Consider the following 54,912-nt stretch of genomic DNA (forward strand, 5'->3'; position numbering starts at 1 on the left):
TTCTTGTACCAGACCCGCAAGCTATCCGGGGAGCAGCCAAGCTTCCGGGCAATGTCGCGCACCGCCGCCGTCAAAGTGCTGTAGCCATCGAGATGGTCCGCAACCATCTGCACAGCCCGCTCGCGGAGCTCGGCCGGGTACGGGCTCGTCGTGTTCTTCTTGTCCATAGAGCAATCCTTCGAGAGTCTTGCTCTCCAAGCAACCCGGGGCGGTTCAGTGTGAGGTCCGCGACATGGGAGTGCAGGGAGTGTGGATCGGGCTGTCCGCGGGAATGGTTGCAACCAGCGTGCTAATGCTCGTGCGCCTGACAAGGGGACGTCACTTCGCATGAGGAATGCCGCGACATAGCTTGGGAAGTAGTATTCAGCGTCCATGGTGGCGTCGAGCGCAGCGAACCCGCCGTCGTTCGGGTGGAGCACGCTGCGCGCGGTCTCCTTCGCGAACGCGGTCTGGAGGCGGACGCCGTAGCCGTCGCTCATGTCCTGCGTCTGCGGGGTCTCCACGGGCGCATCGTCCTTGACGAAGAGGCTGAGAGCCGGGACCGTGGTGGATCTGTGTCACGGCGCAGGTCTAGTCTCGGGGTTCAGGAGGAGTCGCCCCCTCAGCGCATGTGCCGGATGAGGGACCAAGGGTCGGAGAAGCGGGTGTCGTGTGAAGATGCGGCATTGCGGGTCAGGCGAATGTTGGCGAGCAGGTGGTCGCTGGGTCCCAGCGGAGTTCCGTGCAGCGAGTGGTTCCGTCGACGTCCGGGCCATGCGCGCAGCAGCTACGCGATGGCACGCCAGGCAGCGCGGCCGTGTGAGCGAGCTTATTCGAGTGCAGCGATATGGACGGTCGGCGTCTCGGACTCCTTTCGTTCAGGGCTGTCATGCCGCCGCCATTCCGGGGGTGCGGCGGGCGAAGAACTGGCTCTCCTGTCGGACCTCGACGCGCTCGTTCGCCAAAGCGGCGGCGAAGTTGGCCTGGCCCGAGCGGAACGCGGCCTCGATCAGCATCAGGTCGATGACGTCGCGCTGCGCATGGCTTTGCCGGAGGCGAGATCGTCTGCGACATCTTCTTCCATATCCAGGCTGACGCAGCCACCTTCGCGGACCAACGCCAGGGCGAGGTCGGCGGAGTCGCAGATCAGCGGCCCTTCAACACGTTGCCGCAGGTCGCGCCCGTCCTTCTCGGATTCCCAAGGGCTGACGCTGCCGATGCTGAGGTTATGGTATGCGACACAGCGATGTTTGCGTAGGTCGCGGGGATGGGTCGGGCGGCCGTGGCGATCCCATGGCCACCACGAGATGCCGCAGGCGCGGGCCGACAGGCACGGCGATCATGTCCTTCTGGAAATCCTCGCCGAACCGCAGCCCCGCGTCGAAGCCGGCCGAGACGACGTCCTGCGACCTTTCGTCGACCGTGACACCCGGGTGGGCGGCAAGGAACGCGGGGAGACGGCGCGCGAGGAAAGTGGGCGCAAGCCAGTGAAACGTGGTGATGCGCACGATCCCCTCTGGCTCGTCGCGAAAGGCCGCCAGATCCGCCAGCCCCACATCGACCTCGGGCAGCGCCGGTGAGAGCCGGTCAAGCAGCGCCGCGCTCGCCTCGGTAGGGGCGACCGAGCGGGTGGATCGCGCGAGCAGCCGCACTCCGAGCCGTTCCTCGAGCCCGCGCATCGCATGGCTGAGCGCGGACGGCGACACGCCCACCTCGGACGCCGCGGCGGTAAAGCTGCGAGCCCGCGCGACCGCGGCAAAGCCGGCAAGATCGTTGAGCGGCAGTCGTGCCATCGCTGAACAGCCCACACAAGCTCATGGCAGGGATTGCACCCAATCCGGCCCGCCGCAGCCTTCTATCCTCGGATCAATAGAAGCAGACACCAATGCAGATGACCAACTATCGCCTGTGCGGCCGTTCCGGCCGCTCGGGGGCGGCCTGCTGATCGGTAAATACGGGCGCAAGAAATTGGCGGCAGCCTCCGAAAGGGAGACAATGCCCAATGCGGCCTTCGCGAGCGGCGACCAGCCGCGCGAACGCTTGAACGGCGCGAACCCCTATGGCGTGATGCTGTTCACGAGCGGAACTTCGACATCGTCAATACGGCGCGCGAGGTCGCCGCCGAGCTTGACGTGGCAATGGTGCAAGTCGCCCTCGCTTGGGTGCTGGGGCGGCAGGGGATGACCTCTCTGCTGCTGGGCGCGAGCCGCCCTGAACAGTTAAGTAGCCTCGCATTTTCGCTTGAGCTGACGGACGACCAGCCCGCGCGTCTGGACGCGGTTGGCGCGCTGCCATCGCTCAACCCGTACTTCATCTTCAACCTTCCGCGCGAGCCGATCTTCGGCGGTATGCGGGTGGGCTGACCGGCGCGAAACCCGGCCCACGGGCGGCCTGAAAATGGGGCAGACACGTCCCTTTTTCTGCAAAGGCAAATTCTGCTTCGCCCGACGAGTGATACCGAGCGGTGGTGTTACAAGATGTCAGAAGCGGGAATCCCCTTCCTCCCTCTGCGGACATCAATTCCATGACACATGAGGCCGCATTCAGTGAGCGGGATTTTCACAGTCGAGGCAAGCTGCTCCGGATCCATATGGAAGCCGGTCTTGGCAATGATCCATCCCCGCTGACTTCAGTCTCGCGCACGACGATTTTCATGTCATCCGTGGCGAAGTAGTCGGTGGCTCTTCGACTTTCACGGGCTTTTGCATTTGCTTCATAGCCTCGGCAATCTTGGCTTCCTGCTCGCGCATCCACCGATGCTCTTCAGCCTTGCCGCGCTCGCCGATTGGATTCGTCGACATGATGTCACTCCTCGAGTGAAATGCTGCACCTCGAGGCTACCATTTTTCAACCCATCCGACGAATCACAAATCGTAACGAAACAGCATGGCTACCTTGAGCGGACAATGCTTCCTCTCCTCAACCTCGGCAAAAACGTCCGCTTTTCTACGCCGGCGCGACGTCTGACATTAAGAATAATTCACCCTGAACAACTCCCAGACGCCTGAATTGGCGGCCTGATCGCGCCGATATGGTAGCGTGGAATCGCAGTCTTTCGTAAGCTGTGTCTCGAAACCTTGCGATCTCCGGAGCCGTGATGAAGCCTCGTCCCCGCGCACCCTCGCAGATGCTCGGCGCGGTCCTGGAATTCGGACACAAAGTTCGTCCTCGCAACCTGTCCGCGCAGGCAGCCGGGGCAGCTACCGAGATCGCTTCTCCGGCTACCGGGGGGGCAGGGGCGAGGAAGCGCTCGACGCAATTCCCGGGCCTCCCCGCGAGAGCAGTTCGGATCGGGCCCTTGGGATTCTACGGACAGCTGTATGGTTGGCCCGACGATCCAACGCGATCGATCCAGGGCCGATCCGAGACGTCCCGTGCGGCACATCGTGAAGAACTCGGCGACTGAGTCGATTAATACCGTGCTCGGCGTCGGAATCACCGAGCGGCGTTCCCACACATTTCAGAGCCTGTCCACCAAGATCGGCACCACCGGCAACGAATGGAGCGACTGCTCAAGAAGCTCGGGGAGAACCCGCCGGATGCAACGGAATCGAGAGCGGCAACATGGTGTTCAAGGCGGATCACGTCATGCCGCTGATCGAAGCGTCTCAGACCGCACACTTCGGAGGTGCCCGCCTACCTTGGTGCCAGCACGGGACCGATCGAGGCCCTGTACCGATTCGGGGTTGTGAAACCACTCGTTCCCAGCATGGGGCGGGACCTTCTGAAGACGTCTTCGCGCAGGTTCTCTCCGGAAACTAGATGCGAGGCGCCGAGCCGGTGTTGCCGGCATCGGAGCTGTTCTTGTCGACATGGACCAGATCGCGGCAAGCGAGACCGCCTGATCTCAACTTAGTGGAGAAGGAGAGCCCGCTTCGGCGGGCTTTTCTTGTTGCGATCCACCCGAATTCGCGCGATCTGTCCCCCTGCTTCCGCGCAACCGTCGCTCCGAAATGGAATACGGGTTCTGCAGGCCACTGTTCTCAGGACATCTTATCAGGTCTTCGAGATACCTTCATCCGGATTCACAGGCTGCTTCACCATCCGCGACACGACAGGGCGACCCGACCGGTCGCCCCTTTCATCTCAGGACGCCCATGACCATCACGCACCTCGTCACCCATTCCGGCGGCTTCCACGCGGACGAGCTTCTGTCTTCGGTCATCCTGACCCGTCTTTTTCCAGGGGCCGAGGTCACGCGGTCGCGCGATGCCGCCTGGATCACGCCGGGCGAAGGCAAGATCATCTATGACGTCGGGCGCTCCTACGACCCCGACACGCGGATCTTCGATCACCATCAGAGCCCCAATCCCCTGCGCGAGGATGGCCAGCCCTACAGCTCGTTCGGGCTGATCTGGAAGCACTACGGGCGCGACTACCTGCGCGCGCTGTCGGTGCCCGCGCAGGATCTCGACGACATCCACCGCAGCTTCGACCAGAGCTTCGTCCTGCCGGTCGACCTGATGGACAACGGGGCGCTGGAGCCATCGGTGGCGGGGCCCCTGGCCGGGATGACCCTGCCGGTCCTGCTGGAAACCCTGAAGCCCGCCTTCGACGATCGCGGCGCCGATGCCGACGACCAGGCCTTCGCCGCCGCCATTCCCGTTGCCCGCGCCTTCGTAGAGGCCGCGATAACCGTCAAGGCCGCCAAGCGCCGGGCCGAAGCCATGGTGGCAGAGGCGATCGCCGCCACCGGCGCGTCGCGCATCCTGGAACTGCCCATGGGCATGCCGTTCCGCTCGGCGGTCGAGAAGGCCGGCGCGGATCACCTGCTGTTCGTCATCCACCCCCGTGACAGCGACTGGGCGCTGACCACGATCCGCCAGAGCGCAGATACCTTCGAGTCCCGCGCCGACCTGCCCGCCACGTGGGCGGGCCTGACCGATGCCGAGCTCGAGCATGCCTCGGGCGTGCAGGGCGCCAAGTTCTGTCACAACGCCCGCTTCATCGCCGTCGCCAGCACGCGTGACGCGATCCTGCGGATGGCCGAGCTGGCGGTGGCGGATTGCACCTGAAATCGCCGGTCGGCACATGAAGCCGACCACGCCGTTCAGGAGGCGTCCCGCGGTATCAGCTCCGGGGGCAGGGGGCGCGCGATGCGGAATCCTTGGACCGCGTCGCAGCCGGTGCCCTTGAGCCAGTCGAGTTGCTCTTCCGTCTCGACGCCTTCGGCGATGATCCTCTTGCCGAGCTTCTGTCCCAGGTCGATCATCGCCTCGAGCAGGATGCGGCCGTCCCGGGTGTCTGTTCCCGCAATGAAGGTCCGGTCGATCTTGATCGTGTCGATCGGGAGATCCTTCAGGTAGCCGAGCGAGCTGTAACCGGTGCCGAAATCGTCCAGTGCCACTCGGACGCCGCGCGTCTGCAGGCCCGCCAGAAGAGCCGCCATCGGCTTGTCGGTCGGGTCCACGAGGAGCGTCTCGGTCAGTTCGACCTCGACGTCGGTCCTGTGCAGGTCGTAGGCGGCAAAGGCCTGGTCGAGCGCTTCCAGCACGCCGTCGCACCGCGCCTCGGCCGCCGAAACATTGATGCTGACCCGCAGATCGAGGCCCTGGTCGCGCCACGCCCGGACCTGGCGGCACGCCTCGTCCAGGACCCATTTCCCAAGCTGATGGATCAGGCCGGAACTCTCGGCCACCGGGATGAAGGCGTCGGGCATCAGAAGGCCGCGGGTCGGATGCCGCCACCGCACGAGCGCTTCGACCGACCTGACGCGACCATCCGAAAGATCGCGCTGAGGCTGATAGACCACCGTCAGCTCGCCCTGCTCGAGCGCCGTGCGCAGATCGGCTTCCGTGCGCCGCAGGCGCTGCGCCTCGGCTTCCATGCCGGGCTCGAAGAACCGGATGGTGCCCCGACCTTCGGCCTTCGCGCGATAGAGCGCGATGTCGGCGCCATGCAGAAGCAGGTCCAGCTCGTCCCCATCCTGCGGGAACACGACGATCCCCATGCTGACCGAAAGCGCCACCGACTGCGCGCCAAGGGTGAGCGGCTGCCTGACGGCCTCGCGTACCCGCTCGGCCAGGCGTTCGACCTCGGCGACGCCGCCGACATTCGGCAGGACGGCGACGAACTCGTCGCCACTCAGCCGCGCGAAGGTATCGGTGCTTCGAAGGGCACCGCTGACGCGTTCGGCCACGGCTTGGAGCACCTTGTCCCCTGCGGCGTGTCCGATCGTGTCGTTCACCTCCTTGAACCTGTCGACATCGAGCATCGCGAGGCCGAGGTAGTCGCCTTCCCGGTGCGTTCTCGCGGCCGCCTCGCGGAACCGGTCCTGAAGCAGCGTGCGGTTGGGCAGCCCGGTCAGCGCATCGTAGAGCGCCATGTGCTCGATCCGCTGCTCGGTTTTCTTCCGGGCGGTAATGTCGTGGTTCATCCCGACCCACCGGACGATGCGGCCGAGAGCATCGCGGATCGGCGCGGCCCTGACGCGCGACCAGCGCCACTCGTCGCCATGGCGGAGGCGATATTCCTCGCTGAGCGGCTCTTCGGCCCGCACCGCCTGCGGCCAGCGCAGTGCCACCGCCTGGCGATCATCGGGGTGGATTGCGTCCAGCCAGCCCTTGCCCCGGGCCTCTTCCTCTGTCTGGCCCGTATAGGAGCACCAACTTGCCGCATCGGTTATGCTTTCGCCGTCGGGATCCATCTCCCAGGTTGCCTGCGCGCTGCTTTCGACGAGCACCCGGAACTTCTCGAGGCTCGCGGTCAGCTTGACCTCTGCCCGACACCGCCCGACCGCCTCCCACAACCGTTCGGCGACCTCTTCGGTCAGCTTGACGTCGGCCGAGGGCCATCGACGGGGCGTGGCGAACTGGACACCGAGGATCGCGCGAAGCTGTCCCCCATCGATCAGCGGAACATGCGCCAGACTGGCGACGGAGACCTCGGCGAAGGTGGCAAGGGGGCCCTGGGCTGCCGTCCGCGGATCCTCGTGCACGTTCTCGATGACGAGCGTCTTGCCGGCTTTCATATGCTCGAGAACGGGGCGCCCGAAATCCTCGATCCTTCGGTGGCCGGTCTGGCCGGGCACCGTCCCCCGGCCCCAGAGGCGGGGCAGGATCCGGTATCCGTCGCTTTCGTCGATATCGGCATAGATGACGAGATCGGCGCCCAGTCGATGCCCGAGCGCCTCGCATGTCAGGTCGATGAGGGTCTCGGGCTGCTTCTCGGTCCTCAGCCGGTCGAGGAGGTTCAGAATGAAGACGCGCCTCTCCGCCTCTTCGGTCCGCTGCGGATCTTGCGCCCGCCGATAAACGGCCTGCCGTTCACGGGCAGGATTCCTGGCGTTCCTGGTCATACGTTTCTCCGACAATAGAGCCCAAACCGGCATGCGCGGGCGACGCGAAATCCATTCGACGGTTGCATAGAGCGGGTGATTCGGCACGAAAAACTTCGTCGATCGTCACGGCACCGGGGCAGCACAGGCTTGCGACGAGCACATTCGATGCCCTCCAGCGGGGACGGGCCGGCGCTCACTTGACCAGAGTCGCGGACGACCGTAGCTCGCCTGCTTTCACGACCGAGAGGGAAGATGATGGCGCGGACGCTGGGGATCGACTTCGGAACATCTAACTCGGCGGCGGGCTACCTGGTCGATGGGGCGCCGCGCTTGATCGAGTTCGACGGCGACCGGACGATGCCGACGGCGATCTTCCTCGACTACGACGCGCGCGAGACCTTGATGGGCGCCGCCGCGAACGAGGCCCTTCTCGAGGGAAGCGAGGGTCGGTACATGCGCGCCCTGAAGCGGGCCCTGGGCACGTCCCTGATGCACGAAAAACGGCAGCTGATGAACGAGCGCATCACCTTCGTGGACCTGATCGCCCGCTTCCTGCGGCGGATCAAGGCGCAGGCGGAGCAAGAGACGGGCCTCGTCTTTGACCAGGCCCTGTCCGGGCGTCCCGTCTTCTTCCACAAGGCGGGCGACGCAAGAGAGCAGCAGGCCGAGGACGACCTGCGTGCCTGCTACCTCGCAGCCGGTTTTCGGGACGTCGCGTTCATGGCCGAACCGGAAGCCGCCGCGATCGCCTCCAATGCTCTGGAGCGTCCCGGCGAGGTCGGCCTCATCGTCGATATCGGCGGGGGCACCTCGGACTTTTCGGTGTTCCGCTCCGGCGCCGACGGGGTGTCGATCCTCGCGAACCACGGCGTCCGGATCGGCGGGACCGATTTCGACCGCTCGATCAGCTTCGATCACGTCATGCCCCTGATGGGGAAGGGATCGCGCCTGAGGAAGGTGATGGGCGAGGGCACCACCCCCGTACCGCAGGCGATCTACAACGACCTCGCGACCTGGGAGCACATCCCGTTTCTCTACACCGCGCAGACCCGCCGTCAGGTCGCCGAGATGGTCAAGCTCGCTGCCGAGCCCGACAAGCTCGAGCGCCTCGCCAGGATCCTAGAGGATGAACTGGGGCATGAACTGGCCTTTGCGGTCGAGGCCGGGAAGATCGACGTCAACCGGAACGGCTATGCCGGGACGATCGGAATGTCCGAGATCGAACCCGGCCTCTCGATGACGATCCGGGCGGAGCAGGTCGCGGCCAGCCTGGAGCCTTTCGCGCGTGAGCTCTCCACCGGCCTGGAGGACACCCTTGTCCTTGCCGAAACGGAGGCGGCCGCGATCGACCGCGTGATCTACGTTGGCGGCTCCAGCCTCATGACGATGGTGTCCGACACGATGAAGGCGGCCCTGCCGGACGCGCGCCACGAATTCGCCGAGGTCTTCACGGCCGTCGCGGATGGGTTGGCCATCGCCGCCGGGCGGACCTGACGAAGGCGCGCCGAGCTGTTGCAGCCTGCGCGGCGCGGGAGCCACCGATGCCCGCGAGGCGACCCGCCCGGGAAGATCGAACGCCGCGTCCGCTGCACCGGTGGCCATTTCCCGCTTGAAACGAGCCTGTCTCGCTTAGGTTGCTGTGGAGCGGGTTGGACCCGCGTGCCACATCAGGAGTGACCCCGATGAACGTCGCCCCCAAGCCATTGCCGCGCAGCGCCGCCATGGACCTGTTCACCAGCACGCGGGCGCGCAGCCAGGCCCTGGCGGCGCCGCTTTGTCCCGAGGACATGATGCTGCAGAGCATGGAGGATGCCTCGCCCGTCAAATGGCACCTGGCCCATACGACGTGGTTCTTCGAAGAGTTCATCCTGAAGCCGCGCGTCCGCAACTACGCCTCGCCGGACGACCGCTTCGCGTTCCTTTTCAACTCGTACTACACGCAGGCCGGCCCACGACATGCGCGCGACCGAAGGGGCCTCGTGTCGCGCCCGGATGGCGAGGCGGTGCGCGACTACCGCGCCCATGTCGAGGACAGCCTCGCCAGCCTGATGAGTGCGGCGCGCGACGACAGCGACGACATCGCCGCTCTGGTCGAACTCGGCTGCCATCACGAGATGCAGCACCAGGAACTTCTGGTCACCGACCTGCTGCACGGGCTCAGCTTCAACCCGTTGCTGCCCGCCTACAAGGACCCCGAGCCGCTTCCCGTCACCTCCGAGGTGCCGCTGACCTTCACCCGCCATGACGGCGGCCTCGTCGAGATCGGCCATGACGGCCAAGGGTTCGCCTATGATTGCGAAGGCCCGCGTCACAAGGTCTGGCTCGACCCGTTCGACATCGCCGACCGGCCGGTCACCAACCGCGATTGGATCGAATTCATGGAGGATGGCGGCTACGGCGACACCCGCCATTGGCTGATGGAGGGACACGCCGTCGCCACGCGGGAAGGGTGGGAGCATCCGCTCTACTGGTGGCGGCAGGACGATGAATGGTGGACCTATACGCTGCGGGGACCTCAGCCGGTCGCTCTCGACGCGCCCGTTGTCCATGTCAGCTATTACGAGGCCGACGCGTTCGCGCGCTGGGCCGGGCGCCGTCTGCCGACCGAAGCCGAGCACGAGGTCGCGTTCCGAACGGCTCCGATCGGCGGCAACCTGATGGGCGAGGCCGGCGCGATCGGAGCGCTGCGCCCTCTGCCCGGCAAGGGCGTCTGGGGCGATGTATGGGAGTGGACCGCCTCCGACTTCGCGCCCTATCCCGGGTTCCGCCCGCCCGAAGGCGCATTGGGCGAGTACAACGGCAAGTTCATGGTCAATCAGCGGGTCCTCCGCGGCGGTTCCTGCGCCACGCCGAAGAAGCAGATGCGGACGACCTACCGAACCTTCTTCTATCCGCATCAGCGCTGGCAGATGCTGGGCCTGCGCCTGGCCGGCGATGCCGCGTGACCGAATCTCCACGGGGCCGGACCCGGTGAGCACCGAGTTGCTCGAGGATGCGATCGCGGGGCTGTCGGCCAGCCCCAAAACCCTGAGCCCCAAATGGCTCTACGACGAGCGCGGCAGCGAGCTCTTCGAGCAGATCACCGAGCTGCCCGAATACTACCTGACCCGCGCCGAGACCGGGATCCTGGAGGTCCATGCCGGAAAGCTCGTCGATCTCGTGCCCGCGGGCGGCGCGCTGATCGAACTGGGGTCGGGGGCGTCGGTCAAGACCCGGTTGCTGCTGGATGCCGCGACGCATCTGGATGCCTATGTCCCGGTCGACATCTCGGCAGACTTTCTGCACCGCACTGCGGATGATCTGCGGGGGCGTTACCCGGACCTCAGGATCGTCCCCTTGGTCGGCGATTTCTCGCAGCCGCTGGACCTGCCCCAGCCGGTGATGGATCATCCGAAGGTGGGGTTCTTCCCGGGCTCGACCATCGGAAATCTCGGTCCCCGCGCGGCGCGGGCGCTGCTGCGGAACGCGCGCACGTGGCGAAACGTTCAAGGCTTCATCCTCGGCTTCGATCTGGTCAAGAACCAGAGAGAACTGGTCGCGGCCTATGACGATGCCCGGGGCGTGACGGCCCGGTTCATCGGCAACATCCTGGTCCGGCTCAACCGCGAGACAGGGGCGAATTTCGACCCCGAGGCCTTCTCGTACGAGGCGCGCTGGAACGCCGAGGCCACCCGGATCGACATGCGGCTGGTCTCGACCCGGCAGCAGGTGGTGGACCTAGCCGGAACCCGGATCGCATTCGAGGCCGGAGAGTCGATCCATGTCAGCGCGTCCCGCAAGTTCACGCCGGACAGCCTCGCCGCGCTGGTCGGTTCTGCGGGATGGAAGCTGGATCGTACCCTGACGGATGCCGGAAACCGCTTTGCCATCGCATTTCTGACGCCCGCATAGGCCGCCGGCCCCGGGCGATCTTGCGTCCGCCCGCGGTAACATTCAGTTTCCGCGCATGTTCAATACGCTCAACCTGCCCTTCGATCCGACTGTCCTGTTGCAACTCGACCTGCTCGCGTCGCTGCTGCTACTCGTCGTGCTCTGGATCGCGCGCAAGATCGTGGTGGGCACGATCCGCGCCCGCACGGAGCTGCCGCCGCATGACCAGCGGCGCCTGATCGCCACGAGTCGCAACGTCTTCCTCTTCCTGCTGCTCGTCGGGCTCGTGCTGATCTGGGCGCCGCAGCTCCGCACGTTCGCCTTGTCGCTGACCGCGGTGGCCGTGGCGATCGTCGTGGCGACGAAAGAGCTGATCCTGTGCCTGTCCGGGGCGGTTCTGCGGGCCACGACCCGCGCCTTCGGTATCGGCGACTGGATCGAGGTGGGCGACAACCGGGGCGAAGTCACCGACCACACGTTGCTCGCTACCACGCTCGAAGAGTTCGGGACCGGCCCCCACATCTATACGCCGACGGGACGGATGATCGTGCTGCCCAACAGCATGCTTCTGACGACGCCCGTCCGAAACCAGACGGCCCTGCGCGAGGATACCTATCACCGCTTCGCGGTGACGCTCGATCCCGTGCCGGCGCTGGGTGGGAAGCGAGAGGTGGTCACCCGGATCGTGCACCGCCACTACGAGCCGTTCCGGGAGCGGGCCGCCCGCGCCAGCGACTTGATCGAGCGCCGAACCCGGTCGGACTTGCCGGACCCCACGCCTGCCATCCGCCTCCGCACGTCCGACCTTGGGAAGCTGAGGGTGGAGATCACCCTCTTCTGCCCGTCCCGAGAGGCCGAGCGTCTCGAAAGCGACATCACGTGGGACCTCCTCGCCACCCTGAGGTCGGCGGACCCGAAAGATGCGGACGAACAGGCGGAGGACAAGGCGACCTGACCGGCCGTCGCTCCCAAGCGCAAAGCCCATCAATTCTCGGGCGACTTCACGGCGGCGCAGGAACGTCGGTGCGCGGCATCGACGAAGATCGCGCCGTCAGTCGCGAGCACGCATGACCCGCGCAAGGCGGCGGATCTTGAGGGCGCGATTGAACTCTCCGCCGAAGATGAGAACCAGCGCGGCAAGGTACATGAAGTACAGCGCCGCCACGATGCCGGCGAGGCCCGCGTAGTAGCTCGAATAGCTGGCGAAGCTTCGCAGGTAGAACGAGAAGGCTGCCGTCAGCAGTATCCACATCGTCACCGTGAAAAGCACCCCCGGCCAGATGTTCGCGAACCGCGTGCGCCGCGCGGGAAGGAAGACATGGGCGACAAACAGGGATGCCGCAAGGATCACGGTGACCGCGGGGTAGCGGATCAGTCCGACCGTCACCGATGCGGGGTCGAAGCCCGGCAGCAGCGCGTGCAGCATCGACCCGGCCCGCGGCGCGATCACCAGCAGGTATCCGACCAGGACGAGCACCAGGCTGGCCAGAAGGACCACCCCGACTTGCACGCCATACACGACCAGGATCGAGCGGCTCTCGCGGATGCCATAGGCCCGGTTGAGCCCGACCCGGACGCCGTCGACGCCCCCCACCGCGAACCAGATCGTCAGCAGGATACCGATGCTGAGGACCCCGCCCCGCTGCACGGTCATCACCTGCTCCACCTCCGACACGATCGGCTGGACGAGCGCCTGCGGCACGATCGCGATCAGGAACGCGTTCAGCGTGTCGGCCATCGAGCGGTCGCCGATGAAGGCGGTCAGGGAACTGGTGAAGATCAGGAACGGGAAGATCGCCAGCAGGGCGCGGAACGCCACGTTGCCGGCAAGGCCGAACGCGTCGTCGCTCCAGAGTCTCAGGGAGGCTTCGCGTATCACGGCCCAGGCGGCGCTCAATCCCGTCCCGTGGAGCAGATCTTCGGGATGCTCGCTGACTATCCCGTGCGTCAGGACGGCGTCGCGCCCCATTTCATGATCCGGCTTGGCATTCATGCATCGGCTCCCGCGCACCAGCGATCCCGACGCGAATCCAGGCTCGCTGGCAGGTCGGACTTTGCACTAACCCGCCAGTCACAGCGCGGTTGCGACGAACGGCGGATGTCGGCGGGTCGCGGGATGTGCTGCCCCTGCAACTCTCTTCGTGGCCGAGGGAACCGTCACCGGTCCGCAATTGATCGCCGGCAGGTATCTGGCAAGGTACAGATCCGGAAGCGAGGGGTGAGTTATGGAAGGACTGCTGGATGCGATCGGCGCGGTGGCGCTGACGTTGCTTGTCGTGATCGGGCTGGTGGCCGGATTCATCGCGGGCAAGATCGCGGGTCGCAACATGGTGCTGTACCTGATCGTCGGCGTCGCGGCGGCGGTAGCCATCCCCTTCCTCCTGGCCGCGCTGGGGCTGGGTGTGTTGGCTGCGGGCGGCCTTCTGCTGCTGCTGGCCGTGGCGGCCGTCGGAGCGGTCGTGGTGCTCGCGGTCGTTCGGGCACTGGTCGGCCGCCGGAAGTAGGAACTGTTGCGCCCGCCTTTCGCAGCGGGCGCATGTCAGTCTCGCCCGCCGAAGACGGCGACGGCCGTCGCGCGCCCGTCGTCCCGCGTCGCGGCGGCGAATCCCAGGTGGGTGGCGCGCTCGCCACCGAGCGAGGCGCCGGCGTTGCCCGAAGCCCAGCCTTCGACGAAGGCCGCCACATCCTCTTTCGACAGTGCCACACCGGACCCGCCCCGGCTCGCGCTGAGGATCGAGAGGCTGGTCCAGCCGGTCTCTCCCTCGGGCAGCAGGCCGAAGATGTCCTTGGGCGGCTCCTCGTCCGCCAGTCGCGCCTCGAGTACCCGTTCGGCCACAGTCGAGAGCGGCTCGCTTGGGTCAAGGGGACCCAGCCCGGCGCTCTCGCGATGCGCGTTCATCTCTGCGAGAGCAGCGGCGTGGGCTTCCTCAGCCGTGAGAGCCGGCGCGTCGTCGTCCTCTCCGGGGCCGGCAAATGTCTGGACGGCGTAGATCTCGTCCGCCTCGCCCGCGACGCCGAAACCGAAGCGGTCGAAGCCTCCGGTCAGGATATTCTCGCGATGCTCGGGGCTTTGCATCCAGCCCTCGTGGAACGCCTCGATGCGCTCGATATCGGGCGGCGGCATGCAACCCGAGCACATGGCGATGTTCTCGCCGCTGAGCGCCCACTGGCTGCCGCCGGCGGCAAGGAACCGATCCGCGGGCGTCTGCCCGTCGGGGCCGACATGGGCGTAATAGTCCCGCTCGACCATGTCGACCGCGTGGCTCTGTGCCGCCTCGTTCAGGATCGGGCCGAGGCTCAGTTCGGGCAGGCCAGCCTCGCTGCGGGATGTGTTCACCAGTTCGAGCGCCCGTTGGCGCAGCGCGTCGAGGTCGCCCGCGTCTTGCGCGGCGGCGGGAAGAGCGGTGGCGCAGAGCGCGGCGAGGGCCAAGCTGCGCAAGGCGGTGAGTCCGGTCACGGGGCGTTTCCTCTCGGTGCCGATGGACGTTCCGGGGGTGAACCGCTGCGATCTGCCTTGCGTTCCGCACGTGTGCCGAGATCATTTCCCTATTGATTTTGTCGGATTAGCTTTCCAAGCCCTCGCTTTGGCGTTACCTCGCGCTCGAGAAGGTTCAGGACGCCGGTGCGCCGAACCGCCGCGGATCGAGATAAGAGAGCGAGATGCCGACACATCAGGCACGGAAAGAGGCTTGGACGCAGGCTTGCGAGGCGGCGGTGCAGCCATTCCGGCTGGGCGAGCGGGCCGGCGTCGTCAGGGGGCGGATCGTCGGGCGGATTGAAGCGCTGGCAGAGGCGGTGTCCGACAGCGCGGCGGCGACCTTCGTCGGGGCGATCCCGTTCGATCGGCGCGAGGATGGCTTCCTGCTGACGCCCGAGCCGACCGGTCCATGGACGCCCGGAAGCGGCGATCCGGTCCGGCGTCCGTCGGTCAGGCTCCGTCAGGTTCCCGCGCCTGAAGACTACGCGGCACAGGTCGATGCCCTGACGCGCCGGATCGCCGCTGCGGGCGACGGTCTCAGGAAAGCGGTGATCGCCCGCACGCTCGAGATCGAGGCGCCCGACATCATCGACCCCTTTTTCGTCCATGCGCGCCTGAATGGCGATGCGACGATGCGCTACTGCCTTCCCTTGCCCCCTCTGGACGGCGCGCCGCAACGCTGGCTGCTGGGCGCGACGCCGGAGCTGCTTTTGTCGAAGCGACAGGGCAAGATCGCCTCGCACCCGCTGGCCGGCTCGGCGCGGCGCAGCGCCGATGCGGTCGAGGATCGCGCGGCCGCCGAGCGCCTGCTTGCCTCGGGCAAGGACCGGCACGAGCACGCGCTCGTCGTCGAATACGTTCTCGACGTGCTGGCGCCCCATTGCAGCCACCTTCACGCGCCGGAGGGACCGTCTCTCGAGGCGACGCAAAGCATGTGGCACCTTGGAACCCGGATCGAGGGGGTGCTGAAGGACCCGTCCACGCCCTGCCTCGACCTCGTCGGCCTCTTGCACCCCACGCCAGCGGTCGCCGGCGTTCCGCTTGCCGCCGCGTTGGTCGCGATCGCCGAGACCGAGACGATCCGGCGCGGCTTCTATGCCGGCGCGGTGGGTTGGGCGAATGCCGCAGGCGATGGCGCGTGGCACGTCACCCTGAGATGCTCCGAAATTGAGGGACGGCACGCGCGGCTCTTCGCCGGGGCCGGCATCGTGGCGGATTCCGTCCCCCAAGGCGAAGTCGAAGAGACCGAGGCCAAGTTCCAGGCCATGCTTTCGGCCTTCGACTGCGGCCCCCTCCCATCCCCGAACTGAACTGCGACTGCCTGTTGAAAGGACGCGCATGGCTCTGCCGACGATCCCCGATTACGACCTTCCCGCCGACGACCTGCCAGCCGCCCGCGTGCCCTGGCAGCTCGAGCCAGGTCGCGCAACGCTCCTGATCCACGACATGCAGCGCTATTTCTGCGCCGCCTACGGGGACGGGGCGGTGGACCGGCCCGACACTCCCATCGGCCAGGCGGCGCGTGGCATCGCCGCGATCGCGCAGGCGGCCCGTTCCGCGGGCATCCCGGTCTTCTATACCGCGCAAAAGGGGAACCAACTGCCGGCCGATCGCGGCTTGCAGGCGGATTTCTGGGGTCCCGGCATGAAAGCAACCCCCGAGCATGAAGAGATCGTGGCACCTCTTTCGCCCGCTGCCGGAGATCTCGTCCTGCACAAGCACCGCTACAGCGCATTTCAACGGTCGAACCTCGAGACGTTGATGCGTGCGCGGGGGCGCGACCAGATCATCGTGACGGGCATCTATGCCCATATCGGGTGCCTCGCGACGGCCGCCGAAGCTTTCCAGCGGGACATCCAGCCCTTCTTCGTCGCGGACGCGCTTGCCGATTTCGACCGGGCGCGTCACGACATGGCCGTGGCTTGGGTGGCAGGATGCTGCGGCGTGCCGCTCACGGCCGCCGATGTCGTGGGTGCAATCGGCACGGGAACCGGAGCATGAAGCTGACGGGTTTCGAGGGGCGCCGCGCCCTTGTGACGGGGGCCGCGGGAGGCATCGGGTCGGCCCTGGCCACCGCGCTGGCCGAGGCAGGGGCATCGGTCACCGCGACCGATCTGGAATCGGCGCTGACGGGCGTGGACCGGAAGGACGGCATCGCGTGGCAGCCGCTCGACGTGACCGACCCGGCGGCGGTCGACCGGCTGGTGGGCGAGGGGGAGGCCTTCGATCTCGGTGCCCACGCGGCCGGGATCCTGGTGACCGCGCCGCTCCTCGACACGACGGTCGAGGACTGGCAGCGGGTCTTCGACATCAACGTGAACGGCACCTTCCACGTTACCCGCGCCCTCGGCCGCCGGATGGCCGCGCGCGGGCGGGGGGCGATCGTCGCCATCGGATCGAACGCGGCAGGTATCCCGCGGACCGGGATGGGCGCCTATCCGGCCACGAAAGCGGCCGTGGCGATGCACATGCGCTGCCTCGGGCTCGAGCTTGCCGCGCACGGCGTCCGCTGCAACCTGGTGGCCCCGGGCTCGACCCTGACCCCCATGCAGACCGGCATGTGGGCCGACGAGACGGGCGCCGAGCGGGTCATCGCGGGCGATCCCGCCACCTACCGCACCGGCATCCCCTTGCGCAAACTCGCCACGCCCGAGGATATCGCCATGGCCGCCATGTTCCTGCTGTCGGAGCAGGCGGGTCACGTGACGATGGCGGACCTTTATGTCGACGGGGGCGCCACGCTCCGCACTTGACGCGTCCGGCGGCGCGAATGGCGCGCAGGCAGGAACATGACTCATGCGCGGGCATTGGTCGTCGGTAGCAAGGCGAGGTGTCATGTCCCTCCTGTGTTTCAACGTCGGCTCGTCGAGCCTGGAGTTCGCCCTTTTCGAAGGCGAAGACGAGCGGCTGCGCGGCGGGATCGACACCAGCGTCGACAGCGAAATCCGCTATGGCCGCACGGGTGGCGAGGATCGGGTGCTGAGCCTTGACGACCCGACGGATTTCCCTGCCGCGGCCGTCGCGGTCCTCGATCTTGCCGGCGAGGCGATCCCCGTCCACCGGATCGTGCATGGCGGTGAGCGTGATGCAGCGGCGGGCTGGCTGACCGAGGATGAAGTGAACCGGCTGGCAGACCTCGCCCCCCTCGCACCGATTCACCAACATGCCAACCTGGCCCCCGCCCGGGCAATCGCCGAGGCACGACCGGGGGTGAGGCAGATCGCCGTCTATGACAGCGCCTTCCACCGCTCCATGCCCGACATCGCGCGGGCCCTGCCGGTCGCACCTGAAGGACCGTTCGACGGGCTGCGGCGCTACGGCTTCCACGGGCTGTCGCATGGGTGGGTGGCGCGGCGGATGGCGGAACTCGCGCCGGAGCGGGAGCGCATCGTATCGCTCCACCTGTCCGGGGGGTGCAGCGCCTGCGCGATCCGCGACGGGCGAAGCGTCGATACCACCATGGGCGCCACGCCCCTGGACGGGATGATGATGGGCACGCGAAGCGGTGCCGTCGATCCGGGTGCGCTGCTCTATGCGCTCGACCGCGGCATGTCCCCGGAGGAACTGGGGGATCTTCTGTGGCATCGGGGCGGACTGATGGGCGTCTCGGGCGTCTCGAAGGATGTACGCGACCTGTTCCCCTCGGACGATCCGCACGCCGGGTTCGCGGTCGACATGTTCTGCCGCAGCGCCGCCAAGGCTGCCGCGCAGATGATCGTCTCGCTGGGCGGCATCGACGCGCTCGTCTTCACCGGCGGCATGGGCGCGCAGCAGCCCGAGATCCGCCGCCGGATCGTGGAGGATCTGGCCTGGACTGATCTCGAGCTTGCGCCGGACCGGAACGAGACCAACGCCGACGTCGTCTCGACCGAGGCGAGCGCCGCCGAGATCCGCATCATTCCCGCCGAGGAAGAGCGCATGATGGCCCTCGAGGCCGCCAAGCTGGAGGACGCAGAATGACCGCACCCGACCTGAAGGCCGTCGACGCGTGGTGGCGCGCCGCGAACTACCTGTCGGCGGCGCAGATTTACCTGCAGGACAATCCGCTTCTCGACCGGCCCCTCGCGCCCGAGGATATCAAGCGGCGGCTGCTGGGCCACTGGGGCACGACGCCGGGTCTGACCTTCTGCATGGCCCATGCCAACCGGGCCATACTGGCGCATGACCGCGACCTGCTGTTCATCGCCGGTCCCGGCCATGGCGGGCCTGCCGTGATGGCGGGCGCGTGGCTCGACGGGTCGTTGGGCGAGCGCGACCCTCGCAAGGGGTGGACTGAAGAAGGAATGCGCAAGCTCTTCCACGAGTTCTCGTTCCCCGGAGGCGTGCCCTCGCACGCGGCGGCGGCCGTCCCGGGCTCGATCCACGAGGGCGGAGAGCTTGGCTATTCGCTGGCCCACGCCACCGGCGCGGCCTTCGACAACCCCGGACTGACCGTCATGTGCGTCGTCGGAGATGGCGAGGCCGAGACGGGGGCGCTGGCGACCAGCTGGCACTCCCACCGCTTCCTCCGCCCCGGCCGCGACGGGAATGTCCTGCCGATCCTGCACCTGAACGGCTACCGGATCGCCGCGCCGACCATCCTGGGCCGGATGGAAGACGCCGAGATCGACGCGCTGTTCCGCGGCTACGGCTGGGCGCCGATCTTCGTCGAAGGCGACGACCCGGCGCAGATGCACCGCGACATGGCCGCCGCCGTCGATGCCTGCCTCGGAACGGGGGACGACGACCGCCCCCCGATGATCGTCCTGCGCAGTCCCAAGGGCTGGACCGGCCCCGAAACGGTGGACGGCGACCCGGTAGAGGGCACCGCCGCCGCCCACCAGGTCCCGCTGAAGGTGCCGCGTGAAGAGGGGCCTCACCTGCGCCAGCTCGAGGACTGGTTGCGCAGCTATGGCGCCGACGCGCTGTTCCCGGGCGGCGTGCCTTCGGGCGAGGTTCGCTCGGTCATGCCTGCGGGCGACCGGCGGCTCGGCGCGACGCCCTTCGCCGATGGCGGGCGGCTCACCCGGCCGCTCGACCTGCCGGATGCCGGGGATTTCGCGGTCGACCTGCCGTCTCCGGGCGCCGAGCAGACCGGCGCCACGGGCGTTCTGGGCGAATGGCTGGCCGAGCTGATGCGCCGCAACCCCGAGACGTTCCGCCTGTTCGGCCCCGACGAGACCAAGTCGAACAAGCTGTCGGCCGTGTTCGACGTGACCGACCGGATGGCCCCGGGTCCGGTCGAGGCGACCGACGACCACCTGTCCCCCGAGGGCCGCGTGATGGAAGTCCTGTCCGAGCATCTCTGCGAAGGCTGGCTGGAAGGATACCTGCTGACGGGGCGGCACGGGCTCTTCAATTCCTACGAGGCGTTCATCCACATCATCGCCTCGATGGCGAACCAGCACATCAAGTGGATGCGCGAGGCGGGCAATACCGGGTGGCGCGCGCCGATCCCCTCGCTCAACTGGCTGTTGTCGAGCCATGTCTGGCGACAGGACCATAACGGCTTCACCCACCAGGATCCGGGGTTCATGAACCACCTTGCGGCCAAGGGCGCGGACATGGTGCGCCTCTACCTGCCGCCCGACGCGAACTCGCTGCTGGCGGTGGCCGAGACGGTGTTCGCAAGCCGCGACCGGGCGAACTGCATCGTCGCCGGCAAGCAGCCCGAGCCGCAATGGCTGACGCTGGACGCCGCCCGCGCGCATCTGCAGCGAGGCTTCGGCATCTGGGACTGGGCAGCCGACGATCCCGATCCCGAGGTGGTCGTCGCCTCGGCAGGCGACGTCCCCACGATGGAGGCGCTCGCCGCGGTGGACCTGCTGCGCGACCTCGTCCCCGACCTGCGGCTGCGCTTCGTCAACGTGGTGGACCTGATGGCGCTGCAGCCCCCCTCGCAGAACGCCGAGCGCGCCACGGACGAAGCCTTCGCCGCGGCATTCGGCACCGACGCGCCGGTGGTCTTCAACTTTCACGGCTATCCCGGCCTGATCCACGAGCTTGCGTATCGCCGGGCGGGTCACGAGCGGTTCCACGTCCACGGCTATGCCGAGAAGGGGACGACCACGACGCCCTTCAACATGGCCGCGATGAACGAGATCGACCGGTTCAGCATCGCCCTCGATGTGCTGGACCGCTCCGGCCGGACGGACGGCAGGGTCGATGCCGCCCGCAAGCACTGCCACGAGATGCTCGAGCGCCAGCACGCCCACAGCCACGAACATGGCGACGACCTGCCCGAGGTCGCGAACTGGAGGTGGTCGCGCGGCTGACGGAACATTCGCGGCGAACGTCCGTTCCGACCGGGTGTCGTCAGTGAGTGGTCCGGTGTCCCAGGAACCCGCAATGTCAGCCCGCACGGGAGAAAAAGCCGAGTTTCCCACCTCGGCCGGCATCTTCTTCGGCCTCGGCCTCGGCGGGTTCTTCGACGGGATCGTCCTGCACCAGATTCTGCAATGGCACCACATGGCCAGCAGCGCCGGCTTCCCGACCGATACGATCGAGGGGCTGCGCTGGAACACCCTCTTCGACGGCCTCTTTCACGCGGCGACCTACATCTTCGTGGTCACCGGCCTTGTGCTGCTTTGGCGCGCGTCGCGCCGCCGGCACCTGCGCTGGTCCAGTCGCCTGCTGACAGGAACCGTGCTGATGGGCTTCGGCCTCTTCAACCTCGTCGAGGGGCTGATCAATCATCAGCTTCTGGGCCTGCACCACGTGAACGAGACCGTTCCCGTCGCGCACTGGATCTGGTGGGACCTCGGCTTTCTGCTTTTGGGTGCCGTGATGCTCGCGGGCGGGTGGGTCCTGTGGCGCTCGGCCCGCGATGGAAGCCCTGCCAATCGAGAAGGATTCCAGGATGAGTTCTGAGACACTCGGCTATCCGCCCTTCGACACGGTGAAGCCCGTGGCCGAAGGCATCTGGATCGTCGATGCCAAGCCCATCCACGTCATGGGAATCGCGCTTCCGGTGCGGATGACGGTGGTCCGGCTGTCGAGTGGTGATGTGTGGCTCTGTTCACCCACGCGGTTCAGCCCCGAACTATCCGCACGCCTGGCCGAGATCGGGCCAGTGCGGCACCTGGTGGCACCATCGCTCGGGCATTGGACGTTCATGGAGGAATGGCAAAAGCACTACCCCGAGGCGACCACCTGGGCGGTGCCGAAACTGCGCGACCGGCGCCAGGTGAAGGCCTCGGCACTTCGGCTGGACCACGACCTTGGCGATACGCCCCCCGAGGCCTGGGCCGGAGACTTGCGGCAGATGATCGTGCGGGGCGGCGGCGGGTTCCGCGAAGCCGCGTTCTACCACGCCGCTAGCCGAACCGCGGTCCTGACCGACCTGGTATCGAACCTGGAGCCGGAGCGCGTAACCAAGGCCACCCGCGCCTACGCGCGGCTCACTGGAACCCGCGCGCCGAACGGCTCCACGCCGAATTACCTGCGCGTTGCCCTCCGCCTTCGCAAGCGTGACGCCGCCGAGGCCGGTGCGAGGCTGATAGACTGGGCGCCCGAGCGGGTCATCTTCGCCCACGGACGATGGTTCGAGGACGATGGGACACGGCGGTTGAAACAGGCGCTCGGATGGCTCCTCGATCAGGGCTGAGGCGAGGCGCGGTCCCGAAGCCCGGCCAGTCTATTGTTTCGCATCCAGGACGCAGGGGCCGTGAAGCCGGTAGTCCTGCGACGACGAGCCCTTGGGGGTTCGGCGAGGCCTGTCGGGTCTGAGAAGATCACACGCGATCGCACCCACCAACGCCGTCTGACCGACCACCATGTAGGTCATGAAGCACGCGACGAGGCCGCGTCCCTGAAGTGCCGCAAAGGTCGTGGCGCCCAGGGCGGTGGCGGTCGAGACGCAGAGTTTGGGAAGCAGACGTGTCATCGTGTCCTACCGGTTGGTTCATCTGCGGTCTGTTGCGGAAAATCGACGAGATGGCGGGCGGAATGCGTCTCGATCTGGGCGGAATGGCAAAAATGGCGGCATCAAGGTGGGTCGTCGCCACCTGAGCCGCAAATGGCCGGCGTTGCTGCATCGACTCGATGTACTTGGATGGCAGGGTGATCCCACCGCCGACATCCAGAGCATCGCGCCGCAGACCGCGCCGCCACCGATCGCATAGGGAGATCGCGCAAGGCTTGACCTGTTGCGCCAGGATTCCGCCATCGCGCCGACAAGGCCAACGGTGGCGTCGCCCGCGATGATGTTGTGAGGCGCGACCCCGTTCCGATTGCCGCGCCGGTGACGTCTCCGGCCAAGCGGACCATGAGAAGCAGCAGAACCGGGCCTGCCGCGGCGTGCAGCATAGCGGTCCGGACGGCGATCTCGTCCGCTGCGAGGGCCGACAGCTCGACGGGGACCCGCCACATCGCGATCCGGCGGCCGCCAGGTCCACGCGATCCCACCCGGCGGAGCGCAGCCCGATCAGCCGCACCCCCGCCTCGGCCAGGGCCGAGATCACCGATGCACCGAGATCGTCGTTGACGAAGGCGCAGACGGCGTCGGAGCCTGCGGCGAGCGCGCCGTTACGGGCGTGAGGCGCGCGCCGAAGAAGTCGAGGTCATGGCGCCGGCGCGGCGTAGGACTGGGTGCTGAGGACTGCGATCCGCATCTGCGTGCCCGATTTGACGTTTTGCGGCCGCGTCCACCTATGCCGCCTCTACGACACTGCCCCCTTGGTACCGGAAAGTTCGACCGCTATTTCTTCTTCATCGCGTCGCGGAGGGCATCTCCGAACGAGCCGGTGTCCTCCTTCTTCGGTGCCGGACGTTGGGCGTTCCGCTGGACCTTGCCGGCGCTCTTTTCGTCGCGGGGGGGACGGGCGCTCGGCTCGCCGCCGTCGCGGCGCATGGTCAGGCCGATGCGCTTGCGGGGAACGTCGACCTCGACCACCCGAACCTTCACCACGTCTCCCGCCTTGACCACCTCGTGCGGGTCTTTGACGAACCGGTCGGCAAGCTGCGAGATGTGGACCAGCCCGTCCTGGTGCACGCCGACATCCACGAAGGCCCCGAAGGCGGCCACGTTCGTCACCGTCCCTTCAAGCTGCATCCCGGGCTTGAGATCCCGGATGTCGTCCACGCCCTCGGCAAAGCTCGCTGTCTTGAAATCGGGGCGGGGGTCGCGGCCGGGCTTGGCGAGTTCGGCGAGGATGTCCCTGACGGTGGGCAGGCCGAACGTGTCGTCGACGAAATCCTCGGGGTCGAGCGCGCGCAGGCGGGTTTCCTCGCCCATCAGCGTCCGCAGATCGGTACCGCAGGCCTTCACGATCCGCCGCGCGAGGCCGTAGGCCTCGGGGTGGACAGAGGAGGCGTCGAGCGGCTCGTCGCCGCCCTGGATGCGCAGGAAGCCGGCACATTGCTCGAACGCCTTGGGGCCGAGCCGGGGCACCGACAGCAGGTCCTTGCGCTTGCGGAAGGCGCCCTTTTCGTTGCGGACGGCGACGATGGCCTCGGCCAGCGAGGGGCCGACGCCCGAGACGCGGGCGAGAAGGGGGGCCGACGCCATGTTCACGTCCACCCCGACCGCGTTCACCGCATCCTCGACCACGCCGTCCAGCGCCTGGCCCAGCCGGTACTGGTCGACGTCGTGCTGATACTGGCCCACGCCGATCGCCTTCGGCTCGATCTTCACCAGCTCGGCCAAGGGGTCCTGCAAGCGGCGGGCAATCGACACGGCGCCGCGCAGCGACACGTCGAGGTCGGGGAACTCGCGCGCGGCAAGCTCCGAGGCGGAGTAGACCGAGGCGCCGGCCTCGGAGACGATGACCTTGGTCGGTTTCGCCCCCGGAAGGTCGCCCAGCATGTCGGTCACCAGCTTCTCGGTCTCGCGGCTGCCGGTGCCGTTGCCGATCGCGATCAGGTCGACGCCGTGCTTTCGGATCAGAGTCGCCAGCGTTCCTTGGGTGCCGCGCACGTCGTTCTTCGGCTGGAACGGATAGACCGTCGCCGTGTCCAGCACCTTGCCCGTCGCATCCACCACCGCGACCTTCACCCCGGTGCGGATGCCGGGGTCGAGCCCCATGGTCGCCCGCGCGCCAGCCGGGGCCGCCAGCAGCAGGTCCTTGAGGTTTCGGGCGAAGACACGGATTGCCTCGTCCTGCGCGCGGCGGCGCAACTCGCCCATGAGGTCGAGCATCATGGAAAGGCTCAGCTTCGTCTTCCACGTCCAAACCGCAACGCCACGCAGCCAGACGTCGCCCGGCGCATCGCCCGTGACGTCCAGCGCGCCGGCGACCATGCGTTCCGCCTTCTCGCGCCCGGAGTCCGGGTCGGGGGCGATGTCGATGTTCAGCACGCCCTCGGTGCTGCCCCGCATCATGGCGAGCGCCCGGTGGCTCGGCACGGCGGACCAGCGCTCGCCATGGGCGAAGTAGTCCGAGAACTTGGCGCCTTTCTCCTCCTGCCCCTCGACGACGCGGGCGGTGAGGAACGCCTCTTTCTGCATGAACTCGCGGAGACGTCCGATCAGGGTCGCGTCCTCGGCCAGCCGCTCGGCCAGGATATCGCGCGCGCCGGCCAGCGCCGCCTTCGAATCCGGCACCTCGTCCGAGACATAGCCGGCCGCCAGCGCCTCCGGCGCCGCGCGCCGGTCGGACAGGATCGCGTCGGCCAGCGGCTCAAGCCCACGCTCGCGGGCTATGGCGGCCTTGGTCCGGCGCTTGGGCTTAAAGGGTAGGTAAAGGTCCTCGAGCACGGCTTTCGTCGTCGCCGCGTCGATCTGGGACTCCAGCCCGGGGGTCAGCTTGCCCTGCTCGCGGATGCTGTCGCGCACGGTCTTCCGCCGGGTTTCCAGTTCGCGCAGATAGCCCAGCCGGTCCTCGAGGTTGCGCAGTTGCGTGTCGTCGAGCCCGCCCGTGACCTCCTTGCGGTAGCGCGCGACGAAGGGGACCGTTGCCCCCCCATCGAGCAGGGAGACCGCGGCGGCGACCTGGTCCGGCCGGGCGCCGATGTCGATGGCGATGGTGCGGGCGATGTGGGCGGAGACGTCGGACGGCATCGGTGATCCAGCTGGCTAGGAGGAGCGCGACTGTAGCCCAGCCAGCGGGCCGCGCCAACAGATCGAAGAGCCGCCGGGGCGGCCCTGGATCCAGCAGACGACCGGGCCTCCGCCGAAAAAACTGGCGTGACGCATGGCTTTCGCCTCAAGATGGGGCAAGCGGGGTCGCCTGATCGGCTGCCTTGCCGCTCAAGATCCCGCCCGCCGTCCGGTTCGGTACGGTCGGGCCGAGAACAGAAGAAGGGTAGCCATGAAGACCACCATCTGGAGCGAAGGGATCCACCCGGGCCGCTTGCCCGAGGCGCAACTGGCCGAGAATTTCGGCGACCTTCATCCGCCGCTCGACGCGCACGAGGCCATGGTCGCCGCGGATCGCTGCTATTTCTGCTACGACGCCCCCTGCGTGACCGCCTGTCCCACCGCAATCGACATCCCGCTGTTCATCCGACAGATCTCCACCGGCACGCCCGAAGCGGCGGCGCGGACAATCTTCGAGCAGAACATCTTCGGCGGCATGTGCGCCCGCGTCTGCCCGACCGAGACCCTGTGCGAGGAATCCTGCGTCCGCGAGACCGCCGAAGGCCGTCCCGTCGAGATCGGGCGCTTGCAGCGCTATGCCACCGACACGCTGATGGCGGCGAACGCGCACCCGTTCAGCCGCGCCGCATCGACCGGCAAGCGCGTGGCTGTGGTCGGCGCCGGCCCGGCGGGTCTGTCCTGCGCGCACCGGCTGGCGATGCTGGGCCACGAGGTCGCGCTGTTCGACGCGGCGGCGAAGCCCGGCGGGCTGAACGAATACGGCATCGCGACCTACAAGACCCCGAACGGATTCGCCCGCGCCGAGGTCGACTGGCTGATGGGTATCGGCGGGATCGAGCTGCAGACCAGCGAAACGGTGGATGCGAGCCGGCTGTCGCAGCTGCGCGAGACCTATGATGCGGTGTTTCTGGGCATCGGGCTCGGCCACGTGAACGCACTGACGCTCGGCGATATCGAGCGGCCCGGCGTCGAGGATGCGGTGGCCTTCATCGCCCGCCTGCGCCAGTCGGACCCGTCGAGTGTGGAGATCGGCCGCGACGTGATCGTCGTCGGCGGCGGGATGACGGCCGTGGACGCGGCAGTGCAGGCCAAGCGGCTGGGCGCGCTCAACGTGACGCTCGCCTATCGCGGGCCGCGCGACCGAATGAAGGCGTCACGCTATGAACAGGATCTCGCGGCCCAGGACGGGGTGAACCTTTTGACCGACGTGGCCCCGGTCGAGCTGCACGGCTCGCCGCTGGAGGCGGTGTCATTCGCGCAGCCAACGGGCGACATCGTGACGATCCCCGCCGACCAGCTTTTGCTCGCGATCGGGCAGGTGCTGGCCCCCATCGAGGCCCCCGCGCTAGAGGATGGCCGCATCGCCATCGGCGAAACCGGGCGGACCTCTATGGGGCATGTCTGGGCCGGGGGCGACTGCACGAACCGCGGCGAGAACCTGACCGTGACCGCCGTCGCGCAAGGGCGCGATGCCGCCATGGATATCCACGCGAGCCTGATGGAGCACGCAAATGGCTGATCTGAGCACCAACTTCGTGGGCATCAAGTCGCCCAACCCGTTCTGGCTGGCCTCGGCACCGCCGACCGACAAGGAGTACAACGTCCGCCGCGCCTTCGACGCCGGCTGGGGCGGCGTGGTGTGGAAGACGCTGGGCCTCGACCCGCACGTCGTGAACGTCAACGGCCCCCGCTACGGCGTGATCCACGGGGCCGACCGCCGGGTTCTCGGGATCAACAATATCGAGCTGATCACCGACCGGCCTCTCGACGTGAACCTGCGCGAGATCAAGCAGGTGGTGCGCGACTACCCCGACCGCGCGATGGTCGTCTCGCTCATGGTGCCCTGCGAGGAAGAGCCGTGGAAGATGATCCTGCCGCTGGTGGAAGACACCGGCGCGCACGGGGTCGAGCTGAACTTCGGCTGTCCCCACGGGATGAGCGAGCGGGGCATGGGCTCGGCCGTGGGTCAGGTCCCCGAGTATATCGAGATGGTCACGCGCTGGGTGAAGCAGAACACGCGGATGCCCGTGATCGTGAAGCTGACGCCGAACATCACCGATGTCCGCAAGCCTGCCGAGGCTGCCAAAAGGGGCGGGGCGGATGCGGTCAGCCTCATCAACACGATCAACTCGATCACGTCCGTTGATCTGGACCTTTTCGCGCCCGAACCGACCATCGACGGCAAGGGCGCCCATGGCGGCTATTGCGGGCCGGCGGTGAAACCCATCGCGCTGAACATGGTCGCCGAGATCGCCCGCGACCCCGAGCTTGCCGGCCTGCCGATCAGCGGGATCGGCGGCATCACCACATGGCGCGACGCGGCCGAATTCATGGCACTTGGTGCGGGGTCGGTGCAGGTCTGTACGGCCGCGATGACCTACGGCTTCAAGATCGTGCAGGAGATGGTGTCGGGCCTGTCGCAATACCTCGACGAGCGCGGCATGGTGATGGACGACCTGATCGGCCGGGCCGTGCCGAACGTGACGGACTGGAAGCATCTCAACCTCAACTACGTCACCAAGGCGCGGATCGACCAGGATCTGTGCATCAAGTGCGGCCGTTGCTACGCGGCTTGCGAGGATACCAGCCACCAGGCAATCGCAATGAACCCGGGCCGCGTGTTCGAGGTGAAGGACGACGAATGCGTCGCGTGCAACCTCTGCCTCGATGTCTGCCCGGTCGAGAATTGCATCACGATGGAAGAGCTCGCCCCCGGCACGGTCGACCCGCGCACCGGCAAGGTCGTCGAGGCCGAACGCGCCGACTGGACCACGCACCCCCACAACCCCAACGCGGTGGCAGCGGAATGACGGCACCTGACAGCAACCTGACGATCAACCCCGACCGCCTGTGGGACAGCCTGATGGAGATGGCAAAGATCGGCTCCGGCGTCGCGGGCGGCAACAACCGCCAGACCCTGACCGACGCCGATGCCGAAGGCCGCACCCTGTTCCAGTCGTGGTGCGAGGAAGCGGGGATGACCATGGGCCTCGACACGATGGGCAACATGTTCGCTCGGCGTGAAGGGACCGAGGATCTGCCCCCGGTCTATGTCGGCAGCCATCTCGACACGCAGCCCACTGGCGGCAAGTATGATGGCGTTCTGGGCGTCCTCGGCGGGCTCGAGCTGGTGCGGACGCTGAACGATCTGGACGTGAAGACCCGCCACCCGATCGTCGTGACCAACTGGACGAACGAAGAGGGCACTCGTTTCGCCCCCGCCATGCTCTCCTCGGGCGTGTTTGCCGGGATCCACGAGCAGGACTGGGCCTATGGGCGCACGGATGCGGCCGGAAAGACCTTTGGCGACGAGCTTCAGCGCATCGGCTGGAAGGGCGACGAGCCCGTGGGCCAGCGTGACATGCGCGCCTTCTTCGAACTGCATATCGAGCAAGGGCCGATCCTGGAAGCGCAAGGCGACGAGATCGGAGTCGTCACGCACGGGCAGGGGCTCTGGTGGCTACAGATCACGCTGACCGGCAAGGACGCGCACACGGGATCCACCCCCATGGCGATGCGGAAGAACGCGGGGCTGGGGATGGCGCGGATCCTCGAACGGGTCCACCAGATCGCGATGGAGAACCAGCCCGACGCCGTGGGTGCCGCGGGCCATATCGACGTCTACCCGAACTCGCGCAACGTGATCCCGGGGAAGGTGGTGTTCACCGTCGATCTCCGCTCGCCCGATCAGCAGAAACTGGACGGCATGAAGGCGCGGCTTGAAGCCGAAGCGCCCGAGATCGCCGCCGATTTGGGCCTCGGGATCGAGATCGAGACCGCCGGCCATTTCGACCCCGTGACCTTCGACGAAGACTGCGTGAGGGCAGTGCGCGATGCGGCCAAGCGGCTGGGCTATGGCCACCGCGACATCGTCAGCGGCGCAGGGCACGACGCCTGCTGGATCAACCGGGTTGCGCCGACCGCGATGGTCATGTGCCCCTGCGTCGACGGCCTCTCCCATAACGAGGCCGAAGAGATCACCAGGGACTGGGCCAAGGCCGGCGCGGACGTGCTGCTGCACGCCGTCCTCGAAACCGCCGAAATCGTGAAGTAAGGATCCACCCATGAGCACCGTCATCAAGAACGGCACCCTCGTCACCGCCGACCGCATGTGGGAGGCCGACATCCTGATCGAGGGCGAGACGATCGCCCGCATCGGCGCCGACCTGAAAGGCGACGAGGTGATCGACGCCGAGGGCGCCTACGTCATTCCCGGCGGTATCGACCCGCATACGCACATGCAGATGCCCTTCATGGGCACCGAAGCCGCCGAGACGTTCGAGACCGGCACCCGCGCCGCCGCCGCCGGCGGGACCACGATGATCATCGACTTCTGCCTGCCCGGCGAGGACGGGTCGATCAAGAACGCGATCGAGACCTGGCACAAGAAGTCGCGCGACCAGATCTGCGTCGATGTCGGCTACCACATGGCCATCACCGGCTGGAACGAGCAGATCTTCACCGAGATGAAGGACGCCGTCGAAATGGGCGTCAACTCGTTCAAGCACTTCATGGCCTACAAGGGCGCGCTGATGATCGACGACGAGGAGATGATCGCCTCGTTCCGACGCTGCAAGGAACTGGGCGTGCTGCCCATGGTCCATGCCGAGAACGGCGACCTTGTCGCCGAGGCGCAGGCGCGCCTGCTGGCCGAGGGGATCACCGGCCCCGAGGGCCACAGCTATTCCCGCCCGCCCGAGTTCGAGGGCGAGGCCGCCAACCGCGCGATCACCATCGCCGATGCTGCCGGCACGCCGCTCTATATCGTGCATGTCTCGTGCGAGCAGGCCCACGAGGCGATCCGCCGGGCGCGGCAGAAGGGGATGCGCGTCTATGGCGAGCCGCTGATCCAGTTCCTGACGCTCGATGACAGCGAGTACCAGAACGCCGATTGGGACCACGCAGCGCGCCGGGTGATGTCGCCTCCGTTCCGGGGGAAAGAGCATCAGGACGGGCTCTGGGCCGGGTTGCAAGCCGGGTCCCTGCAGGTGGTGGCGACGGACCACGCCGCATTCTCGACCGAGCAGAAGCGGCGCGGCCGGGACGACTTCACCATCATCCCGAACGGCACCCACGGTCTGGAAGAGCGGCTGGCCCTGCTCTGGACTCACGGGGTCGAGACCGGTCGCCTGACGCCGCAGGAGTTCGTCGCGGCGACTTCGACCAACGCGGCGAAGATTTTCAACATCTACCCGAAGAAGGGCGCGCTGGTCGAAGGGGCGGACGCGGACATCACCGTGTGGGATCCCAAGATCAAGCGCACCCTGTCGGTGGCGAACCACCAGTCCATCCTCGACTACAACATCTACGAGGGGTGGGAGGTTACCGGCCAGCCGCGCTACACGCTGTCGCGGGGCGAGGTCGTCTGGGCTTGGGGACAGAACAGCTCTCCGCGTCCGGGCCGGGGGCGGTTTGTCCCGCGCCCGCCCTTCGCGGCCCCGGCGAAGGCGCTGTCGACCTGGAAAGCGTTGACCTCGCCCCGCGCCGTCGCACGCAACCCGATGAACATCCCCGCTGGAGTGTGACCGCTTGGCGCGCTCTGCGGTTGTTGCCGACATGGCGGAAATTTAGTCGGCTGAGCGACTGCCCCCCGTCAGGGCGGGGCGCACCTTCGCGCCCATAATGGACGATACTCCCCTCAGCCGTCGCCAATTGCCCTGGGGCACGCCGATCCTCTGCGCGTGCTGATGCGTGATTGCAGTGCGGAAATCTGCGTGATACTGCATGAATATGCGGAATCGTGCGGAGCATTGCCGTGGCCGAACTCGACTTGAACTCACCCGAGGCACGGCAGGCCATGCTTGAAGCGCGCGCGGGGGAGGGGGCGTCGCTTAGCCTTCCCGCTCTCGTCGCGGAATTCAGGGTCTCCCCGGACACCGTGCGGCGCGATCTGCTGGCGCTCGAGGCGCGGGGGATCGTGCGGCGCGTGCGTGGCGGGGCGTTGCCTGTGATGCGGATGGTGGCGCCCATGGCGACGCGGATGCGAAGTGACGACGCCGCGGCCGAGGCCGTTGCGGTGGCCGCGCTGTCTCTGGTCGAGGACGGGATGGTCCTGATGCTGGACGGAGGCACGACCGTCCTGCGGTTGGCGCGGGCATTGCCCGCGTTGCCTCGAGGGCTGGTGGTCACGCCTGCTCCGGCGGTTGCGATGGCGACCCTGGCGGCCGGGACGCCGACGCACTTGATCGGCGGGCGCCTTTCGCCCTTTGGCGGGGTTGCGGTCGGCCGGTCGGCAGAGCAGGCCGTCGGGGCCGTGGCCGCCGACCTGGCGCTGATGGGCGCGTGCGGCATCGAGGCCGGGTTCGGTCTTTCGGCGGATGATGCCGACGAGGCGGCGCTCAAGGCGGCGATGGTCGCCGCGAGCGCTATGTCCGCCGTGCTGACCGGGGCGGCGAAGGTGGGCCGGCGCGCAAGGCACCGGGTGGCCGAATGCGCGGCGCTGGACCTGCTCGTCACCGACGCGACGCCGGAACAGACCGCCGAAATGGAAGAAACCGGATTGGAGATCCGTCATGCCTGAACTCAGAACCCCGTGGCGCGCCGTGGCTGCCGCCTTTGCGCTGAACGGCGTCCTGCTGGGCACATGGGCGTCGCGGATCCCCGCGATGGTCGAACGCCACGATCTGAGCGAGGCGGGGCTGGGGGCGCTGCTGCTGGCGATGGGCGTGGGCGCGCTGGTGTCCTTCCCGCTCGCCGGGCGGCTGTCCGACGGTGCGGGGGCGGTGCGGGTGACGCGCTGGATCGCGGCCGGCTACCTTGCCACGATCGTGCTGGTGGCGCTCGCTCCGGGGCCGGCGTGGCTTGCGGTGGCGCTGTTCTTCTTCGGCGCGACGCATGGGGCGATGGACGTCTGCATGAACTCCTGGGCCACCGAGGTCGAGAAGGCCGCGCGGCGGTCGGTCATGTCCTCGTTCCACGCGATGTGGAGCTTCGGGGCCGGGATCGGCGCCGGGATCGGCTTTGTCGCGGTGTATCTGTCGTTGCCCGTTCCGGTACATTTCGCGGGCGTCGCGGTCCTTGCGGCCGTGGCCTTCGGTCCCTTCATGGCGCTGGCGTGGACCTCCGAGACCAGGCCCCGTGGCGCGGCGGACCCGGTCTTCGCCCTGCCGCGGGGACCGCTCTTGCTGGTGGGCGTCATCGCGCTCACCTCGGGCCTGGGCGAGGGCGCCATGGCGGATTGGAGCGCCGTCTTCCTGACCGATATCGTGGGCACGGGCGAGGCGCAGGCCGCCCTTGGCTACGCGGTGTTCTCGGTCACCATGGTCGCGATGCGGCTGATGGTGGACCGCCTGATCACGCGGTTCGGCCCGGTGCTGGTGGTCCGGGTCAGCGGGGTCACGGCGGCGACCGGGCTGATCCTGGCCATCGTTCCGACGACGCTGACGGCGGCGCTGCTGGGCTTCGCGTTGATGGGGGTCGGGTATGCGGCGCTTATCCCCGTGGCGTTCAGCAGGGCGGCCTCGGACCCTAACATCCCGCCGGGTCAGGGGATCGCCGCGGTCGCGACCCTGGGCTACGGCGCCCTTCTCATGGGCCCACCGGCGATCGGGCTGGTGGCCGAGGCGAGTTCGCTGCGGGTCGCCTTCCTGGCGTTGGCCGCGATCGCCGTGTTGGCGTCGATCCTCGCACCCGTCCTGTCGCGCAAGCCGCAGGGTGTGGCGCGACCGGCATGAAGAAGGCCCGCCGAATGGCGGGCCTTCCATCGTATATCGCGTAGGATCAGGCGTCTTCCAGGACGCCGCAGGCGATACGGTCGCCCGAGTCTCCGGCGGGTTGGGACATGTAGTCGTCCGCCCCGGAGTGCACGACAAAGGCCGCGCCGTCCTCGTCGAAGATGTGGCCCTGGATGTCGAGGTCCGGCTGGAAGTACTCGACGTTCAGACCGCCTTCCTCGCCGACGATGCCGTTCGGCAGGTCGCCCGGATGCGGACCGTTCTGGGCGAAGACCCCGTGCTCGGCATCTCCGGCGATGTGGCCACCGGCCGACGTGAAGTCCTCGGCCGAGCAATCGCCGGTCTCGTGCAGGTGGATGCCGTGGGCGCCCGAGGGGATGCCGTTCAGCGCCACGATGACGAGCGGGGTGCCCGACAGCGTCTCGTTGATGGTGACGGTGCCGACCTGGTTGCCCTCGCGATCCATGACGCTGGCGCGTGCGGCGGTGACGAAGCCCTCGTCCTCAAGAGCGCCGGTCGCCTGGTCGCCCTCCTGCGCTTCGGCGCTCTGCGTGGTTTGCGCTTCGGCGTTCATGGCGTCATCGGCTTCTGCACTGTGCTGGTCGGCCATGGCCGGCATTGCTGTGAGAGCGGCGACCGACAGCGTGCCAAGGAAATTGCGTAGCATGAAAGTTCCTCCGGGTTGGGGGTGTTCTGCTGACCAACCGCCACCCCGGAGGGCCGGTTCCGCTTGCCGCCCGGCCGGGTGGCCTTGTATGGGTCGGGCGGAGCGGTCCCATAGCTCAACTGGATAGAGCAGCCGACTTCTAATCGGCAGGTTCGGGGTTCGAGTCCTCGTGGGATCGCCAGACCGCCCTGACGCGAATCAGCCGCCCAGAGCGCGCAGGAGTTCGATCGAGGGTTCTCCCGTCACCGGCAGGCCGCGGGACTGCTGGAACGCGCGGATCGCCGATTCGGTCTGCGAGCCCAGGACGCCATCGGGATCGCCCGCATCGAAGCCTGCGACGTTCAGTCGCCGTTGCAGGTCGAGCCGCTGCACTTTCGTCAGGCCGTAGCGGTCAGGCGGGAACGGCCCCTCGATTGCCGGAGCGCCGGTCAGGCGGTCGCTGAGGTGGCCGACCCCAAGCGCGTAATTCGTCGAGTTGTTGTAGCGCTTGATGACGTTGAAGTTGTGGAAGACGCGGAACTGCGGCCCGCCGGGTTGCGGCTGGATCACGGTGCCGCCCGAGCCGGGATTGCCTGGCGTGATGACGTGTCCCCAGGGCTCGCCCCGCCGCCAGCCATTGCGCGCCAGGTAGTTGGCGGTCGAGGCCAGTGCGTCGGTGGGATCGTCGGACCAGATGTCGCGACGCCCGTCGCCGGTGAAGTCCACCGCCAGGGCGGCGTAGGAGGTCGGGATGAACTGGGTGTGCCCCATCGCCCCGGCCCAGGAGCCGGTCATCCGATCCGGCGTGACGTCGCCATTCTGGAGGATCTTCAGGGCTTCGGTCAGCTGGCTCTCGAAGAACTCGCCCCGGCGCCCGTCATAGGCGAGGGTGGACAGGGCCGAAACCACCGGGATCGCGCCGCGGCGGGTGCCGAAATTGCTCTCGACGCCCCAGATGGCCGCGACGATCTCGGCCGGCACGCCGTAGCGCGCCTCGATGGCCGCCAGGTTCGCGCGCTGACGGGCGAAGGCGTCGCGGCCAAGCTCGACCTTCTTCGGCCCGGCGGCGATCTGCAGGTAGTCTTCGAGCGTGCGGGTGAACTCTGTCTGGTTGCGGTCGCGCTCGATCACGCCGGGCATGTAGCCCGCATCCGCGAACGCTCGGTCGAAGGTCGCTGCCGATACGCCCCGCGACAGGGCACGGCCGCGGAAATTCTGCACCCACGCATCCCAGCCGGGGTTCGGTACGGAAGGCATCACTTCTTCAGCCGGTGCCGGGGCGAGGGGGGCGCTCATCCCTGCCGAGCATGCCGACAGTCCGCCTGCCAACAGCCCGAATGTCGCCAGTCTTCGCGTGATCTGCATCGTTCTGCCTCTGTGTTCGTGGTCGGGACAGAGAGTGGCAATCCCGCAGCCGGCCCACAAGGGTCGAGATCCGTCTCGGCAAGGTGCCGCGCGAGCGTTGCGCCGTTTCGCGCCCTCGCCTACGGTGCGCCAGGCTTCGGAGGGCGAGCATGGGACAGGTCATCACGGTCGCGCAGCAGAAAGGCGGCAGTGGCAAGACTACCGTTGCGGTGAACCTTGCGGTGGCGTTCGCCCGTGCTGGTCACGAGATCGCGGTGCTCGACACCGATCCACAGGGCTCGATGGGGCACTGGTTCATGACTCGCGACGAGGCCGGCGATCCGGGGATGGAGTTCGGCACGGCCAGCGCCTGGGGCGCAGGTTACGAGTGCAAGAAGATGCGCAAGTCCTGCGATTACGTCATCGTGGACACGCCGCCCAAGGTCGACAGCGACCTGCGCCCCGTCCTGCGCGAGAGCTCGCTGGTGATCGTGCCGGTGGCGACGAGCCAGGTGGACCTCTGGGCGCTCGATTCGATCCTCGAGCTGGCCGAGCGGCTGGATGTCCCGGCGCTGGTGGTGCTCAATCGATTCAAGGCGGGCACGCGGGTGTCGGAGGATGTGGTCAAGGCGCTGGACGAGCGGGGCGTGTCGCGCGCTGCGGCTGTTCTGGGCAACCGGGTGGTCTATGCGGAGAGCCTCGGGATAGGCAAAGGCGTTCTGGAAATGGGACGCGGTGCCTGGACCGCCGAGATCGAGGCCTTGCGCGACGAAGTTTCAGGCCTCGTCTAGCTCGCCGTCGTCCCCGTGAGTGCCGCGAAGGGCCAGCAGGAAGAGGCCAAAGCTGACCGCCGTGACGTAGACGCAGAGCCAGGTAAGCACCGCGAAGTTTCCCAAGTAGAAGGCGACGGCTGCGACCGGCAATGCAAGGCAGAGGCTGGTGAACAATGCGATGATCAACATGAGACGTCCTCCGAACTGAGACGATTGAGCCACATTTGTCCACGAATGGGAAGTCAGAACTTTACCTAGGGTTGCATTTGCATGTGACGGGAACGTGACGCCCGGTCCGGCGTTGGATGGGTGAAGCAAGAGAATGGAGATTCCAGATGCTTGGACGACTTCTCCGCCGAATCCTTGGTGGTGGCCGCCGTCGCTCGACACGCGGGCACGGCAGTCCCAAAGGCCAAATGGCGAAGGGCGCAGCGCGCGCAGCCAAGAAACGGCTGTAAGACGCATGACCGGTTCGGAAGGGCGCGAGCACATCGTTCGCGCTCTTCTGCTTGCGCGGGCAAAGTATGAAAAAAGTGTGGACCGGACCGGCGAAATATGCGATTAGGGTCTCGCAGACACCTCAATCGATACCCTGTCTTCCTTTCCGGACAGTGCAGCACTTTCGATCATGGCACGTTTCGCCACTCTGTTGCACTTACGCGAACAGGCCACTTACGACAGGAGATCTCACGATGGCAACTGGCACCGTGAAATGGTTCAACCCCACCAAAGGCTTCGGCTTCATCCAGCCCGATTCGGGCGGCAAGGACGTGTTCGTGCACATCTCGGCCGTCGAGCGTTCGGGTCTGACCGGCCTCGCCGACAACCAGAAAGTTCAGTACGAGCTGGAATCCGGCCGTGACGGCCGTGAGTCCGCTTCGAACCTCGAGCTGCTCTGAGCTAAACCGGGTGCCGACCGAGACCCATTAGGGTGCTCGCCGTAGACCGATCTAGAATTACGAAAGGGGCGCGAACGGCCGTTCGCGCCCCTTTTCCATTCGCAGTAGGTTCTGCGCACTCAAGGCAGCGCAACTGCCGATTCGCTTCCGGCGACTGACGGACGACGGGCTGGAAACCAGCAGGGCCGTCGTCCGCGTGGCCCTTACCTTGTGAACTTCTTGTGCTTCACGCGGGTGGGGCGCACGGCATCCTCACCCAGGCGCCGCACCTTGTCTTCCTCGTAGGCCGCGAAGTTGCCTTCGAACCATTCGACGTGGGCGTTGCCCTCGAAGGCAAGGATGTGCGTGCAGAGGCGGTCGAGGAAGAACCGGTCGTGGGAGATGATGACCGCGCAACCGGCGTAATCTTCCAGTGCGTCTTCGAGTGCCCGCAGCGTTTCCACGTCGAGGTCGTTGGTCGGCTCGTCGAGGAGAAGGACGTTGCCACCGGATTTCAGCAGTTTCGCCATGTGGACGCGGTTGCGCTCACCACCCGAGCAGAGGCCGACCTTCTGCTGCTGGGTGCTGCCCTTGAAGTTGAACGCGCCGCAATATGCGCGGGAGTTCATCTGCGCGTCACCAAGGTCGATGACCTCGCCGCCTCCCGAGATTTCTTCCCAAACCGTCTTCTCGGGATCCAGCGCGTCGCGGGACTGATCCACGTAGGACAGCTGCACCGTGTTGCCCCAGTCGATCTTGCCCTGGTCGGGCTGGTCCTGGCCCGTGAGGCAGCGGAAGAGCGACGTCTTGCCGGCGCCGTTGGGGCCGATCACGCCGACGATGCCGCCCGGCGGAAGCTGGAAGGACAGCGTGTCGATCAGCAGGTTGTTGCCTTTGACCAGGCGCAGATCCTCGACCTCGAGCACCTTGCTTCCCAGCCGCTCGCCGTTGGGGATGACGATCTGGGCGTTGGCGATGCGCTCGCGCACGGATTGCCCGGCAAGCTGTTCGTAGGCCGCGATCCGGGCCTTGGACTTGGCCTGACGGGCCTTGGCGCCCTGCCGGATCCAGTCGAGTTCGCGCGACAGGGTCTTTTGCTTGGCCTTGTCCTCGCGGGCTTCCTGTTCCAGCCGCTTGGCCTTCTGGTCGAGCCAGGCGGAATAGTTGCCCTCGTAGGGGATGCCGCGGCCACGGTCGATCTCGAGGATCCAGCCGGTGATCTCGTCGAGGAAGTAGCGGTCGTGGGTGACGATCAGGATCGTGCCCTTGTAGTCGATCAGGTGTTGCTGGAGCCAACCGATCGTCTCGGCGTCGAGGTGGTTGGTCGGTTCGTCCAGAAGCAGCATTTCCGGCGCTTCGAGCAGCAGCTGGCAAAGCGCGACACGGCGCTTTTCACCGCCAGAAAGACTGTCGATCTGGGCGTCGTCGGGAGGGCAGCGCAGGGCCTCCATCGCGATGTTGATCTGGGTGTCGAGGTCCCACAGGTTCTCGGCGTCGATCTCGTCCTGGAGGCGCGCCATCTCGTCGGCGGTCTCGTCCGAGTAGTTCATCGCCAGCTCGTTGAACCGGTCGAGCTTGGCCTGCTGCTTTGCCACCCCGATCATCACGTTGCCGCGCACGTCGAGCGCGGGGTCAAGCTCGGGCTCCTGTGGCAGGTAGCCGACGCGGGTGCCTTCGGCGTGCCAGGCCTCGCCCGAGAAGTCCTTGTCGATTCCGGCCATGATCTTGAGCAGCGTGGACTTGCCCGAGCCGTTCACGCCGACGACGCCGATCTTCACGCCGGGCAGGAAGTTCAGCTTGATGTTCTCGAACAGCTTCTTGCCGCCGGGGATGGTCTTGGAGACGCCGTCCATATGATAGACGAACTGATAGGCAGCCATGGGTCGCTCCGATACAAGGGTTGGGGCCCATATAGTCGTGCCTGCCATGCACGCAAACCGCTTTTCGGGGCGGGCGTCCTACAGGATCTCGTCCTCGTCGAACATCGGATCGGCTTCAAGCTCGGCCGCGAGGCGGGTGAGGCGGTCTTCGGTATCGCCGGTGGGAACCTCGGCGATATGGTAGACCGCGTCGCCTTCGTTCGCGACCGGCATGGTGGCGCGGCCGAGGATGACGCCGGGGCCGGGGGCCGTTAATTCGATCTCGATCCGGCCGAGGGGGTCGGACACGATGGCGAGTGTCTGGCCTTTGGTCACCGTCTCGCCCACCTCGCGGAAGAGGCGCAATAGGCCGCCCGCCGGCGCGCGGACCCAGCCCGAGCCGGCGGCCACGATCGGTTGGGCGCCACGTTTCGGCAGGCCCTTCTGCGGGATCATGCCGAGGCTGTGCATCACGCGCAGGCAGCCCGTCACGCCGATCCGGGCCGACATCTCGTCGAAGCGCAGCGCCTCGCCGGCCTCGTAGAGCAGCACGTCCACACCGGCCTCGCGGGCGGCGGCGCGTAGGGACCCGTCGCGCAGCTTGGCGCGGATCATCACCGGCGCACCGAAATCGCGGGCGAGGTCCAGCGTGCGCCGGGACGAGGCCGAGACGCGGATCTGCGGCAGGTTCGTGCGGTGCATCGCCGCCGAGTGCAGGTCGATGCCGAGGTCGGAGCGCTTCACGATCTCGGTCATGAAGAGATGCGCGAGGCGCGAGGCCAGCGATCCGCCCTCGCTGCCGGGAAAACAGCGGTTCAGGTCGCGGCGGTCGGGCAGGTAGCGGTTGTGGTTCAGGAAGCCGAACGTGTTGACGATGGGCACGATCAGAAGCGTGCCGCGCAGGGACGACAGCTGCGGCGCGTTGAGCAGGCGGCGGACGATCTCGACCCCGATGATCTCGTCCCCGTGAACCGCGGCCGAGACGAAGAGGGTCGGGCCCTCGCGCTTGCCGTGGACGACATGGACGGTCAGCGATGCCGGGGTGTGGTCGGACATGACCGACACCGGCAGTTCGACGCTGCGCGCGGTTCCGGGGGCGACCGATTGGCCGCCGATTTCGAACGGGTCACGGGCCATGGGTTATTCGCGCGTCCGGGCGATGGCGCCGAGCGTGGCGAACCGGTCGAGATAGGAGTCCTCGATACAGACGGCGTCGGTGCCGCAGGAGTCGCGCCGGGACAACCATCCGTCGGGGCCGGGGGCGTTGTCGAGCGTGTCCGACAGATGCTGGAGCGCCGCGTCGTAATCCGCGAGCCGGGGCGTGCCACAGATCGTCTGCTCCGTGGCGGACAGGCCGCCTGTGTCGCACCAGGGGCGCAGGCGGGGGCGGTCGCCGATCCCGGCAAGCTCGCGCATCTCGAAGATGCGCGCGTCGTAGCTGTCGGTCAGGCAGGCGACGTTGCTGCCGCAGGCGTTGCGCGAGGCGAGCCAGTTGTCCCGTCTGACCGTGGTCCCCGCGCGGCCGTCGAGCCTGCCCCACAGGCGGTTCACGGCCCGGTCGCGCCATTGCAGCGCGGGGGTCGTGCAGATCGTGCGTTCGGCCGTGTTGAGGCTGCTGGCTCCGCACCAGTCCGGCGTCTGGGCCGCTGCGGGGCCGGCCGCGAGCGCGGCAAGAAGGACGAAGGCGCGCATCATTGGCCGACTGCAACCCCTTCGCGCCGCGGATCGGCACCGCCGCGCAAACCGTCCTCGGTGATCTCGATGGCGTGGAGGCCCGAGGTCAGCTCGGTGATGCTGGTCTCGTAGCCCATCTCTTGCAGGGCGCCTTGGGCTTCGGCCATGTCGGTGCCTTCTTCGAGGTCGTAGGTGCCGAAGCGGTTGACGGCGTGAGGCGCGCCGAGGGCCTGCTGGATGTTCATGCCGAAGTCGACGTGGTTCACGATGGCCTGCGCCACGTAGCCGATGATGCGCGACCCGCCGGGGGAGCCGATGGCGAGGACCGGCGCGTCGCCCTGCATCACGATGGTGGGTGCCATGGACGAGCGGGGGCGCTTGCCGGGCTCGACCCGGTTGGCGATGGGGTCACCGTCCTCGTGGGTGGCGAAGGAGAAGTCCGTCAGCTCGTTGTTCAGAAGGAAGCCGCCCGGCGCCATCAGCCGCGAGCCGAAGCCGTTCTCGATGGTGGTGGTCATCGAGAGGACGTTGCCCTCTGCGTCGACGATCGAGATGTGCGAGGTCGAGGGGAATTCGATCGACTGGTCGGTGCCCCACTCCATTGCGTGGGACCATTCGGGCGCGCCGGGCGAGACCTCTTGCAGAGCTTCGGCGCCGCCCATGAGGCCCGACCGGCTTTCAAGGTAGGCCGGTGCGACGAGGCCTTCGGTCGGCATCGGAACGAAGTCGCTGTCGGCCATGTATTCGCCCCGGTCCGCGAAGGCGAGGCGCGAGGCTTCGCCGAGCAGCAACAGGAATTCGGGGTCCTGCGGCCCCATCTCGGACAGGTCGAACGTGTCGAGCATCCCGAGGATCTGCCCCACGGTCAGCGCGCCCGAAGACGGCGGCCCCATCCCGCAGACGTCGCGGTCGCGATAGGCGGCGCAGACGGCGGGGCGTTCCTTGACGTCGTAGATCGCGAGATCGACCAGGTCCAGGACGCCCGGATTGCCCTCGGCCCCCGTCACGGTGTCCACGATTCCCTGCGCGATCTCGCCGGTGTAGAAGGCGCGGGCGCCGTCCTGAGCCAGGGTCTCGAGCGTGTCGGCATAGGCGGTGTTGGTCAGCATGTCGCCGGCGGCAATGGGGGTGCCGTTCGGGTAGAAGTAGTCGGCCGTGCTCTGGAAGCGGGTCAGGCGGTCCTGATCCTCGGCCACCAGCGAGGCCAGGCGGGGCGAGACGGCGAAGCCCTCGCGCGCGTGGGTGATCGCATCATCGAAGAGGTCGGCCCAGTCCAGGTTGCCCCATTTGTCATGCGCTTCCTGCATCAGCGCCGGAGTCCCAGGCGTGCCGACAGAGCGTCCGCCGACAACGGCATCGTAGAACTCGAGCGGCTCTCCGTTCTCGTTCAGGAACAGTTGTGGCGTGGCGGCCAGCGGCGCCGTCTCGCGCCCGTCGAGGGTGGTCAGCTCGCCGGTTTCGGCGTCGTACCAGACGAGGAATGCGCCGCCGCCGAGGCCCGATGATTGCGGCTCGACCAGTCCCAGCACGGTCTGGACGGCGACCATCGAGTCGGCGGCCGAGCCGCCCTGTTCCAGCACCTTGGCCCCGGCCTCGACCGCGAGCGGATTCGCGGCGGCGACCATCCAGTCCTGCGCTTCGGTGGGGTTGCCGTTTGCCTTGGCCTCGAGGGCCCGCTGCACGCGGTCGGGCAGGTCGTCGAAGGCTGTTGCGGTGCTGTCGGCGGCGCCTTCGGGGACGATGGCGTCCGCGACATCCTGCGCGGCCACGGGGGTGGCGGTCAAAAGAAGGGCGGTCAGGATCCGTTGCATCGCGCGCTCTCCGCTGGGGTGTGGGTGGTGAAGAGGTGGGGCGGCAGGGCGCCGCGGCAAGTCAGGTGTCGTGGGTGTAGGTGAGCGGCGCGAGGCGGTAGCCTTCGCTCGCGCGCTCGACCACGCCGGCACCGGGGAAGGGGATGTGACTGCCGAGGATCCGCGTGCCGTCCGTGGCCAGCCGGTCGAGCAGGGTCGTGCGGGTCGTGCGGGCGGCGTCGATGTCCACGTCGAACCTCGTGCCGACATCGGGATTGGCAAGCTGCACCGGCGCGATGTGGACGATGTCGGCCCACAGGAGCATCGTGGCCGCGCCGTCCGTGATCTCGAGCCCCGAGTGGCCCGGCGTATGGCCTGGAAGGGGCAGGGCGCGCAGGCCGGGGGCGATGTCGGCCTCGCCCGCGAAGGTCTCGTGCTCGTAGGCGGCAAGGACGCGCCGGGCGAGGTCGCTTTCGGTGAAGTGGTCCTTGTCGGCCTGGTGGACGCGCAGCTCGGCCCTGGGGAAGCGGGGGGCGTCGCCGTCCATCAGCCCCGCGATGTGGTCGCCGTGAAGATGCGTGACGAAGACCGTGTCGATGTCGTCGGCGGCGAATCCGGCAGCCTTCAGGTTGTCCGGCACGCGGCCGGTCTGGTCGCCCGTCTTGCCGCCGACACCGGCATCCACGAGGACCGTGCGACCGCCCGTCTCGATCACGTAGGCGTTGAGGCCGGACCGCCAGGTCTGCGGATCGGCGTGGTGCAGGCGCAGGAGGCGGGCGTATTCGGCCTCGTCGATCCCCTTGAGGTGATCGAGGCCCAGCGGCAGGGGGCCGTCGGACAGGACGGTGATGCGGATGTCGCCCACATGCAGGCGTTGCGCGTCGGGTAGGCGGGGCATGGTGCGGTCCTTGTCGTGAGGCGTCTTCCGGAAGGGATAGATCGTCGCATCCCCGCGGAAAGCCTTTGACCCGCGCCGGGGGTGCAACACCTGTGGCAGAGATGGAGACGATGCGGGACATGATGGCGCGCCACGCGCAGGCCGGACGGGTGACGTGGATCGGGCTGCGTCCCGCGCGGCGCGCGGGGATGCAGCCCGTCGCGGCGGCCGAGATCGGCGCGGCGGGGCTGGAGGGTGATCACGGGCGCCCGGGCAAGCGGGCCGTCACCCTGATCCAGGCCGAGCATCTGCCCGTCATCGCCGGGATGTTGGGGCGCGACGCGGTGGCGCCCGAGGATCTGCGCCGGAACCTTATCGTGGCGGGAATCAACCTTGGCGCGTTGCGCGGGGTCGAGATCCGGGTGGGCGGCGCGCGCCTGTTGATCGAGACGCTCTGCGCGCCCTGTTCGCGGATGGAGGAGACCTTCGGTCACGGCGGCTACAACGCGGTGCGCGGGCATGGCGGCTGGTGCGCGCGGGTTCTCGAAGGCGGTCGGGTGGCGCTGGGCGACGGCGTGGTGCCGCATTGAAGCGGGGTCGGGGGCAGGGCAGACTCGGCCTGACACGCAACCCGCGGGGATGGTGATGGACTGGACGGCCCAGGTGGACGGCTACTGCGAACGGTTGGGGCCGGGCCTGTTGGCCGAGCCTGCGAACGCGCTGACGAACCTCGCCTTCATCGCGGTGGCCTTGTGGCTGTGGCCCAAGGCGCGCGGGGTGGAGCGTCTGCTGTGCCTTCTGCTGCTCGCCATCGGGGTGGGCTCGGGGCTGTTCCACACCTATGCCACGGGCTGGGCCGCGGTGGCCGACACGGTGCCGATCCTGCTGTATATCCTCGTCTACATCTACGCCGCGAACCTGCGCGTCGTGGGGCTGCCGGTTTGGCGGGCACTCGCGGGGGTGGCGGTGGCGCTGCCAGTCCTGATCCTGGGCGGGCGGATTTTTGCGATGATCCCGGGATTCGACGTCTCGGCCTTCTACTGGCCGGTGCCGGTGCTGATCGCGGGCTATGCGCTCTGGGCGTGGCGCCGGGTGCCGCAGGTCGCGCGGGGCTGGGCGATCGGGGCGGGGATACTGGTGCTGTCGCTGGTGGCGAGGTCGGTGGACGAGGCGCTGTGTCCGGTCTGGGGCGTGGGCACGCATTTCGCGTGGCACCTCTTGAACGCGGCGATGCTGGGCTGGATGATCACGGTCCTGAGCCGTCACCGGCTTGAACCGGACCGGGCCGGGCGGTAAAGCGCGGCTCGCGACCCTGATCGGAGGCACCCCATGTCCATCGACATCGACCAGGCGGCTCATGTCGCCAAGCTGGCGCGTATCCGCGTCGAAAAGGACGACCTGCCGGCGCTGGCGGAAGAGTTCAACACCATCCTCGGCTTCATCGAGCAGCTGCAGGAGGTGGATGTCGAGGGCGTCGAGCCCATGACGAGCGTGACCCCCCAGCGGCTGCGGCGGCGCGAAGATGTCGTCACCGATGGCGGCCAGCAGGACAAGGTCCTGTCCAACGCGCCCGACGCGCGCGAGGGGTTCTTCGCCGTGCCGAAGGTCGTCGAGTAAGGCCCGTAATGCGTATCCAGCGAAACACTGACGGGCGGGGAGTCCGATGACAAAGCTCAACGAGATGACCATCGCCGGGGCGCGTGACCTGCTGGCAAAGGGCGAGATCACCAGCGTCGCGCTGACCGAAGCCTGCCTGTCGGCCATCGACGGCGCCGGCGCGCTGAACGCCTTCGTCCACAAGACGCCCGAGATTGCCATGCAGCAGGCCGAGGCGGCCGATGCGCGCCCGGCCGAGGAACGGGCGTCGCTGAACGGCATCCCGCTGGGGGTCAAGGACCTGTTCTGCACCAAGGGCGTGCCGAGCCAGGCAGCGAGCCGGATCCTCGAAGGGTTCAAGCCGGAATACGAATCGACCGTGACATCGAAGCTGTGGGGCGCGGGCGCGGTGATGCTGGGCAAGCTGAACATGGACGAGTTCGCCATGGGGTCGTCGAACGAGACCAGCGTCTATGGCGACGCGGTGAACCCGTGGCGCGATGGCGACAGCAACCTGACGCCAGGCGGGTCCTCGGGCGGGTCAGCCTCGGCCGTGGCTGCGGACCTGTGCCTTGGCGCGACGGGTACCGACACCGGCGGCTCGATCCGGCAGCCTGCCGCCCTGACCGGGACGGTGGGACTGAAGCCGACCTATGGACGCTGCTCGCGCTGGGGGATCGTGGCCTTTGCCTCGTCGCTGGACCAGGCCGGCCCGATGACCAAAGACGTGCGCGACGCGGCGATCCTTCTGCGGGCCATGGCCGGGCACGATCCGCTCGATTCGACCAGCATCGAGAGCGCCGTTCCCGATTTCGAGGCCGCGCTGACCGGCGACATCAAGGGCAAGACCATCGGCCTTCCCAAGGAATACCGAGTCGACGGGATGCCCGCCGAGATCGACGCGTTGTGGGCGCAGGGTCGCGAGATGCTGCAGGACGCGGGCGCCAAGGTGGTGGATGTGAGCCTGCCGCACACGAAATATGCCCTGCCGACCTACTATGTCATCGCGCCGGCCGAGGCCTCGTCGAACCTGGCGCGCTATGACGGCGTGCGCTTCGGCCGCCGGGCGGGCCTGAACCAGGGCGACGGCATCACCGACATGTATGAGAAGACCCGCGCCGAGGGCTTCGGCGACGAGGTCAAGCGCCGGATCATGGTCGGCACCTACGTGCTGTCGGCGGGCTTCTACGACGCCTACTACAACCGCGCGCGCAAGGTCCGCACCCTCATCAAGCGCGACTTCGACGAGGTCTTCGCGGGCGGCGTCGATGCGATCCTGACACCCACGACGCCCTCGGCCGCGTTCCCGCTGGGGTCGATGGCGGATGCCGACCCGGTGCAGATGTATCTCAACGACGTGTTCACGGTGACGGTGAACCTGGCCGGTCTGCCGGGCATCAGCGTGCCTGCCGGGCAGGATGCCAAGGGCCTGCCGCTGGGGCTGCAGCTGATCGGGCGGCCGTTCGAAGAGGGCGATTTGCTGAACCTTGCTTACGCGCTGGAGGATCGTGCCGGTTTTGTGGCCAAACCCCCGCGTTGGTGGTAAGAGACCCGCGCTTCCGATGTCCGGGAGCGATCCGAGCAGGCGTGCCATGACCCAGTTTCTTCGACCGATCGTGCTCCTTCTGGCCCTCGCGGGGTGCGCGGGAACCGTCCCCGACAGCAACCCGGCCGTGGCGCCGGGGCAGGTGGATATCGGCCGCGGCGTCGGCTTCGGCGACTACCAGAGCTACGAGGCCGCGCGCCTGCAGCGTGACGCGGACCTGTCCGGCAGTAGCGCCTCGACCGGGCCGGTCGCGACCCCGCCCGAGGGCGGCAACATGCTGTCAGGCAACGTGATCTCGGCGAGCGAACTGCGGGCCGCCGGCCTGCCGAGCGGTCAGAGCACAGGGCTGCCCGACAGTGGCACCGTCGAGGCCGCGGCGCTGCCCGCCGCGACCGCCCCGGTGACGCCGGCGCGCACCAGCAACCCCGGCATTTCGGACGAACAAAGCTTCGAGGCGGTGTCCTCGCGAGAGACCATCGAATCCGACGCCGAACGTCTGGCTCGCAACCGCGCGCAGTACCAGGTCGTGCAACCTGAGGCCGTGCCGCAGCGCACAGGGGCCGAGGGGCCGAACATCGTGCAATACGCGCTTGCGACCACGAACCAGAAGGGCCAGCCGATCTATCGCCGCGGCGGCCTGTTCGCCGAACGACGTTTCGCCCAGGCCTGCGCGACTTACCCGTCGCCCGACCTGGCTCAGCAAGCCTTCCTGGCCGAGGGGGGCCCCGAGCGGGACCGTCTTGGCGTCGACCCGGACGGCGACGGCTTCGCCTGCGCCTGGGATCCGGCACCGTTCCGGGCGGCGCAGGGCTGATCGCCGGGCGCCTCCGAACCGGGGTCTGCGCCGCGGCGGCGTGCCGCCTGACCTCGTGGTGCTTCATGCCAACGACATGGACGATCCCGACGCGCTGCTGTTGCGCTGCGGCTGAGGCATCGGCTCTGGTCGCCGGGGCTGGCCCGTCAGGCAGAGATTGACCGGCGGGGTGTGACCGCCTAACTGGGCGCGCGCGGATGACCGGGTGGCCGCCTCGAACCCATGGGTTCGGGGAGGAAAGTCCGGACTCCAGGAAGTAACGGTGCCGGGTAACGCCCGGGCGGGGAACGGCGGGGCAACCTGCCGGGAACCCGACGGAAAGCGCCACAGAAAACAGACCGCCCCCGCAGGCCGGGGGTAAGGGTGAAACGGTGGGGTAAGAGCCCACCGGGGGGGCGGCAACGTCCTCCGCATGGCAAGCCCCACCGGGAGCAATGCCGAATAGGGGTCCCATCGGCCGCTTCCGCCAGGGACCCGGGTTGGCAGCTCGAGCCCGTCGGCAACGGCGGGCCCAGATGAATGGCCACCACCCGGCTTGAATGGCCGGGGACAGAATCCGGCTTACAGGTCGTCCGCGCATCACCACCCGGGCTGTCGGGGACACGTCGCTGACGCCGATGCTGCGCATGGCGAAGTCAGGTTGCGGGGCGTGAGGAAGGGAGGCGCCGACGCTGAATTTCCGAACCTTCCGGCCAACTCAGGCCGCAGGCCAGGCGCTCGCCGAAGTCGCAATCGCGGGCGCATTCCCAAGCCTGGTCTCGGGGCCCCGGGCGGTATGTGGGTGGGTCGGTGTCGGCTTGAGGGCTTGCCCAACCAGTCGACAAAGCACCTGTGGAAAGTCCTTGATGCTGCCGCTACGTCATCGGATATACACCTTCTGATTGTAATGCAGTTCGAGAGAATCATGCGGCTACCGCGACAGGCATATGCTGGCTACGACGAGGAATGGCTCATCGATGACCTCGCCGGCTGCACTCCCGTAGTGACCTTGGGTTTCCTGCGCCGCTCGCCTCATGCGGTCAAACTCGTGGATCGTAACGGGAGCATTCTGTATCTCAACGAAAACGCCATGGCCTTCTACGGGGTCGAAGCCGTGGACGAGGCTGTCGGCAAGCTTTGGTGGGACCTGGTGCGGCCGCAGCTTCGTCACACCTTGCGCAACGTGGTGACCCGCGCCGGGCTGGGCGAGAACGTGCGGGTGACCGTGGACCGGCAGGACGCCCAGGGGCGAGACTTCTCGACCGAAATCGTCGCGACCCCGGTGCGCTGCCGTGCCATGAGCGTAAGCAAGCTGCTGGTGGTTTCGCCCATTATCTCGACCGACGGCAAGATTGGCGGTTGACAGCGCGGGTGCTGCGCGTAGAAGGCGGGTTCAGATTTTTGAACGGACGTTGTCGTCCGGGGCGGCGCGGCTGCCCGACCGAGGAGAGAGAGCATGGCGAAACCGACCACGATCAAGATCCGCCTGAACTCGACGGCGGATACTGGGCACTTCTACGTGACCAAGAAGAATGCGCGCACGATGACCGAGAAGATGTCGATCCGGAAATTCGATCCCGTTGCGCGCAAGCACGTCGAATACAAGGAAGGCAAGATCAAGTAATCTTGCTACCTTCAGCGAATACATGACGCCGTCCCTCGGGGCGGCGTTTTCGTTTGCGAGTGCCTATTCCCACCAGCGGTCGATGGTGGCGATATCGCCGTCCGACCAGCCGAAATGGTGGGCAAGCTCGTGCACGTAAACGTGGCTGATCAGGTTGCCGAGCGTGATGTCGCCGCGCTCGGCCCACTCGTCCAGGATCGGCCGGCGGAACAGCCATATGGTGTCCGGCCCGTGCGGCTGGTCGAAGGACGATTTCTCGATCAGCGGGATGCCCTCGTAGAGGCCGGTCAGGCCGAAGGGGTCCTCGATCTCCATCGCGTCGAGAAGGGCGTCGGACGCGAAATCCTCGACCCGTAGCGCGACGTCCATGGCGGGACGCCGGAAGTCGGGCGGCAGCCCGTCGCGGGCGGCGAGGGCCAGGGCTTCGATATCGGCAAGGTCGGGTGCGGTCAGGCTGGCGTTGTCCATCGGGGCCCATATGGTCGGCCAAGTTGGGGCGGCAAGGTCTCGACACTCGACAAGCGGGTGCGGTCATGCGACGAGACGGCCGTTCCAGCAAGGCCCGATCCCATGACCGTCACCCGTTTCGCCCCGTCGCCCACCGGCTATCTGCATATCGGCAACCTGCGCACCGCGCTGTTCAACTGGCTGATCGCGCGCAAGGCGGGGGGCACCTTCATCCTGCGCCTCGACGATACCGACCCGGTCCGGTCCAAGCAGGAATACGTGGACGGGATCATGGAGGACCTGGATTGGCTCGGTCTGACCTGGGACCGGGTGGAGCGTCAGTCCGAGCGGCTCGAGCGCTATACCGAGGCCGCAGAGCAGCTGCGCGAAGCGGGCCGCTTCTACGAGGCCTTCGAGACGCCGACCGAGCTGGACCTCAAGCGCAAGAAGCAACTGAACATGGGGCGCCCGCCGGTCTATGACCGTGCCGCGCTGGGTCTCGACGAGGCGCAGAAGGAGCGTCTGCGCGCCGAGCGCGGCGCCGGTGTGTGGCGCTTCAAGCTCGATCACGAGCGGATCGCGTGGGAGGACGGCATCCTCGGCGAGGTCTCGATCGACGCGGCCAGCGTCTCGGACCCAGTGCTGATCCGCGGCGACGGGCAGGTGCTTTATACGCTCGCATCGGTGGTGGACGATACGGAGATGGGCGTGACCGACGTGGTGCGTGGGTCTGATCACGTCACCAACACCGCAACGCAGATCCAGATCATGGCCGCCCTGGGTCACGGGCATCCGAGTTTCGCGCACCACTCGCTGCTGACGGGGCCGCAGGGCGAGGCGCTGTCGAAGCGCCTTGGCGTGCTGTCCCTGCGGGATTTGCGGGCGCAGGGGATCGAGCCGATGGCGATCCTGTCGCTGATGGCGCGGCTCGGCTCGTCCGAACCGGTCGAGCTGCGGACGACCCATGACGAGCTGATCGAGGGATTCGACATCACCAAGTTCGGCTCCGCCCCGACGAAATTCGATGCGGACGACCTGAAGCCGCTGAGCGCGCGGGTCGTGGCGGCCAAGCCCTACGAGGCGGTCGCGGAGGACCTGAGCGAGATCGGCGTCCCGGACGAGATCGCCCCCGACTTCTGGTCGGTGGTGCGCGAGAACCTGGACCGCCCCGAGGACCTTGCCGCGTGGTGGGCGCTGTTCCGCGACGGCCCGGGCGAGGCTGAGGTCGCCGAAGAGGATCGCGACTTCATCGCCGAGGCGATGGCGCTGTTGCCGACGCATCCCTACGACGGCGAGACTTGGGGGCAGTGGACCTCGGCGGTGAAGGACAAGACCGGCCGCAAGGGCAAGGGGCTGTTCATGCCGCTGCGCCAGGCCGTCACGGGGATGAGCCGCGGCCCCGAGATGGCGCAGGTCATGCCGCTATTCCGCGTTCCGCTGCGCTAGGTTGCTGCCCCTTCAGGGGGCGGCGTCGTGCCCCAGGCGGGTTCTGGCGGCATCCATGCGCTCGACGGCAAGCTCATCCAGCCAGCGATCGACCAGCCGCGTCTCGGGCGCGGAAAGGTCCTGCGCCCGGGGGTAGAGCGGGGCGCCGCGGTCGTCCGCCACGGGCAGGTGCCAGTTGTCGGTCGTCTCGAAGAAGCGGGCGACGCCGGCCTCGCCAAATTCCGTCAGGAAGCCCTGCACCACCACGTCGAGATAGCTCAGCAGGATCGGGCAGCTGTCGAGGTCGTCCTCGCGCGGCGGGATCGAATAGACCGCGACCTCGGGCGCCGGCTCCATCGCGTGGCGCACGGCGTCGGCCGGAAGGCGGTCGTAGCCGGCCTCGCGCTGGTCGAGCGCGGCCCAGTCGTTGCCGGGCACGGGCGCGATCAGGCCGTCGATCTCGGACCCTGCGACGGGGCGGGCGGTCAGGAAGGCGGCAGGTCGAAGTGCCGTCGCCCGCCACTCGCGCCGCCAGCCGGGCAGGGTCGCGCGGTGGGCCGGAGTGTAGACATGGGTGCGGCGGTTCACGAGGCTGCCGTAGCCGAAGAAATAGGGGTCGGACATGCCCCTTGGTTTCAGGGGAAACGCGGCGCTGTGCAAGGGCATTGCGGCGCGCCTCGGGCTGTGGCAGCGTGCCGCTGCGCGATGGGAGAATCCGGCCACATGCCGGTGCCGAAGGAGCAAACGCCCCGTTAAACTCTCAGGCAAAGGGACCTCGCGCGTCAAAAACTCTGGAGAGACCCCGAATGGGGCGCCGAAGGGATAGCGATCTCAGGCGACAGGACAGAGGGGGCAGACGGAGCGGGGGGATCCTCGCGCGGATGCCGGAGGGGTTGATGACGGAACTGTTGCGCACGCCGCTTTACGGGCTGCACGACGCGCTGGGGGGCAAGATGGTCCCCTTCGCCGGGTACGAGATGCCCGTGCAATACCCGATAGGCGTCATGAAGGAACACGTCGCTTGCCGCACGGGCGCGGGCCTGTTCGACGTGAGCCACATGGGGCAGATTTCGATCCGCCACCCTGATGGCCCGGACGCTGCGGCGGCTGCGCTGGAGCGGCTGATGCCGCAGGACGTGATCGGACTGAAGGCGGGGCGGCAGCGCTACGGGCTGTTGCTGGGCGACAATGGCGGGATCCTCGACGACCTGATGGTGGCGCGGCGCGACGAGGACCTGTTCCTTGTGGTGAACGCGGCCAACAAGGTGGCGGATCTGGCGTTGCTTCGTGACGGCCTGCCCGAGTGCGAGGTCACCTCGATTGATCGGGCGCTGATCGCGCTTCAAGGCCCGGCCGCCGAGGCGGCGTTGGAGGCGGTCGCAGGCGGCGCGGCAGAAATGTCGTTCATGGATGTCGCGACGCTGGACAGTGCGTTCGGGCCGCTCTGGGTCTCGCGCTCGGGCTACACCGGCGAAGACGGGTTCGAGATCTCGGTGGAGGCCGATCAGGCCGAAGGGCTCGCCCGGGCGCTGCTGGACCAGGATGGCGTCGTCCCGGTGGGGCTGGGCGCGCGCGATTCGCTGAGGCTCGAGGCGGGGCTGTGCCTGCACGGGCAGGACATCGACGCGCATACCTCTCCGGTCGAGGCGAACCTGCTCTGGGCGATCCCCAAGGTCCGGCGGCAGGGCGGTGACCGCGCCGGCGGTTTCCCGGGGGCCGAGCGGGTTCTGGCCGAGATCGAGGGCGCGCCGACGCGCCTGCGCGTGGGGTTGCTGCCCGAAGGCCGGGCACCGATGCGCGCCGGCGTCGAACTTTTCAGCGGCGACAGGGCTGTGGGGCGAATTGCGTCGGGCGGCTTCGGGCCGTCGGTCGAGCACCCGATCGCCATGGGATACGTAGATATCGATCACGCGGGGCTGGGGACGAGGCTCGAAGGGGAACTTCGGGGTCGCCGGTTGCCTGTTGAGGTCACGGGCCTTCCATTCCGGCCCGCAACGTACAAGCGGTAAGGAGAGAGCCGTGAAATTTACCGAAGAACACGAATGGCTGCGTCCCGAAGAGGATGAAGAAAACGTCGTGACCGTCGGCATCACCGAATACGCCGCCGAGCAGCTGGGCGACATTGTGTTCGTCGAGCTTCCGGAAGAGGGCACCACGGTCGTCAAGGAGGACGACGTCGTGGTGATCGAAAGCGTCAAGGCGGCGTCGGACATCATGGCGCCGGTCGATGGCGAGATCGTCGAGGTAAACTCGGCGCTCGAGGAGAATCCGGGCCTCGTCAACGAGGATCCGCTGGGTGCCGGCTGGTTCTTCAAGATCAGGGTCGAGGACATGAGCGCGCTGGACGAGTTCATGGACGAGGCCGCCTACAAGAAGTTCATCTGACCGGGGCACCCCCCGATCATGCGTGTTTCGACCACGGGCGAAGGACAGGGATCTTCGCCAGCGAGGACCCCGATGCCGTTTCAAGCGACCGACTACGACCCTTACGACTTCGCCAATCGTCGCCATATCGGCCCCTCGCCCGCTGAGATGGAGGGGATGTTCCGCACGCTGGACGTGCCGGATCTCGACACGCTGGTGGACGAGACGGTGCCCGCCGCGATCCGGCAGGAAAGGCCGCTGGACCTCGGCCCGCCCCTGACCGAGCGCACCCTTCTGTGGGAGCTGCGGCAGATCGCCGATCGCAACGTCGTCGCCCAGTCGATGATCGGGCAGGGCTTCCACGGCACGGTCACGCCGCCCGCGATCCAGCGCAACATCCTCGAGAACCCGGCCTGGTACACCGCCTACACGCCCTACCAGCCCGAGATCAGCCAGGGCCGCTTGGAGGCGCTGCTGAATTTCCAGACGATGATCTGCGATCTAACGGGGCTGGAGGTGGCGAACGCCTCGCTTCTGGACGAGGCGACAGCGGCGGCCGAGGCCGTGACCATGGCACAGCGCTTGGCGAAATCGAAAGCACGCGCCGTCTTCGTGGATGAAGGATGCCACCCGCAGAATATCGAGGTGATCCGCACCCGCTGCGCGCCGCTGGGGATCGAGGTGATCGTGGACGCGCCCGAGGCGCTGGACCCGGCGGCGGTTTTCGCCGCGATCTTCCAGTACCCGGGCACCCACGGCACGGTGCGCGACTTCGCGCCCGAAATCGCGGCGCTGCACGAGAACAACGCCCTGGGCGTCGTCATCGCTGACCCGCTGGCGCTGACCCTGCTGCGCGAGCCGGGAGCGATGGGGGCCGACATCGCCGTGGGCTCGACCCAGCGCTTCGGGGTGCCGATGGGCTATGGCGGGCCTCACGCCGCCTACATGGCGTGCCGTGATCAGATGAAGCGCGCCATGCCGGGCCGCATCGTCGGCGTGTCGAAGGACGCGCGGGGCAACAAGGCCTACCGCCTGTCCCTTCAAACCCGCGAGCAGCATATCCGGCGCGAGAAGGCGACCTCGAACGTGTGCACCGCGCAGGCGCTTCTGGCGGTGATGGCGGGCTTTTACGCTGTCTTCCACGGCCCCGCCGGACTGAAGGCTATCGCGCAGCGCATTCACCTCAAGACCGCGCGGATCGCCGATGCGCTGGGGCGGGCGGGCTATGCGGTCGGGCCTGCCGGCTTCTTCGACACGCTGACCATCGAGTGCGGCGCCCTGCGCGAGGTCATCTTCAGCGCCGCCGCGGATCGGGGCATCAACCTGCGCCGCGTAGGTCCCACGCGCATCGGCCTGTCGCTGGACGAAACCACCCGCGACGAGACGCTGGAGAGCCTGCTTCAGGCGTTCGGTGTGGACGATCTGCCTGCCGACGCGCCCCACGGCCTGCCCGAGGATCTGCTGCGCACCAGCGACTACCTGACCCACCCGGTCTTCCACATGAACCGGGCCGAGACCGAGATGATGCGCTACATGCGCCGCCTTGCCGACCGCGACCTCGCGCTCGACCGGGCTATGATTCCGCTGGGCTCCTGCACGATGAAGCTGAACGCCGCGGCCGAGATGGCGGCGATCACATGGCCCGAATTTGCCGAGATGCACCCCTTCGCCCCTGCAGACCAAGCGCAGGGATATACCGACCTGATCGACGACCTGTCGGATCGCCTGTGCCGGATCACGGGGTTCGACGCCATGTCGATGCAGCCCAATTCCGGCGCGCAGGGAGAGTATGCGGGCCTTCTTGCGATCCGCAGCTGGCACTCCAGCCGCGGGGACGAGGGGCGCGACGTCTGCCTGATCCCGGTGAACGCGCACGGGACGAACCCGGCGTCGGCGCAGATGGCGGGCATGAAGGTGGTCGCCGTCAAATGCACCGAGCGCGGCGATATCGACCTCGCCGACTTCCGCGCGAAGGCCGAG

General features: G+C 67.6%; 51 protein-coding genes, 1 tRNA gene, 1 other RNA gene and 2 riboswitches (1 of these 55 only partly in view). Of the genes, 35 read left to right on the forward strand and 18 right to left on the reverse strand.

The window, feature by feature from the left end:
* Window positions 1–866: 866 nt before the first annotated feature.
* Both PAM7066_RS19555 and PAM7066_RS15605 read right to left on the reverse strand, forming a co-directional pair.
* Window positions 867–995 (reverse strand): hypothetical protein, encoded by a 129-nt coding sequence (locus tag PAM7066_RS19555; RefSeq protein WP_276326092.1) that lies wholly within the window; start codon window positions 993–995, stop codon window positions 867–869.
* A gap of 210 nt (window positions 996–1,205) precedes the next feature.
* Window positions 1,206–1,772: a LysR family transcriptional regulator gene (locus PAM7066_RS15605; RefSeq protein WP_217639988.1), complete on the reverse strand. Its 567-nt coding sequence runs from the start codon at window positions 1,770–1,772 to the stop codon at window positions 1,206–1,208.
* Between the two features lie 174 nt (window positions 1,773–1,946).
* Here PAM7066_RS15605 and PAM7066_RS15610 point away from each other — a divergent pair, with 174 nt between their 5' ends.
* Window positions 1,947–2,342: an aldo/keto reductase gene (locus PAM7066_RS15610; RefSeq protein ID WP_276326093.1), complete on the forward strand. Its 396-nt coding sequence runs from the start codon at window positions 1,947–1,949 to the stop codon at window positions 2,340–2,342.
* A gap of 288 nt (window positions 2,343–2,630) precedes the next feature.
* Here the strand turns inward: PAM7066_RS15610 and PAM7066_RS19055 are convergent, their stop codons facing one another.
* Window positions 2,631–2,780, reverse strand: coding sequence for a hypothetical protein (locus PAM7066_RS19055; RefSeq protein ID WP_175484696.1), 150 nt, complete (start codon window positions 2,778–2,780; stop codon window positions 2,631–2,633).
* 1,296 nt (window positions 2,781–4,076) lie between these two features.
* Between PAM7066_RS19055 and PAM7066_RS15615 the strand changes: the two genes are divergently transcribed.
* A complete protein-coding gene (locus PAM7066_RS15615) occupies window positions 4,077–4,994 on the forward strand; it encodes an MYG1 family protein (protein ID WP_085855158.1) in 918 nt (305 codons plus the stop codon).
* 35 nt (window positions 4,995–5,029) lie between these two features.
* On the opposite strand, the gene PAM7066_RS15620 is transcribed toward PAM7066_RS15615, so the two are convergent.
* A complete protein-coding gene (locus PAM7066_RS15620; protein WP_175484697.1) occupies window positions 5,030–7,276 on the reverse strand; it encodes a putative bifunctional diguanylate cyclase/phosphodiesterase in 2,247 nt (748 codons plus the stop codon).
* Window positions 7,277–7,510: 234 nt separating this feature from the next.
* Between PAM7066_RS15620 and PAM7066_RS15625 the strand changes: the two genes are divergently transcribed.
* The 4 genes from PAM7066_RS15625 to PAM7066_RS15640 all read left to right on the forward strand — a co-directional run bounded on the left by PAM7066_RS15625 (window position 7,511) and on the right by PAM7066_RS15640 (window position 12,083).
* Window positions 7,511–8,752: an Hsp70 family protein gene (locus PAM7066_RS15625; RefSeq protein ID WP_085855160.1), complete on the forward strand. Its 1,242-nt coding sequence runs from the start codon at window positions 7,511–7,513 to the stop codon at window positions 8,750–8,752.
* Window positions 8,753–8,940: 188 nt separating this feature from the next.
* Complete coding sequence (gene egtB, locus PAM7066_RS15630; RefSeq protein ID WP_085855161.1) at window positions 8,941–10,203, forward strand: ergothioneine biosynthesis protein EgtB; 1,263 nt, start codon at window positions 8,941–8,943, stop codon at window positions 10,201–10,203.
* A 25-nt stretch (window positions 10,204–10,228) separates the two neighbouring features.
* On the forward strand, window positions 10,229–11,149 hold the full coding sequence (gene egtD, locus PAM7066_RS15635; RefSeq protein ID WP_245749720.1) for an L-histidine N(alpha)-methyltransferase: 921 nt from the start codon (window positions 10,229–10,231) through the stop codon (window positions 11,147–11,149).
* Window positions 11,150–11,204: 55 nt separating this feature from the next.
* Complete coding sequence (locus tag PAM7066_RS15640) at window positions 11,205–12,083, forward strand: mechanosensitive ion channel domain-containing protein (protein ID WP_085855163.1); 879 nt, start codon at window positions 11,205–11,207, stop codon at window positions 12,081–12,083.
* Window positions 12,084–12,179: 96 nt separating this feature from the next.
* Here the strand turns inward: PAM7066_RS15640 and PAM7066_RS15645 are convergent, their stop codons facing one another.
* Complete coding sequence (locus PAM7066_RS15645; RefSeq protein WP_085855164.1) at window positions 12,180–13,121, reverse strand: YihY/virulence factor BrkB family protein; 942 nt, start codon at window positions 13,119–13,121, stop codon at window positions 12,180–12,182.
* Between the two features lie 232 nt (window positions 13,122–13,353).
* On the opposite strand from PAM7066_RS15645, the gene PAM7066_RS15650 reads away from it, so the two are divergent.
* Window positions 13,354–13,632 carry a GlsB/YeaQ/YmgE family stress response membrane protein gene (locus PAM7066_RS15650; protein ID WP_085855165.1) on the forward strand — a complete coding sequence of 93 codons (279 nt, stop codon included), beginning with the start codon at window positions 13,354–13,356 and terminating at the stop codon, window positions 13,630–13,632.
* 35 nt (window positions 13,633–13,667) lie between these two features.
* Here the strand turns inward: PAM7066_RS15650 and PAM7066_RS15655 are convergent, their stop codons facing one another.
* Entirely contained in the window at window positions 13,668–14,585 is a 918-nt protein-coding gene (locus PAM7066_RS15655) for a CAP domain-containing protein (protein ID WP_175484698.1), read from the reverse strand.
* A gap of 203 nt (window positions 14,586–14,788) precedes the next feature.
* Between PAM7066_RS15655 and PAM7066_RS15660 the strand changes: the two genes are divergently transcribed.
* The 7 genes from PAM7066_RS15660 (at window position 14,789) to PAM7066_RS15690 (ending at window position 22,191) form a co-directional block, all read left to right on the forward strand.
* Complete coding sequence (locus tag PAM7066_RS15660; protein ID WP_085855167.1) at window positions 14,789–15,916, forward strand: isochorismate synthase; 1,128 nt, start codon at window positions 14,789–14,791, stop codon at window positions 15,914–15,916.
* A 28-nt stretch (window positions 15,917–15,944) separates the two neighbouring features.
* A complete protein-coding gene (locus PAM7066_RS15665; protein WP_085855168.1) occupies window positions 15,945–16,607 on the forward strand; it encodes an isochorismatase family protein in 663 nt (220 codons plus the stop codon).
* Window positions 16,604–17,359, forward strand: coding sequence for an SDR family oxidoreductase (locus PAM7066_RS15670; RefSeq protein WP_085855169.1), 756 nt, complete (start codon window positions 16,604–16,606; stop codon window positions 17,357–17,359). The genes PAM7066_RS15665 and PAM7066_RS15670 overlap by 4 nt, the downstream gene beginning before the upstream one ends.
* A gap of 82 nt (window positions 17,360–17,441) precedes the next feature.
* The gene (locus PAM7066_RS15675; protein ID WP_175484699.1) at window positions 17,442–18,566 is read left to right on the forward strand and encodes an acetate/propionate family kinase; all 1,125 of its coding nucleotides are present in this window, start codon (window positions 17,442–17,444) and stop codon (window positions 18,564–18,566) included.
* Entirely contained in the window at window positions 18,563–20,860 is a 2,298-nt protein-coding gene (locus PAM7066_RS15680; protein WP_085855171.1) for a phosphoketolase family protein, read from the forward strand. Before PAM7066_RS15675 ends, PAM7066_RS15680 begins: the two co-directional genes overlap by 4 nt.
* A 73-nt stretch (window positions 20,861–20,933) precedes the next feature.
* Window positions 20,934–21,455 (forward strand): DUF2243 domain-containing protein, encoded by a 522-nt coding sequence (locus PAM7066_RS15685; protein WP_085855172.1) that lies wholly within the window; start codon window positions 20,934–20,936, stop codon window positions 21,453–21,455.
* The gene (locus PAM7066_RS15690; protein ID WP_085855173.1) at window positions 21,445–22,191 is read left to right on the forward strand and encodes a DUF4336 domain-containing protein; all 747 of its coding nucleotides are present in this window, start codon (window positions 21,445–21,447) and stop codon (window positions 22,189–22,191) included. The genes PAM7066_RS15685 and PAM7066_RS15690 overlap by 11 nt, the downstream gene beginning before the upstream one ends.
* Before the next feature lie 30 nt (window positions 22,192–22,221).
* Here the strand turns inward: PAM7066_RS15690 and PAM7066_RS19395 are convergent, their stop codons facing one another.
* Both PAM7066_RS19395 and PAM7066_RS15700 read right to left on the reverse strand, forming a co-directional pair.
* Window positions 22,222–22,470 (reverse strand): hypothetical protein, encoded by a 249-nt coding sequence (locus PAM7066_RS19395; RefSeq protein ID WP_245749721.1) that lies wholly within the window; start codon window positions 22,468–22,470, stop codon window positions 22,222–22,224.
* An 813-nt stretch (window positions 22,471–23,283) separates the two neighbouring features.
* Entirely contained in the window at window positions 23,284–25,584 is a 2,301-nt protein-coding gene (locus PAM7066_RS15700) for a Tex family protein (RefSeq protein WP_085855174.1), read from the reverse strand.
* Window positions 25,585–25,834: 250 nt separating this feature from the next.
* Between PAM7066_RS15700 and PAM7066_RS15705 the strand changes: the two genes are divergently transcribed.
* The 6 genes from PAM7066_RS15705 (at window position 25,835) to PAM7066_RS15730 (ending at window position 33,296) form a co-directional block, all read left to right on the forward strand.
* The gene (locus PAM7066_RS15705; protein WP_085855175.1) at window positions 25,835–27,142 is read left to right on the forward strand and encodes an NAD(P)-dependent oxidoreductase; all 1,308 of its coding nucleotides are present in this window, start codon (window positions 25,835–25,837) and stop codon (window positions 27,140–27,142) included.
* The gene (gene preA / locus PAM7066_RS15710; protein ID WP_085855176.1) at window positions 27,135–28,433 is read left to right on the forward strand and encodes an NAD-dependent dihydropyrimidine dehydrogenase subunit PreA; all 1,299 of its coding nucleotides are present in this window, start codon (window positions 27,135–27,137) and stop codon (window positions 28,431–28,433) included. Before PAM7066_RS15705 ends, preA begins: the two co-directional genes overlap by 8 nt.
* The gene (locus tag PAM7066_RS15715) at window positions 28,430–29,677 is read left to right on the forward strand and encodes a Zn-dependent hydrolase (protein WP_085855177.1); all 1,248 of its coding nucleotides are present in this window, start codon (window positions 28,430–28,432) and stop codon (window positions 29,675–29,677) included. The genes preA and PAM7066_RS15715 overlap by 4 nt, the downstream gene beginning before the upstream one ends.
* A gap of 10 nt (window positions 29,678–29,687) precedes the next feature.
* On the forward strand, window positions 29,688–31,148 hold the full coding sequence (hydA, locus tag PAM7066_RS15720) for a dihydropyrimidinase (protein WP_085855178.1): 1,461 nt from the start codon (window positions 29,688–29,690) through the stop codon (window positions 31,146–31,148).
* Window positions 31,149–31,378: 230 nt separating this feature from the next.
* Window positions 31,379–32,143, forward strand: coding sequence for a DeoR/GlpR family DNA-binding transcription regulator (locus tag PAM7066_RS15725; protein ID WP_085855179.1), 765 nt, complete (start codon window positions 31,379–31,381; stop codon window positions 32,141–32,143).
* The gene (locus PAM7066_RS15730) at window positions 32,136–33,296 is read left to right on the forward strand and encodes an MFS transporter (protein ID WP_085855180.1); all 1,161 of its coding nucleotides are present in this window, start codon (window positions 32,136–32,138) and stop codon (window positions 33,294–33,296) included. Before PAM7066_RS15725 ends, PAM7066_RS15730 begins: the two co-directional genes overlap by 8 nt.
* Window positions 33,297–33,342: 46 nt before the next feature.
* Here PAM7066_RS15730 and PAM7066_RS15735 read toward each other — a convergent pair whose 3' ends face one another.
* A complete protein-coding gene (locus PAM7066_RS15735; protein ID WP_085855181.1) occupies window positions 33,343–33,963 on the reverse strand; it encodes a superoxide dismutase family protein in 621 nt (206 codons plus the stop codon).
* 104 nt (window positions 33,964–34,067) lie between these two features.
* On the opposite strand from PAM7066_RS15735, the gene PAM7066_RS15740 reads away from it, so the two are divergent.
* Window positions 34,068–34,144: transfer RNA gene (locus PAM7066_RS15740), tRNA-Arg, on the forward strand.
* 17 nt (window positions 34,145–34,161) lie between these two features.
* Here the strand turns inward: PAM7066_RS15740 and PAM7066_RS15745 are convergent.
* The gene (locus tag PAM7066_RS15745; protein WP_085855182.1) at window positions 34,162–35,307 is read right to left on the reverse strand and encodes a lytic murein transglycosylase; all 1,146 of its coding nucleotides are present in this window, start codon (window positions 35,305–35,307) and stop codon (window positions 34,162–34,164) included.
* 149 nt (window positions 35,308–35,456) lie between these two features.
* Here PAM7066_RS15745 and parA point away from each other — a divergent pair, with 149 nt between their 5' ends.
* On the forward strand, window positions 35,457–36,077 hold the full coding sequence (gene parA / locus PAM7066_RS15750) for a ParA family partition ATPase (RefSeq protein WP_085855183.1): 621 nt from the start codon (window positions 35,457–35,459) through the stop codon (window positions 36,075–36,077).
* On the opposite strand, the gene PAM7066_RS15755 is transcribed toward parA, so the two are convergent.
* Entirely contained in the window at window positions 36,063–36,248 is a 186-nt protein-coding gene (locus PAM7066_RS15755) for a hypothetical protein (protein ID WP_085855184.1), read from the reverse strand. The two genes, parA and PAM7066_RS15755, sit on opposite strands and share 15 nt — an antisense overlap.
* A 503-nt stretch (window positions 36,249–36,751) precedes the next feature.
* Here PAM7066_RS15755 and PAM7066_RS15760 point away from each other — a divergent pair.
* Window positions 36,752–36,958, forward strand: coding sequence for a cold-shock protein (locus PAM7066_RS15760; protein ID WP_085855185.1), 207 nt, complete (start codon window positions 36,752–36,754; stop codon window positions 36,956–36,958).
* A gap of 203 nt (window positions 36,959–37,161) precedes the next feature.
* On the opposite strand, the gene ettA is transcribed toward PAM7066_RS15760, so the two are convergent.
* From ettA to PAM7066_RS15785, 5 genes are all read right to left on the reverse strand, one after another.
* Window positions 37,162–38,817, reverse strand: coding sequence for an energy-dependent translational throttle protein EttA (gene ettA, locus PAM7066_RS15765; RefSeq protein WP_085855186.1), 1,656 nt, complete (start codon window positions 38,815–38,817; stop codon window positions 37,162–37,164).
* 78 nt (window positions 38,818–38,895) lie between these two features.
* Entirely contained in the window at window positions 38,896–39,933 is a 1,038-nt protein-coding gene (locus tag PAM7066_RS15770) for a succinylglutamate desuccinylase/aspartoacylase family protein (RefSeq protein WP_085855187.1), read from the reverse strand.
* Window positions 39,934–39,936: 3 nt separating this feature from the next.
* On the reverse strand, window positions 39,937–40,488 hold the full coding sequence (locus tag PAM7066_RS15775) for a lysozyme inhibitor LprI family protein (protein WP_139215036.1): 552 nt from the start codon (window positions 40,486–40,488) through the stop codon (window positions 39,937–39,939).
* Entirely contained in the window at window positions 40,488–42,281 is a 1,794-nt protein-coding gene (ggt, locus tag PAM7066_RS15780) for a gamma-glutamyltransferase (protein WP_085855189.1), read from the reverse strand. Before ggt ends, PAM7066_RS15775 begins: the two co-directional genes overlap by 1 nt.
* 61 nt (window positions 42,282–42,342) lie before the next feature.
* Complete coding sequence (locus PAM7066_RS15785) at window positions 42,343–43,158, reverse strand: MBL fold metallo-hydrolase (protein ID WP_085855190.1); 816 nt, start codon at window positions 43,156–43,158, stop codon at window positions 42,343–42,345.
* Window positions 43,159–43,259: 101 nt separating this feature from the next.
* Here PAM7066_RS15785 and PAM7066_RS15790 point away from each other — a divergent pair, with 101 nt between their 5' ends.
* The 8 genes from PAM7066_RS15790 (at window position 43,260) to rpmG (ending at window position 48,696) form a co-directional block, all read left to right on the forward strand.
* Window positions 43,260–43,727: an MOSC domain-containing protein gene (locus PAM7066_RS15790; protein WP_085855191.1), complete on the forward strand. Its 468-nt coding sequence runs from the start codon at window positions 43,260–43,262 to the stop codon at window positions 43,725–43,727.
* A 55-nt stretch (window positions 43,728–43,782) separates the two neighbouring features.
* Window positions 43,783–44,433: a hypothetical protein gene (locus PAM7066_RS15795; RefSeq protein ID WP_085855192.1), complete on the forward strand. Its 651-nt coding sequence runs from the start codon at window positions 43,783–43,785 to the stop codon at window positions 44,431–44,433.
* 33 nt (window positions 44,434–44,466) lie between these two features.
* On the forward strand, window positions 44,467–44,754 hold the full coding sequence (gene gatC, locus PAM7066_RS15800; protein ID WP_085855193.1) for an Asp-tRNA(Asn)/Glu-tRNA(Gln) amidotransferase subunit GatC: 288 nt from the start codon (window positions 44,467–44,469) through the stop codon (window positions 44,752–44,754).
* Between the two features lie 46 nt (window positions 44,755–44,800).
* Complete coding sequence (gatA, locus tag PAM7066_RS15805; RefSeq protein ID WP_085855194.1) at window positions 44,801–46,279, forward strand: Asp-tRNA(Asn)/Glu-tRNA(Gln) amidotransferase subunit GatA; 1,479 nt, start codon at window positions 44,801–44,803, stop codon at window positions 46,277–46,279.
* A 46-nt stretch (window positions 46,280–46,325) separates the two neighbouring features.
* Window positions 46,326–47,093, forward strand: a complete 768-nt coding sequence (locus PAM7066_RS15810; RefSeq protein WP_085855195.1) for a hypothetical protein — start codon at window positions 46,326–46,328, stop codon at window positions 47,091–47,093.
* A gap of 193 nt (window positions 47,094–47,286) precedes the next feature.
* An RNA gene (rnpB, locus tag PAM7066_RS15815) (RNase P RNA component class A) lies at window positions 47,287–47,673 on the forward strand.
* A 324-nt stretch (window positions 47,674–47,997) separates the two neighbouring features.
* Window positions 47,998–48,435, forward strand: a complete 438-nt coding sequence (locus PAM7066_RS15820; RefSeq protein WP_175484700.1) for a PAS domain S-box protein — start codon at window positions 47,998–48,000, stop codon at window positions 48,433–48,435.
* Between the two features lie 93 nt (window positions 48,436–48,528).
* A complete protein-coding gene (gene rpmG / locus PAM7066_RS15825) occupies window positions 48,529–48,696 on the forward strand; it encodes a 50S ribosomal protein L33 (protein ID WP_085855197.1) in 168 nt (55 codons plus the stop codon).
* A gap of 63 nt (window positions 48,697–48,759) precedes the next feature.
* Here the strand turns inward: rpmG and PAM7066_RS15830 are convergent, their stop codons facing one another.
* Window positions 48,760–49,164, reverse strand: coding sequence for a metallopeptidase family protein (locus PAM7066_RS15830; protein ID WP_085855198.1), 405 nt, complete (start codon window positions 49,162–49,164; stop codon window positions 48,760–48,762).
* Window positions 49,165–49,266: 102 nt separating this feature from the next.
* Between PAM7066_RS15830 and gltX the strand changes: the two genes are divergently transcribed.
* Window positions 49,267–50,589 carry a glutamate--tRNA ligase gene (gltX, locus tag PAM7066_RS15835; RefSeq protein ID WP_085855199.1) on the forward strand — a complete coding sequence of 441 codons (1,323 nt, stop codon included), beginning with the start codon at window positions 49,267–49,269 and terminating at the stop codon, window positions 50,587–50,589.
* 12 nt (window positions 50,590–50,601) lie between these two features.
* Here gltX and PAM7066_RS15840 read toward each other — a convergent pair whose 3' ends face one another.
* Window positions 50,602–51,192: a gamma-glutamylcyclotransferase family protein gene (locus PAM7066_RS15840; protein ID WP_085855200.1), complete on the reverse strand. Its 591-nt coding sequence runs from the start codon at window positions 51,190–51,192 to the stop codon at window positions 50,602–50,604.
* 71 nt (window positions 51,193–51,263) lie between these two features.
* Window positions 51,264–51,354, forward strand: a riboswitch (glycine riboswitch).
* Window positions 51,355–51,357: 3 nt separating this feature from the next.
* Window positions 51,358–51,417: riboswitch (glycine riboswitch) on the forward strand.
* A 47-nt stretch (window positions 51,418–51,464) separates the two neighbouring features.
* Between PAM7066_RS15840 and gcvT the strand changes: the two genes are divergently transcribed.
* From gcvT to gcvP, 3 genes are all read left to right on the forward strand, one after another.
* A complete protein-coding gene (gene gcvT, locus PAM7066_RS15845) occupies window positions 51,465–52,577 on the forward strand; it encodes a glycine cleavage system aminomethyltransferase GcvT (RefSeq protein ID WP_085855223.1) in 1,113 nt (370 codons plus the stop codon).
* 10 nt (window positions 52,578–52,587) lie between these two features.
* Complete coding sequence (gene gcvH, locus PAM7066_RS15850; RefSeq protein WP_085855201.1) at window positions 52,588–52,953, forward strand: glycine cleavage system protein GcvH; 366 nt, start codon at window positions 52,588–52,590, stop codon at window positions 52,951–52,953.
* Window positions 52,954–53,025: 72 nt separating this feature from the next.
* Window positions 53,026–54,912 carry the 5' portion of an aminomethyl-transferring glycine dehydrogenase gene (gene gcvP / locus PAM7066_RS15855; protein WP_085855202.1) on the forward strand. 942 nt of this gene lie beyond the right edge of the window, so the window shows 1,887 of its 2,829 coding nt (coding positions 1–1,887); it begins with the start codon at window positions 53,026–53,028; its stop codon lies beyond the right edge, outside the window.

This window comes from Palleronia marisminoris (assembly GCF_900172315.1).
In the GTDB taxonomy this organism is placed as follows: Bacteria; Pseudomonadota; Alphaproteobacteria; order Rhodobacterales; family Rhodobacteraceae; genus Palleronia; species Palleronia marisminoris.

Excerpts from the sequence above, each read along its gene's own strand:
- PAM7066_RS15685 (WP_085855172.1), top strand. The coding sequence starts at position 20,934 with ATGTCAGCCCGCACGGGAGAAAAAGCCGAGTTTCCCACCTCGGCCGGC.
- PAM7066_RS15745 (WP_085855182.1), bottom strand. The coding sequence starts at position 35,307 with ATGCAGATCACGCGAAGACTGGCGACATTCGGGCTGTTGGCAGGCGGA.
- PAM7066_RS15795 (WP_085855192.1), top strand. The coding sequence starts at position 43,783 with ATGGACTGGACGGCCCAGGTGGACGGCTACTGCGAACGGTTGGGGCCG.
- PAM7066_RS15810 (WP_085855195.1), top strand. The coding sequence starts at position 46,326 with ATGACCCAGTTTCTTCGACCGATCGTGCTCCTTCTGGCCCTCGCGGGG.
- PAM7066_RS15615 (WP_085855158.1), top strand. The coding sequence starts at position 4,077 with ATGACCATCACGCACCTCGTCACCCATTCCGGCGGCTTCCACGCGGAC.
- ggt (WP_085855189.1), bottom strand. The coding sequence starts at position 42,281 with ATGCAACGGATCCTGACCGCCCTTCTTTTGACCGCCACCCCCGTGGCC.
- PAM7066_RS15735 (WP_085855181.1), bottom strand. The coding sequence starts at position 33,963 with ATGCTACGCAATTTCCTTGGCACGCTGTCGGTCGCCGCTCTCACAGCA.
- gltX (WP_085855199.1), top strand. The coding sequence starts at position 49,267 with ATGACCGTCACCCGTTTCGCCCCGTCGCCCACCGGCTATCTGCATATC.
- gcvT (WP_085855223.1), top strand. The coding sequence starts at position 51,465 with ATGACGGAACTGTTGCGCACGCCGCTTTACGGGCTGCACGACGCGCTG.
- parA (WP_085855183.1), top strand. The coding sequence starts at position 35,457 with ATGGGACAGGTCATCACGGTCGCGCAGCAGAAAGGCGGCAGTGGCAAG.
- PAM7066_RS15660 (WP_085855167.1), top strand. The coding sequence starts at position 14,789 with ATGCCGACACATCAGGCACGGAAAGAGGCTTGGACGCAGGCTTGCGAG.
- PAM7066_RS15625 (WP_085855160.1), top strand. The coding sequence starts at position 7,511 with ATGATGGCGCGGACGCTGGGGATCGACTTCGGAACATCTAACTCGGCG.
- PAM7066_RS15620 (WP_175484697.1), bottom strand. The coding sequence starts at position 7,276 with ATGACCAGGAACGCCAGGAATCCTGCCCGTGAACGGCAGGCCGTTTAT.
- PAM7066_RS15760 (WP_085855185.1), top strand. The coding sequence starts at position 36,752 with ATGGCAACTGGCACCGTGAAATGGTTCAACCCCACCAAAGGCTTCGGC.
- PAM7066_RS15670 (WP_085855169.1), top strand. The coding sequence starts at position 16,604 with ATGAAGCTGACGGGTTTCGAGGGGCGCCGCGCCCTTGTGACGGGGGCC.
- PAM7066_RS15680 (WP_085855171.1), top strand. The coding sequence starts at position 18,563 with ATGACCGCACCCGACCTGAAGGCCGTCGACGCGTGGTGGCGCGCCGCG.
- PAM7066_RS15605 (WP_217639988.1), bottom strand. The coding sequence starts at position 1,772 with ATGGCACGACTGCCGCTCAACGATCTTGCCGGCTTTGCCGCGGTCGCG.
- PAM7066_RS15730 (WP_085855180.1), top strand. The coding sequence starts at position 32,136 with ATGCCTGAACTCAGAACCCCGTGGCGCGCCGTGGCTGCCGCCTTTGCG.
- rpmG (WP_085855197.1), top strand. The coding sequence starts at position 48,529 with ATGGCGAAACCGACCACGATCAAGATCCGCCTGAACTCGACGGCGGAT.
- ettA (WP_085855186.1), bottom strand. The coding sequence starts at position 38,817 with ATGGCTGCCTATCAGTTCGTCTATCATATGGACGGCGTCTCCAAGACC.
- PAM7066_RS15700 (WP_085855174.1), bottom strand. The coding sequence starts at position 25,584 with ATGCCGTCCGACGTCTCCGCCCACATCGCCCGCACCATCGCCATCGAC.
- PAM7066_RS15775 (WP_139215036.1), bottom strand. The coding sequence starts at position 40,488 with ATGCGCGCCTTCGTCCTTCTTGCCGCGCTCGCGGCCGGCCCCGCAGCG.
- PAM7066_RS19395 (WP_245749721.1), bottom strand. The coding sequence starts at position 22,470 with ATGACACGTCTGCTTCCCAAACTCTGCGTCTCGACCGCCACCGCCCTG.
- PAM7066_RS15840 (WP_085855200.1), bottom strand. The coding sequence starts at position 51,192 with ATGTCCGACCCCTATTTCTTCGGCTACGGCAGCCTCGTGAACCGCCGC.
- PAM7066_RS19555 (WP_276326092.1), bottom strand. The coding sequence starts at position 995 with ATGCTGATCGAGGCCGCGTTCCGCTCGGGCCAGGCCAACTTCGCCGCC.
- PAM7066_RS15820 (WP_175484700.1), top strand. The coding sequence starts at position 47,998 with ATGCGGCTACCGCGACAGGCATATGCTGGCTACGACGAGGAATGGCTC.
- egtB (WP_085855161.1), top strand. The coding sequence starts at position 8,941 with ATGAACGTCGCCCCCAAGCCATTGCCGCGCAGCGCCGCCATGGACCTG.
- PAM7066_RS15640 (WP_085855163.1), top strand. The coding sequence starts at position 11,205 with ATGTTCAATACGCTCAACCTGCCCTTCGATCCGACTGTCCTGTTGCAA.
- PAM7066_RS15755 (WP_085855184.1), bottom strand. The coding sequence starts at position 36,248 with ATGTTGATCATCGCATTGTTCACCAGCCTCTGCCTTGCATTGCCGGTC.
- gatC (WP_085855193.1), top strand. The coding sequence starts at position 44,467 with ATGTCCATCGACATCGACCAGGCGGCTCATGTCGCCAAGCTGGCGCGT.
- PAM7066_RS15645 (WP_085855164.1), bottom strand. The coding sequence starts at position 13,121 with ATGAATGCCAAGCCGGATCATGAAATGGGGCGCGACGCCGTCCTGACG.
- PAM7066_RS15715 (WP_085855177.1), top strand. The coding sequence starts at position 28,430 with ATGACGGCACCTGACAGCAACCTGACGATCAACCCCGACCGCCTGTGG.
- PAM7066_RS15785 (WP_085855190.1), bottom strand. The coding sequence starts at position 43,158 with ATGCCCCGCCTACCCGACGCGCAACGCCTGCATGTGGGCGACATCCGC.
- PAM7066_RS15770 (WP_085855187.1), bottom strand. The coding sequence starts at position 39,933 with ATGGCCCGTGACCCGTTCGAAATCGGCGGCCAATCGGTCGCCCCCGGA.
- PAM7066_RS15830 (WP_085855198.1), bottom strand. The coding sequence starts at position 49,164 with ATGGACAACGCCAGCCTGACCGCACCCGACCTTGCCGATATCGAAGCC.
- preA (WP_085855176.1), top strand. The coding sequence starts at position 27,135 with ATGGCTGATCTGAGCACCAACTTCGTGGGCATCAAGTCGCCCAACCCG.
- hydA (WP_085855178.1), top strand. The coding sequence starts at position 29,688 with ATGAGCACCGTCATCAAGAACGGCACCCTCGTCACCGCCGACCGCATG.
- PAM7066_RS15790 (WP_085855191.1), top strand. The coding sequence starts at position 43,260 with ATGGAGACGATGCGGGACATGATGGCGCGCCACGCGCAGGCCGGACGG.
- PAM7066_RS15705 (WP_085855175.1), top strand. The coding sequence starts at position 25,835 with ATGAAGACCACCATCTGGAGCGAAGGGATCCACCCGGGCCGCTTGCCC.
- gatA (WP_085855194.1), top strand. The coding sequence starts at position 44,801 with ATGACAAAGCTCAACGAGATGACCATCGCCGGGGCGCGTGACCTGCTG.
- PAM7066_RS19055 (WP_175484696.1), bottom strand. The coding sequence starts at position 2,780 with ATGTCGACGAATCCAATCGGCGAGCGCGGCAAGGCTGAAGAGCATCGG.
- PAM7066_RS15675 (WP_175484699.1), top strand. The coding sequence starts at position 17,442 with ATGTCCCTCCTGTGTTTCAACGTCGGCTCGTCGAGCCTGGAGTTCGCC.
- PAM7066_RS15665 (WP_085855168.1), top strand. The coding sequence starts at position 15,945 with ATGGCTCTGCCGACGATCCCCGATTACGACCTTCCCGCCGACGACCTG.
- PAM7066_RS15650 (WP_085855165.1), top strand. The coding sequence starts at position 13,354 with ATGGAAGGACTGCTGGATGCGATCGGCGCGGTGGCGCTGACGTTGCTT.
- PAM7066_RS15690 (WP_085855173.1), top strand. The coding sequence starts at position 21,445 with ATGAGTTCTGAGACACTCGGCTATCCGCCCTTCGACACGGTGAAGCCC.